54 protein-coding genes and 1 pseudogene (2 of these 55 cut by a window edge) are annotated in these 55,115 nt (G+C 64.6%); 25 read left to right on the top strand and 30 right to left on the bottom strand.

Annotation, left to right across the window (positions count from 1 at the left end; genetic code table 11):
• The 4 genes from DNK34_RS10905 to DNK34_RS10890 all read left to right on the top strand — a co-directional run.
• Positions 1 to 439: the final stretch of a polyprenyl-phosphate transporter gene (locus tag DNK34_RS10905; RefSeq protein WP_131174742.1), read on the top strand. It extends 491 nt beyond the left edge of the window; 439 of the gene's 930 nt are visible here — the last part of the coding sequence; its start codon lies off the left edge, out of view; its stop codon occupies positions 437 to 439.
• A 58-nt stretch (positions 440 to 497) separates the two neighbouring features.
• A complete protein-coding gene (locus DNK34_RS10900; RefSeq protein ID WP_411269303.1) occupies positions 498 to 1,355 on the top strand; it encodes a peptidoglycan DD-metalloendopeptidase family protein in 858 nt (285 codons plus the stop codon).
• Between the two features lie 111 nt (positions 1,356 to 1,466).
• Complete coding sequence (gene rpoS / locus DNK34_RS10895) at positions 1,467 to 2,477, top strand: RNA polymerase sigma factor RpoS (RefSeq protein WP_131174741.1); 1,011 nt, start codon at positions 1,467 to 1,469, stop codon at positions 2,475 to 2,477.
• A 335-nt stretch (positions 2,478 to 2,812) separates the two neighbouring features.
• On the top strand, positions 2,813 to 3,838 hold the full coding sequence (locus DNK34_RS10890; protein WP_131174759.1) for an IS110 family RNA-guided transposase: 1,026 nt from the start codon (positions 2,813 to 2,815) through the stop codon (positions 3,836 to 3,838).
• 933 nt (positions 3,839 to 4,771) lie between these two features.
• Here the strand turns inward: DNK34_RS10890 and fdxA are convergent.
• The gene (fdxA, locus tag DNK34_RS10885) at positions 4,772 to 5,095 is read right to left on the bottom strand and encodes a ferredoxin FdxA (protein ID WP_131174740.1); all 324 of its coding nucleotides are present in this window, start codon (positions 5,093 to 5,095) and stop codon (positions 4,772 to 4,774) included.
• Between the two features lie 143 nt (positions 5,096 to 5,238).
• Positions 5,239 to 7,812 carry a DNA mismatch repair protein MutS gene (gene mutS / locus DNK34_RS10880; protein WP_131174739.1) on the bottom strand — a complete coding sequence of 858 codons (2,574 nt, stop codon included), beginning with the start codon at positions 7,810 to 7,812 and terminating at the stop codon, positions 5,239 to 5,241.
• 78 nt (positions 7,813 to 7,890) lie between these two features.
• On the opposite strand from mutS, the gene DNK34_RS10875 reads away from it, so the two are divergent.
• From DNK34_RS10875 to recX, 3 genes are all read left to right on the top strand, one after another.
• Positions 7,891 to 8,403, top strand: a complete 513-nt coding sequence (locus tag DNK34_RS10875; protein ID WP_131174738.1) for a CinA family protein — start codon at positions 7,891 to 7,893, stop codon at positions 8,401 to 8,403.
• A gap of 83 nt (positions 8,404 to 8,486) precedes the next feature.
• Entirely contained in the window at positions 8,487 to 9,524 is a 1,038-nt protein-coding gene (gene recA / locus DNK34_RS10870; protein ID WP_131174737.1) for a recombinase RecA, read from the top strand.
• 9 nt (positions 9,525 to 9,533) lie between these two features.
• Entirely contained in the window at positions 9,534 to 9,998 is a 465-nt protein-coding gene (gene recX, locus DNK34_RS10865) for a recombination regulator RecX (RefSeq protein WP_131174736.1), read from the top strand.
• Between the two features lie 85 nt (positions 9,999 to 10,083).
• Here the strand turns inward: recX and DNK34_RS10860 are convergent, their stop codons facing one another.
• Together DNK34_RS10860 and DNK34_RS10855 are read right to left on the bottom strand one after the other, a co-directional pair.
• Positions 10,084 to 11,175, bottom strand: coding sequence for an LOG family protein (locus DNK34_RS10860; RefSeq protein WP_131174735.1), 1,092 nt, complete (start codon positions 11,173 to 11,175; stop codon positions 10,084 to 10,086).
• A gap of 90 nt (positions 11,176 to 11,265) precedes the next feature.
• Positions 11,266 to 11,667: a quorum-sensing-regulated virulence factor family protein gene (locus DNK34_RS10855; protein ID WP_131174734.1), complete on the bottom strand. Its 402-nt coding sequence runs from the start codon at positions 11,665 to 11,667 to the stop codon at positions 11,266 to 11,268.
• 581 nt (positions 11,668 to 12,248) lie between these two features.
• On the opposite strand from DNK34_RS10855, the gene DNK34_RS10850 reads away from it, so the two are divergent.
• Positions 12,249 to 12,959, top strand: a complete 711-nt coding sequence (locus tag DNK34_RS10850; protein ID WP_131174733.1) for a tRNA-uridine aminocarboxypropyltransferase — start codon at positions 12,249 to 12,251, stop codon at positions 12,957 to 12,959.
• Here DNK34_RS10850 and DNK34_RS10845 read toward each other — a convergent pair.
• A complete protein-coding gene (locus DNK34_RS10845; RefSeq protein WP_131174732.1) occupies positions 12,943 to 13,845 on the bottom strand; it encodes a DMT family transporter in 903 nt (300 codons plus the stop codon). The two genes, DNK34_RS10850 and DNK34_RS10845, sit on opposite strands and share 17 nt — an antisense overlap.
• Positions 13,846 to 14,019: 174 nt before the next feature.
• On the opposite strand from DNK34_RS10845, the gene erdR reads away from it, so the two are divergent.
• Both erdR and DNK34_RS10835 read left to right on the top strand, forming a co-directional pair.
• On the top strand, positions 14,020 to 14,679 hold the full coding sequence (gene erdR / locus DNK34_RS10840) for a response regulator transcription factor ErdR (RefSeq protein ID WP_131174731.1): 660 nt from the start codon (positions 14,020 to 14,022) through the stop codon (positions 14,677 to 14,679).
• An 80-nt stretch (positions 14,680 to 14,759) separates the two neighbouring features.
• On the top strand, positions 14,760 to 15,125 hold the full coding sequence (locus DNK34_RS10835) for a diacylglycerol kinase (protein WP_131174730.1): 366 nt from the start codon (positions 14,760 to 14,762) through the stop codon (positions 15,123 to 15,125).
• 45 nt (positions 15,126 to 15,170) lie between these two features.
• On the opposite strand, the gene DNK34_RS10830 is transcribed toward DNK34_RS10835, so the two are convergent.
• Positions 15,171 to 16,097, bottom strand: a complete 927-nt coding sequence (locus tag DNK34_RS10830) for a LysR family transcriptional regulator (RefSeq protein ID WP_131174729.1) — start codon at positions 16,095 to 16,097, stop codon at positions 15,171 to 15,173.
• Between the two features lie 120 nt (positions 16,098 to 16,217).
• Here DNK34_RS10830 and fpr point away from each other — a divergent pair, with 120 nt between their 5' ends.
• Positions 16,218 to 16,997: a ferredoxin-NADP reductase gene (gene fpr, locus DNK34_RS10825; RefSeq protein ID WP_131174728.1), complete on the top strand. Its 780-nt coding sequence runs from the start codon at positions 16,218 to 16,220 to the stop codon at positions 16,995 to 16,997.
• Between the two features lie 802 nt (positions 16,998 to 17,799).
• Here the strand turns inward: fpr and bfr are convergent.
• From bfr to pyrC, 5 genes are all read right to left on the bottom strand, one after another.
• Complete coding sequence (bfr, locus tag DNK34_RS10820; RefSeq protein WP_131174727.1) at positions 17,800 to 18,270, bottom strand: bacterioferritin; 471 nt, start codon at positions 18,268 to 18,270, stop codon at positions 17,800 to 17,802.
• 207 nt (positions 18,271 to 18,477) lie between these two features.
• Positions 18,478 to 18,696 (bottom strand): bacterioferritin-associated ferredoxin, encoded by a 219-nt coding sequence (locus tag DNK34_RS10815; protein ID WP_131174726.1) that lies wholly within the window; start codon positions 18,694 to 18,696, stop codon positions 18,478 to 18,480.
• A gap of 407 nt (positions 18,697 to 19,103) precedes the next feature.
• On the bottom strand, positions 19,104 to 20,036 hold the full coding sequence (gene argC / locus DNK34_RS10810; RefSeq protein ID WP_131174725.1) for an N-acetyl-gamma-glutamyl-phosphate reductase: 933 nt from the start codon (positions 20,034 to 20,036) through the stop codon (positions 19,104 to 19,106).
• 5 nt (positions 20,037 to 20,041) lie between these two features.
• Complete coding sequence (gene rnt / locus DNK34_RS10805) at positions 20,042 to 20,716, bottom strand: ribonuclease T (protein WP_131174724.1); 675 nt, start codon at positions 20,714 to 20,716, stop codon at positions 20,042 to 20,044.
• A complete protein-coding gene (gene pyrC / locus DNK34_RS10800; RefSeq protein WP_131174723.1) occupies positions 20,713 to 21,759 on the bottom strand; it encodes a dihydroorotase in 1,047 nt (348 codons plus the stop codon). The genes rnt and pyrC overlap by 4 nt, the downstream gene beginning before the upstream one ends.
• Before the next feature lie 142 nt (positions 21,760 to 21,901).
• Between pyrC and DNK34_RS10795 the strand changes: the two genes are divergently transcribed.
• The 5 genes from DNK34_RS10795 to DNK34_RS10775 all read left to right on the top strand — a co-directional run bounded on the left by DNK34_RS10795 (position 21,902) and on the right by DNK34_RS10775 (position 26,263).
• A complete protein-coding gene (locus DNK34_RS10795) occupies positions 21,902 to 22,834 on the top strand; it encodes a flagellar protein MotY (RefSeq protein WP_131174722.1) in 933 nt (310 codons plus the stop codon).
• 110 nt (positions 22,835 to 22,944) lie between these two features.
• A complete protein-coding gene (locus DNK34_RS10790) occupies positions 22,945 to 24,162 on the top strand; it encodes an argininosuccinate synthase (protein ID WP_131174721.1) in 1,218 nt (405 codons plus the stop codon).
• Between the two features lie 319 nt (positions 24,163 to 24,481).
• Positions 24,482 to 25,153, top strand: coding sequence for a CsgG/HfaB family protein (locus DNK34_RS10785; RefSeq protein WP_242675314.1), 672 nt, complete (start codon positions 24,482 to 24,484; stop codon positions 25,151 to 25,153).
• 77 nt (positions 25,154 to 25,230) lie between these two features.
• On the top strand, positions 25,231 to 25,590 hold the full coding sequence (locus DNK34_RS10780) for a DUF4810 domain-containing protein (protein WP_131174719.1): 360 nt from the start codon (positions 25,231 to 25,233) through the stop codon (positions 25,588 to 25,590).
• 52 nt (positions 25,591 to 25,642) lie between these two features.
• A complete protein-coding gene (locus DNK34_RS10775) occupies positions 25,643 to 26,263 on the top strand; it encodes a DUF799 domain-containing protein (RefSeq protein WP_131174758.1) in 621 nt (206 codons plus the stop codon).
• A gap of 72 nt (positions 26,264 to 26,335) precedes the next feature.
• Here DNK34_RS10775 and DNK34_RS10770 read toward each other — a convergent pair whose 3' ends face one another.
• From DNK34_RS10770 to metG, 5 genes are all read right to left on the bottom strand, one after another.
• A complete protein-coding gene (locus tag DNK34_RS10770) occupies positions 26,336 to 26,515 on the bottom strand; it encodes a PA3496 family putative envelope integrity protein (RefSeq protein WP_131174718.1) in 180 nt (59 codons plus the stop codon).
• 107 nt (positions 26,516 to 26,622) lie between these two features.
• Entirely contained in the window at positions 26,623 to 27,261 is a 639-nt protein-coding gene (gene nth, locus DNK34_RS10765) for an endonuclease III (RefSeq protein WP_131174717.1), read from the bottom strand.
• 147 nt (positions 27,262 to 27,408) lie between these two features.
• Positions 27,409 to 28,548, bottom strand: coding sequence for an RnfABCDGE type electron transport complex subunit B (locus DNK34_RS10760; RefSeq protein WP_131174716.1), 1,140 nt, complete (start codon positions 28,546 to 28,548; stop codon positions 27,409 to 27,411).
• Positions 28,549 to 28,781: 233 nt separating this feature from the next.
• Positions 28,782 to 29,573, bottom strand: coding sequence for a DUF4349 domain-containing protein (locus tag DNK34_RS10755; protein ID WP_131174715.1), 792 nt, complete (start codon positions 29,571 to 29,573; stop codon positions 28,782 to 28,784).
• A 24-nt stretch (positions 29,574 to 29,597) separates the two neighbouring features.
• Positions 29,598 to 31,640: a methionine--tRNA ligase gene (metG, locus tag DNK34_RS10750; protein ID WP_131174714.1), complete on the bottom strand. Its 2,043-nt coding sequence runs from the start codon at positions 31,638 to 31,640 to the stop codon at positions 29,598 to 29,600.
• A gap of 153 nt (positions 31,641 to 31,793) precedes the next feature.
• Between metG and DNK34_RS10745 the strand changes: the two genes are divergently transcribed.
• Together DNK34_RS10745 and apbC are read left to right on the top strand one after the other, a co-directional pair.
• Positions 31,794 to 32,504, top strand: coding sequence for a YiaD family glycine zipper/OmpA-like lipoprotein (locus DNK34_RS10745; RefSeq protein WP_131174713.1), 711 nt, complete (start codon positions 31,794 to 31,796; stop codon positions 32,502 to 32,504).
• 407 nt (positions 32,505 to 32,911) lie between these two features.
• Positions 32,912 to 34,006: an iron-sulfur cluster carrier protein ApbC gene (gene apbC / locus DNK34_RS10740; protein ID WP_131174712.1), complete on the top strand. Its 1,095-nt coding sequence runs from the start codon at positions 32,912 to 32,914 to the stop codon at positions 34,004 to 34,006.
• Between the two features lie 92 nt (positions 34,007 to 34,098).
• Here apbC and DNK34_RS10735 read toward each other — a convergent pair whose 3' ends face one another.
• Complete coding sequence (locus tag DNK34_RS10735) at positions 34,099 to 34,308, bottom strand: cold-shock protein (protein ID WP_003245585.1); 210 nt, start codon at positions 34,306 to 34,308, stop codon at positions 34,099 to 34,101.
• Positions 34,309 to 34,632: 324 nt separating this feature from the next.
• On the opposite strand from DNK34_RS10735, the gene dcd reads away from it, so the two are divergent.
• Together dcd and DNK34_RS10725 are read left to right on the top strand one after the other, a co-directional pair.
• Complete coding sequence (gene dcd, locus DNK34_RS10730; RefSeq protein ID WP_131174711.1) at positions 34,633 to 35,199, top strand: dCTP deaminase; 567 nt, start codon at positions 34,633 to 34,635, stop codon at positions 35,197 to 35,199.
• Between the two features lie 384 nt (positions 35,200 to 35,583).
• A complete protein-coding gene (locus DNK34_RS10725; RefSeq protein ID WP_131174710.1) occupies positions 35,584 to 35,811 on the top strand; it encodes a hypothetical protein in 228 nt (75 codons plus the stop codon).
• A 289-nt stretch (positions 35,812 to 36,100) separates the two neighbouring features.
• On the opposite strand, the gene DNK34_RS10720 is transcribed toward DNK34_RS10725, so the two are convergent.
• The 10 genes and pseudogenes from DNK34_RS10720 to DNK34_RS10675 form a co-directional block, all read right to left on the bottom strand.
• Positions 36,101 to 36,946 carry an ABC transporter ATP-binding protein gene (locus DNK34_RS10720; protein WP_131174709.1) on the bottom strand — a complete coding sequence of 282 codons (846 nt, stop codon included), beginning with the start codon at positions 36,944 to 36,946 and terminating at the stop codon, positions 36,101 to 36,103.
• A 9-nt stretch (positions 36,947 to 36,955) separates the two neighbouring features.
• Positions 36,956 to 37,804, bottom strand: a complete 849-nt coding sequence (gene ntrB, locus DNK34_RS10715; RefSeq protein WP_131174708.1) for a nitrate ABC transporter permease — start codon at positions 37,802 to 37,804, stop codon at positions 36,956 to 36,958.
• A gap of 11 nt (positions 37,805 to 37,815) precedes the next feature.
• Positions 37,816 to 39,153: a CmpA/NrtA family ABC transporter substrate-binding protein gene (locus tag DNK34_RS10710; RefSeq protein ID WP_131174707.1), complete on the bottom strand. Its 1,338-nt coding sequence runs from the start codon at positions 39,151 to 39,153 to the stop codon at positions 37,816 to 37,818.
• 872 nt (positions 39,154 to 40,025) lie between these two features.
• Positions 40,026 to 41,333: a nitrate regulatory protein gene (locus DNK34_RS10705; protein ID WP_131174706.1), complete on the bottom strand. Its 1,308-nt coding sequence runs from the start codon at positions 41,331 to 41,333 to the stop codon at positions 40,026 to 40,028.
• A 153-nt stretch (positions 41,334 to 41,486) separates the two neighbouring features.
• Complete coding sequence (locus DNK34_RS10700) at positions 41,487 to 44,219, bottom strand: nitrate reductase (protein ID WP_131174705.1); 2,733 nt, start codon at positions 44,217 to 44,219, stop codon at positions 41,487 to 41,489.
• A gap of 36 nt (positions 44,220 to 44,255) precedes the next feature.
• A pseudogene (locus tag DNK34_RS10695) lies at positions 44,256 to 45,491 on the bottom strand (NAD(P)/FAD-dependent oxidoreductase); the annotation flags it as partial.
• A gap of 451 nt (positions 45,492 to 45,942) precedes the next feature.
• Positions 45,943 to 48,474, bottom strand: a complete 2,532-nt coding sequence (locus DNK34_RS10690) for a penicillin acylase family protein (protein ID WP_131174703.1) — start codon at positions 48,472 to 48,474, stop codon at positions 45,943 to 45,945.
• 222 nt (positions 48,475 to 48,696) lie between these two features.
• Positions 48,697 to 49,149, bottom strand: coding sequence for a DUF2489 domain-containing protein (locus tag DNK34_RS10685; protein WP_131174702.1), 453 nt, complete (start codon positions 49,147 to 49,149; stop codon positions 48,697 to 48,699).
• Positions 49,139 to 49,336 carry an SEC-C metal-binding domain-containing protein gene (locus DNK34_RS10680; protein ID WP_131174701.1) on the bottom strand — a complete coding sequence of 66 codons (198 nt, stop codon included), beginning with the start codon at positions 49,334 to 49,336 and terminating at the stop codon, positions 49,139 to 49,141. The genes DNK34_RS10685 and DNK34_RS10680 overlap by 11 nt, the downstream gene beginning before the upstream one ends.
• A gap of 6 nt (positions 49,337 to 49,342) precedes the next feature.
• Positions 49,343 to 49,840, bottom strand: a complete 498-nt coding sequence (locus tag DNK34_RS10675) for an LEA/WHy family protein (protein WP_131174700.1) — start codon at positions 49,838 to 49,840, stop codon at positions 49,343 to 49,345.
• Positions 49,841 to 49,971: 131 nt separating this feature from the next.
• Between DNK34_RS10675 and DNK34_RS10670 the strand changes: the two genes are divergently transcribed.
• On the top strand, positions 49,972 to 50,508 hold the full coding sequence (locus DNK34_RS10670) for a hypothetical protein (protein WP_131174699.1): 537 nt from the start codon (positions 49,972 to 49,974) through the stop codon (positions 50,506 to 50,508).
• Between the two features lie 15 nt (positions 50,509 to 50,523).
• On the opposite strand, the gene DNK34_RS10665 is transcribed toward DNK34_RS10670, so the two are convergent.
• Both DNK34_RS10665 and DNK34_RS10660 read right to left on the bottom strand, forming a co-directional pair.
• Positions 50,524 to 51,006, bottom strand: coding sequence for a YchJ family protein (locus DNK34_RS10665; RefSeq protein ID WP_131174698.1), 483 nt, complete (start codon positions 51,004 to 51,006; stop codon positions 50,524 to 50,526).
• A gap of 4 nt (positions 51,007 to 51,010) precedes the next feature.
• Positions 51,011 to 51,508: a DUF6231 family protein gene (locus DNK34_RS10660; protein WP_131174697.1), complete on the bottom strand. Its 498-nt coding sequence runs from the start codon at positions 51,506 to 51,508 to the stop codon at positions 51,011 to 51,013.
• A gap of 163 nt (positions 51,509 to 51,671) precedes the next feature.
• Here DNK34_RS10660 and DNK34_RS25980 point away from each other — a divergent pair, with 163 nt between their 5' ends.
• The 3 genes from DNK34_RS25980 to DNK34_RS10645 all read left to right on the top strand — a co-directional run bounded on the left by DNK34_RS25980 (position 51,672) and on the right by DNK34_RS10645 (position 53,521).
• Complete coding sequence (locus tag DNK34_RS25980) at positions 51,672 to 52,307, top strand: OmpA family protein (protein WP_131174696.1); 636 nt, start codon at positions 51,672 to 51,674, stop codon at positions 52,305 to 52,307.
• Positions 52,308 to 52,482: 175 nt separating this feature from the next.
• Positions 52,483 to 52,764, top strand: a complete 282-nt coding sequence (locus DNK34_RS10650) for a DUF1145 domain-containing protein (RefSeq protein WP_131174695.1) — start codon at positions 52,483 to 52,485, stop codon at positions 52,762 to 52,764.
• On the top strand, positions 52,757 to 53,521 hold the full coding sequence (locus DNK34_RS10645; protein WP_131174694.1) for a collagen-like protein: 765 nt from the start codon (positions 52,757 to 52,759) through the stop codon (positions 53,519 to 53,521). The genes DNK34_RS10650 and DNK34_RS10645 overlap by 8 nt, the downstream gene beginning before the upstream one ends.
• Positions 53,522 to 53,543: 22 nt before the next feature.
• Here DNK34_RS10645 and DNK34_RS10640 read toward each other — a convergent pair whose 3' ends face one another.
• Positions 53,544 to 54,008, bottom strand: coding sequence for a CopD family protein (locus DNK34_RS10640; protein WP_131174693.1), 465 nt, complete (start codon positions 54,006 to 54,008; stop codon positions 53,544 to 53,546).
• Between the two features lie 284 nt (positions 54,009 to 54,292).
• Between DNK34_RS10640 and dinG the strand changes: the two genes are divergently transcribed.
• Positions 54,293 to 55,115: the start of an ATP-dependent DNA helicase DinG gene (gene dinG, locus DNK34_RS10635; RefSeq protein WP_131174692.1), read on the top strand. Its footprint extends 1,322 nt past the window's final position; only the first 823 of its 2,145 coding nucleotides appear in the window; its start codon is at positions 54,293 to 54,295; its stop codon lies off the right edge, out of view.

Here is a 55,115-nt window from a genome sequence, read left to right as displayed (position 1 = left end):
GATCCTGCCCGGTATCTCCGGTAGCTTCATCCTGGTACTGCTCGGCCTCTATCCGGTCATACTCGGGGCAGTGAAGAATCTGGATCTGGGCGTGCTCGCCATCTTCTGCGCCGGCTGCGTGCTGGGCCTGTTGAGCTTTTCCAAGTTGCTCAGCTGGTTGCTGGCGAACATGCGCGATCTGACCATGGCCTTTCTCGCTGGCCTGATGCTCGGCTCGCTGGCCAAGGTATGGCCCTGGAAACAGACGCTTTCCTGGCAGACCAACCGGCACGGCGAGGCATTCCCCCTGGTGCAGGAAAACCTGTTGCCATGGCAGTTCGCCGCTACCAGTGGCGAGGATGCGCAGTTGCTGCTGGCGCTGAGCCTGGCCTGTTGTGCGATCGTGCTGGTGCTCGGCGTCGAATGGCTGGCGCGTCGGCGCCAGCCGGACAACGATTGAGGTACCTGGACGCGTGACTTTAGCGGTCGACTCACGGCCATCGGCAAGGGAGATACGGGTGAGTTCCACAGCCATTCAAGGGCGGGTTTTCGGCAGCGGCGCACATGGCCTGCATTGCCTGTTGGCGGTCGTGATGATCGGCACGCTGCTCAGTGGCTGCGCCAGCTCACCTGCTGGCGGGGTCCAGGTGGTCGATCGCAACAATCGCGGCGTGGCGCAGCGCCAGCCGGTCACCTCCGGCCAGTATCGCGTGCAACGTGGCGATACACTTTATTCGATCGCCTTTCGCTATGGCTGGGACTGGAAAGCCCTGGCCGCGCGCAATGGCATCGCCGCTCCCTACATCATCCGCGTGGGGCAGGTCATTCGTTTCGATGGCCAGCCAGCCAGCAGTGCTCCGGTCATCGCCTCTGCGCCGGTGGTGAGTACGCCCAGCCAGCCATCCGCGCCGGTTCAGGCACCGCCAGCGCGCGCACCCAGTCAACCCGCCACGCCTGTGCCAAGCACACCCGCGACCACCCCGGTACAGCCGGTTCAGCGTTCCGCATCGGGGTGGGCCTGGCCGGCAAACGGTGCGATTATCGGACGTTTCTCCTCAAACGGTAGTTTGAATAAAGGCATTGATATCGCCGGGGAATTGGGACAGCCTGTCCTGGCTGCATCTGATGGCTCAGTTGTCTACGCCGGGAGTGGTTTACGGGGCTACGGCGAGTTGGTGATCATCAAACACAGCGATACCTATGTGAGTGCCTACGGTCACAACCGCAGGCTGTTGGTACAGGAGGGGCAACAGGTCAAAGTCGGGCAGAGGATTGCCGAGATGGGTTCCACAGGAACCGACCGGGTGAAGCTTCACTTCGAGATTCGCCGCCAGGGTAAACCTGTAGATCCATTGCAATACTTGCCGCGCCGTTGATTTGTCGCTCGTCCGTTCTCTCATGTGGGAGGGACGGGCTCGGATGTAGCCATGGAGATGGGCGGCATCAGGGCTTGCTGGTCGAACTCAGCAAGGGATGGGACAACAAAAATGGCACTCAATCCAAAAGAAGCGCCGGAGTTTGACATCGACGATGAAGTGCTCCTGATGGAGCCCGACATCGACCTGAACGATGTGGCAAGCGAGCAGGCGGGTTCGGCGCCAGCGGCGCGCGGCAAGCCCAAGCAATCCACCGGCAGCAGGCAGCACAAGTACATCGACTACACCCGGGCGCTGGACGCCACTCAGCTTTACCTCAACGAAATCGGTTTCTCACCCCTGCTCACTCCGGAAGAGGAAGTGTTCTTCGCGCGCCTGGCGCAGAAGGGCGACCCTGCCGGGCGCAAACGCATGATCGAAAGCAACCTGCGGCTGGTGGTCAAGATCGCGCGGCGTTATGTCAATCGCGGCCTTTCGCTGCTGGATCTGATCGAAGAGGGCAACCTGGGCCTGATTCGCGCCGTGGAAAAATTCGATCCGGAGCGCGGGTTCCGCTTTTCCACCTACGCCACCTGGTGGATACGCCAGACCATCGAGCGGGCGATCATGAATCAGACCCGCACCATTCGCCTGCCCATCCATGTGGTCAAGGAACTCAACGTCTACCTGCGTGCCGCGCGCGAGTTGACCCAGAAGCTCGACCACGAACCGTCCCCCGAAGAAATCGCCAACCTGCTGGAGAAGCCGGTAGGTGAGGTCAAACGCATGCTGGGCCTCAACGAACGGGTCTCTTCCGTCGATGTGTCGCTGGGCCCGGACTCCGACAAGACCCTGCTCGACACCCTCACCGACGACCGTCCGACCGATCCCTGCGAACTGCTGCAGGACGATGATCTGTCGCAGAGTATCGATCAGTGGCTGTCCGAACTGACCGACAAGCAGCGGGAAGTGGTGGTGCGGCGTTTCGGCCTGCGTGGTCATGAAAGCTGCACGCTGGAGGAGGTCGGTCAGGAGATTGGCCTGACCCGGGAACGGGTGCGCCAGATTCAGGTCGAAGCACTCAAGCGGTTGCGTGAGATCCTGGAAAAGAACGGCCTCTCCAGCGATTCACTCTTCCAGTAGCCAGGTGTTTTCAAGCAGAAAACCCGACGCCAGCCTAATGCCGGTCAGTTAAGCATTTGGCTCGCAAAACGGCGGTTTGCCCTGGCTCTGTAGGAGCCGCGACCTCGCGGCGAATCGTGGCCATATCGCGTTTTTTGCAGCATGACCACCATCGCATCGCGCCGAGGTCGGCGCTCCTACACGGGCGGCGGTTTGCCGCTTTTCTGTAGACGCCCTGCTCCTACAAAAACCTTATCTGATCGGCATTGGGCGCCAGCCGGGTTAATGAGATGGTCACCCCCACACCCTGTCAGGGCTAGGCTTTGGCAGGGTGTTTTACTTTGGAGACCATCACCATGAGCACAGTCGCACTGGTCGGTATCGATCTCGGTAAGCACAGTTTCCACCTGCACGGGCAGGACAAGGCGGGTCGAGAGGTTTTTCGCAAGAAGACGACCCGGCAGCAGATGATGCGATTGCTGGGCAAGCTGCCCAGTTGCACGGTGGTGATGGAGGCCTGCGCCGGAGCGCATTTCATTGCGCGCCAACTCAAGGTGTTCGGGCATGAGGTGAAACTGATCTCGCCGCGGTTCGTGCGTCCCTTCGTCAAGGGCAACAAGAGCGACTTCCTTGATGCCGAAGCGATCTGTGAAGCGGCCTCCCGGCCAACGATGCGCTTCGTAACGCCGAAGACCGAAGCCCAGCAAACCTTGTCGGTATTGCACCGGATGCGCGAATCCCTGGTGCGTGACCGGGCGAAGACGGCCAATCAGGCCCACGGCTTCCTGCTGGAGTTCGGTATCAGTCTGCCCAAGGGGCTGTCGCTGGTCAGGCAGCTACCGTGCACGTTGGCCGAGCACGAGTTGCCGCCGCGCCTGGTCAGGCTGCTGAGTCGCCTGCATGAGCACTTCTGCTACCTGGACGAGCAGATCAAGGCCTTGGACAAGGAAATGGCCAGCCAGCTTGCCGAGGACGATCTTGGCAGCCGGTTGCTGACGATCCCCTGCGTTGGCCCGATCACGGCCAGCCTGCTGTGTGCCGAGATGGGCGATGGCAGACAGTATGGTGGCAGTCGTGATTTCGCAGCGTCGGTGGGGTTGGTGCCACGCCAATACAGTACGGGAGGCAGGGCCAATCTGCTGGGTATCAGCAAGCGTGGCGACAAGAACCTGCGACGGCTACTGGTGCAGTGCGCCAGGGTTTACCTGCAACGCCTGGCGTTCCAGCAAGGTGCCTTGGCCGACTGGGTGCGCTCGCTACGCGAGCGGCGCCACTCGAATGTGGTGGTGTGTGCCTTGGCCAACAAGTTCGCCCGCATCGCCTGGGCGATTGCAGCCAAACACTCGGAATTTGAGGCAGGGCCAGGCGCTACCGCCGCCTGACCCCGCCATTACAGCTGTACCATGAAACACCCTTTCAGGTTTTGCGATGCTGAACAATGGATGACGTGAACGGCCCACCGGCCTGGCGAAGAACCTGACACAAAAATCGGCTCTTGGAAGCCGCCGGGTTTTTCAGGATCGCCAGGCGCGACTCTCATCGTGGCGCGGAGCATGCCCCATATGAACGCCGGATAGATTTAGGCAAGCCAACCACCCATCGCTGATCAGTATTGCAGAAACGGGGGTGACCATAGATTTTTGTGGCTTGCCATCCCCGGGCAACCCCCAGCGGCTCGTCGCCAGCGATGTGAAAAATGGTTCCCGGTAATTTTGTTCGTGTTCATGTAAGTGTTCGCTTACAGATGCTGTAAGCCATACGGGGCGTTCTGCCGTGGGAAAGATCCCTTGCCTCCATCTTCTTCAATTAATCTATTGATATATAAGAAATTATTTTTATCCGACAGGAATTGTTGGGTATTTCCGCTTCTTTATCCAAGCGGTTGTGAAGAATCGCGAAGGCATTACTATCGGAACCGTGCTTAAGGACAAGCACAGGTTGTCAAGGAAGATGACCAGGAACATCGCTGGAAGCGATTCATCAGGAAGATGATTGGAAATAAGGGAATAGGGAAAAAAGAGTGGGCGGGTAAAACCGCCCCTTTTTTTGCCTGCTGAAATGCAGGTCCGAGACTTCCTTGGGGCAGGGCAATGCGAAGCCCAGGAAAATTCCGGGAGAAATTCCTAATGCGGTCTTGCGATGGCTCGCAGGATGGCGTGCCATAAAAAATGGCCGGGAGCCATTTTTAACGTCGCTTGCGACGGCCCGAAGGGTGGCCGCCAGGGATGGCAGGCCATAAAAAATGCCGCTCACCCGGCAAGGGGAGCGGCATTCTCGAACCAGGGCGGTTTGCCGGGCCTGGGCCATCCTGGCGCCTAGCGCTCCAGGTGCTGAATCTTGTCTTTCACGCCATCCCATTCTTCGGCATCGGCCAAGGCGTCCTTGCGTTCGGTGATATTCGGCCAGATCTCCGCCAGTTCGGCGTTCAGTTCGACGAATTCTTCCATGCCGGCCGGTATTTCGTCTTCGGAGAAGATGGCCTGGGCCGGGCATTCGGGCTCGCAGAGCGCACAGTCGATGCACTCGTCCGGGTGGATCACCAGGAAATTCGGGCCTTCGTAGAAGCAGTCCACCGGACAGACTTCCACGCAGTCGGTGTACTTGCACTTGATGCAGTTGTCGGTGACGACGAAGGTCATTTCTAATTTTCTCCTCGGGCTACGGCAGGGAACTGCCCCTCATAAGCAGCTCCTCGGCTCGGGAAACTGGAGCTGTCATGCCAGGCTAGGGGCCGCAGCGCTTCCGGAGCGCGCGGGATTCTAACAGTTTGTTCGCTGCGGCGTTAGACTCGCGCTTTCCATGCATATAACAGCTCGAGCGCCTTGCGCGGGCTGAGGTCGTCTGGATTGACCTTCTGCAGCTCGTCCAGCACCGGGTGCGGCAGGCTGGCGAACAGGTCGCTCTGCATGGGCGCGACCGATTGTCCTCCCCCCTGGGCGGGCAGGTCGTGGGGCAAGCTGGTGGTTTCCAGGCGAGCCAGGTGTTCGCGGGCCCGGAGAATGACGCTGTCCGGCACCCCCGCCAGTTGCGCCACGGCCAGGCCATAGCTCTGGCTGGCTGGCCCCGGCAGAACATGGTGGAGGAAGACGATGCGCTCGTTGTGCTCGGTGGCGTTGAGGTGCACGTTGGCGACTATCGGCTGGCTTTCCGGCAATACGGTCAGTTCGAAATAGTGGGTGGCGAACAGGGTACAGGCGCGCAGGCTGGCCAGTTGCTCGGCCGCTGCCCAGGCCAGCGACAGGCCGTCGAAGGTACTGGTGCCGCGGCCTACTTCGTCCATCAGCACCAGGCTGCGTTCGCTGGCATTGTGCAGGATATTGGCGGTCTCGCTCATTTCCACCATGAAGGTCGAGCGACCACCGGCCAGGTCGTCGCTGGAGCCGATGCGGGTGAAGATGCGGTCGACCATCGACAGTTCGCAACTGGCCGCCGGTACGAAACTGCCGATATGGGCGAGCAGCACGATCAGTGCGGTCTGGCGCATGTAGGTGGATTTACCGCCCATGTTCGGGCCGGTGATGATCAGCATGCGTGTGCTGTCATCCAGTTTCAGGTCGTTGGCCACGAAGGGGCTGGTCAGCACTTGCTCCACCACCGGGTGGCGCCCCTGCACGATGCGCATGCAGGGCTCATCGACGAAGCGCGGACGGTTGAGGTCGAGATTGAGCGCACGTTCGGCCAGGTTGCTCAGCACGTCCAGTTCGGCCAGGGCGGCGGCGCTGTCCTGCAGCGGGCCCAGGTGAGCGATGAGCTTTTCCAGCAGTTCGTCGTAGAGCATCTTCTCGCGGGCCAGGGCGCGGCTCTTGGCCGACAGTGCCTTGTCCTCGAACTCTTTCAGCTCGGGGGTGATGAAGCGTTCGGCGCCTTTCAGGGTCTGGCGGCGGATGTAATCGGCAGGGGCCGACTCGGCCTGTTTGCTCGGCAGTTCGATGAAGTAGCCGTGCACGCGGTTGTAGCCGACCTTGAGGTTGGCCAGGCCGGTACGGGCCTTTTCCCGGGTTTCCAGGTCCATCAGGTACTGGCCGGCGTTCTCGCTGAGCGATTGCAGCTCGTCCAGCTCGGCGTCGTAACCGGTCTTGAGCACGCCGCCATCGCGGATCACTGCGGGCGGGTTGTCGATGATGGCCTTGGCCAGCAGCTCGGCCAGCTCCGGATAGGTGCTGACGGTGGTGGCCAGGGTGCCCAGGTGCGGCGACTCCAGCTCGGCCATCGCACGTTGCAGTTCCGGCAGCGCGGCGAGGGCATCGCGCAGGCGGGCCAGGTCCCGTGGGCGCGCGTTGCGCAGGCCGATCCGCGCGAGGATGCGCTCCAGATCGCCGATTTCCTTGAGCTGTGGCTGCAGGGTTTCGAAGCGGTAGCGTTCCAGCAGACAGGCGATCGACTCCTGGCGGCCTTCGAGAATCGCGCGATCGCGTAGCGGACGGTTCAGCCAGCGCCCGAGCAGGCGGCTGCCCATGGCGGTCTGGCAACGGTCGACCACCGATTGCAGGGTGTTGTCGCGGCCGCCGGCCAGGTTCACGTCCAGTTCCAAGTTGCGGCGGCTGGCGCCGTCGAGGATCACCGTGTCGTCGAGGCGTTCGTGGCGCAGGCTGCGCAGGTGCGGCAGGGCGGTGCGCTGGGTTTCCTTGGCGTAGGCCAGCAGGCAGCCGGCAGCGCCGATGGCCAGGGTCAGGTTTTCGCAGCCGAAGCCCTTCAGGTCCTGGGTGGCGAACTGTTGGCACAGGCTCTTGTGCGCGGAGTCGCGTTCGAAATCCCAGGGCGCGCGGCGGCGCGAACCGCGGCGTTTCTCGGCCGGCAGGCCCTGGGGCCAGTCATCGGGGATCAGCAGTTCGACCGGGTTGAGGCGCTCGAGCTCGGCCAGCAGGTTTTCCCAGCCCTGGATCTCCAGCACGCTGAAGCGGCCGCTGGTGATGTCCAGCACCGCCAGGCCGAACAGCCGCTCGTCGCCGAGTACGGCCGCCAGCAGGTTGTCGCGGCGTTCGTCGAGCAGGGCTTCGTCGCTGATCGTGCCGGGGGTGATGATGCGTACCACCTGGCGCTCGACCGGGCCCTTGCTGGTGGCCGGATCGCCGATCTGCTCGCAGATGACCACGGATTCGCCGAGCTTGACCAGTTTGGCCAGGTAGCCCTCCACGGAGTGGTAGGGAATGCCGCACATCGGAATCGCCTGCCCGGCGGACTGTCCGCGGGCGGTGAGGGTGATGTCGAGAAGCTTGGCGGCCTTCTTCGCGTCTTCATAGAAGATCTCGTAGAAGTCGCCCATGCGATAGAACATCAGCTGGTCGGGATGCTGGTTCTTCAGTTTCCAGTACTGTTGCATCATCGGGGTGTGGGAACTGAGGTCGCTTTGGCTCATCGTGTCGAGTGTCCGGCTGAATTGCAAAAACGCCTAGTGTACGGTATCCCACCGCCTGGCTTTAACCCCGGAGTGCAGATGAATATGAATGATCGGTCCCTGACCCGGCTCGCCGCCGAGCTTGGCGAGGGTTTGCTCGCCCACGCGTCGCAGGTGACCACCGCCGAATCCTGCACGGGTGGCGGCATCGCCGAGGCGATCACGCGGATTCCGGGCAGCTCGGCCTGGTTCGAGGCGGGGTTCGTCACCTATTCCAATGCGCAGAAGAGCCGCCAGCTGGCAGTACCCGAAGCCCTGTTCGCCTCGGTTGGCGCGGTCAGTCGTGAGGTGGTGGAGGCCATGGTGCGTGGCGCCCAGGCACAGAGTGGCGCGCGTTACGCGGTCGCGGTCAGCGGGATCGCGGGCCCGGATGGCGGCAGTGCGGAGAAGCCGGTGGGGACCGTGTGGATCGCCTGGGGCGACGGAGAACGGCTGTTCAGCGCCCGCCATCTGTTCCCGGGGGCGCGCGAGCAGGTACGCCGACAAACCGTGGCGAGCGCCTTGCAGGGGCTGCTGAAACTGCTCGCCGAAGAAAATCCATCAACGGGGTAGGCGAGCGACTTGCCCTGTGGAATAATACTGTCTACTTATACAGTAATTGGCCGTCAGGCCCTTCTGATCACGTGAGGACTGCAATGGACGAGAACAAGAAGCGCGCTTTGGCGGCTGCACTGGGCCAGATCGAAAAGCAATTCGGCAAAGGCGCGGTCATGCGCATGGGCGATCACGATCGCCAGGCCATCCCGGCCATTTCCACCGGTTCCCTGGGGCTGGATATCGCCCTCGGCATTGGCGGCCTGCCCAAGGGCCGTATCGTCGAGATCTACGGGCCGGAATCCTCCGGCAAGACCACGCTGACCCTGTCGGTGATCGCCGAAGCGCAGAAGCTGGGCGCCACCTGTGCCTTCGTCGATGCCGAGCACGCCCTGGACCCGGACTACGCCGGCAAGCTGGGGGTGAATGTCGACGACCTGCTGGTTTCCCAGCCGGATACCGGCGAGCAGGCCCTGGAAATCACCGACATGCTGGTGCGTTCCAATGCCATCGACGTGATCATCGTCGACTCGGTGGCGGCGCTGGTGCCGAAAGCTGAAATCGAAGGTGAAATGGGCGACATGCACGTCGGCCTGCAGGCCCGTCTGATGTCCCAGGCGCTGCGCAAGATCACCGGCAATATCAAGAACGCCAACTGCCTGGTGATCTTCATCAACCAGATCCGCATGAAGATCGGCGTGATGTTCGGCAGCCCGGAAACCACCACCGGTGGCAACGCCCTGAAGTTCTATGCCTCGGTACGCCTGGATATCCGTCGTACCGGTGCGGTGAAGGAAGGCGACGAGGTGGTCGGCAGCGAAACCCGCGTCAAGGTGGTCAAGAACAAGGTGGCGCCGCCTTTCCGCCAGGCCGAGTTCCAGATCCTCTATGGCAAGGGTATCTACCGCAACGGCGAGATCATCGACCTGGGCGTGCAGCAGGGCCTGGTCGAGAAGTCCGGTGCCTGGTACAGCTACCAGGGCAACAAGATCGGCCAGGGCAAGGCCAATGCGGCCAAGTACCTGGAGGACAACCCGGAAGTGGGTCGCGCCATCGAGGGTCTGATCCGCGAGAAGCTGCTCGTCGTCAGCCCGACGGTCAAGGCCCATTCGGCTGTCGAAGCAGACGTCGACGCCTGATTCAGCTCCGTGCCCGTGATACTGGACAACCTGCTTGCGGTGCGCCATGCCGCGATGGACCTGTTGGCGCGCCGCGAGCATGGTCGTGTCGAGCTGGCGCGTAAGCTGCGTCAGCGTGGCGCCAGTGATGAGCATATCGACACGGCCCTCGATCGCCTCGGCGAAGAAGGGCTGTTGTCCGAAGCACGTTATCTCGAGAGTTTCGTCAGCTACCGTGCCCGTTCCGGGCATGGGCCGTTGCGTATCCGCGAGGAGCTGGTCCAGCGGGGTCTGGCCCGTGCCGATGTCGACCAGGCCCTGCGCGACAGCGGTATCGATTGGCGCGAAGCGCTGCGGGAAACCTGGCAACGCAAGTTCGCCGGCGAGTTGCCCAGGGATGTCCGCGAGCGTGCCCGGCAGGGGCGCTTTCTCGGTTATCGCGGTTATCCCATGGATCTGGTGGGGCAACTGCTGCGCGGCGCGGGCGATGAGTAGCCAACCGTCGATGAGCGCCTGAGCACCTCCAGCCCTTCAAGCCCCGCCCCATTCCCCGACACCTTTGCCGCTCCAGGCTGTGCCGCTACCCTTTGCGGGTGCTGTCCTGGCGCCAGTACCGTGGCTGGTTGAGGGTGTTGAGCAGTTCACGCAGCCTGCCGGCGCTGCGTCCGCTGAAGGCGAAGGCCAGGCGTGGCAGGTTGCGCAGTTCCGGTTCGTCCTGTTCCGATGCGCAGCAGGGCTGCTGCTGGAAGCCTCCGCTTTTGCACAGGTCGACGAAGTTCTGGTTCAGGTATTCCAGGGCTTCATCGGTCAGCGCGTGGTTGAGGCGGATGACGAACTGATCCTTCAGCCAGCGGCTGGAGTGGAAATTGCTGTAGAAACGGGCGATTTCCTCGGCCGCGTCTTCGACGCTGTAGACCAGCCGCATCAGGTTCATGTCGCTGGCGAGGATGTAGCCGTTGCTGTCGAGGTTCTGCTGGATGTAGTCGATCAGGCTCTGCCAGAAGTTGCCGCCGGGCTCGTCGAGCAGTACCACCGGAACCAGCGGGCTTTTACCGGTCTGGATCAGGGTGATCACTTCGAGGGCTTCGTCCAGGGTGCCGAAGCCGCCGGGGCAGAGTACCAGTGCGTCGGCCTCCTTGACGAAGAACAGCTTGCGCAGAAAGAAGAAGTGGAAGGACAGCAGGTTGTCGCTGCCTTGCATGGTGGCATTGGCGCTCTGTTCGAACGGCAGGGTGATGTTGAAGCCCAGGCTGTTTTCCCGGCCAGCCCCCTCATGGGCCGCCGCCATGATGCCGCCGCCGGCCCCGGTGATGACCATCAGGTCGTAACGCGCCAGGGTGGCGCCCAGGTCCCGGGCCAGCGCATACACCGGATGGCCGGGCGGAGTGCGTGCGGAGCCGAAGACGGTGACCTTGCGGCGTCGCTTGAAGCGTTCCAGCACACTGAAGGCCTGCTCCATTTCGCGCAGGGTCTGCAGCATGATCTTGGCATCCCAGCGATTGCGATCGGCCTGGGCCATGCGCACCACGGTGGTCAGCATTTCCCGGTACAGCGCAAGGTTCGGGCTGTTCGGGGGAACGATCTGGGCGGCCAGTTCGTCGAGTCTATCGGCCAGTTCCGGGCCGGTGGTCTGGACGTGGCGGGACAGGTGGGCGTCCGGTTCGTAAGACATTCTATTTCTCCTTGTGCCGCGGCACTCTGCTTCAGCGCCCGGCAGCGACCCCGGGCTGCGGGGTGTGCCGTGCAAGGCGTTGCACCGGCATTACAGGCTGCAATCACCCCTGCTGAAACGCTCGGTGGTGACCGGGCGGTTACTCTGGATTTCACTGAATTGATAACTGAGCACCGCGCCGCTCACCAGCAGGCGACGGTAGCCGGCGTTGCTGCAGACGCTGTTGGCCAGCTGCGCGCGAACCGTATCGGGGTTGCCGCGCATCTGCGCGGCGTGCCCGGGGCGAACGCTGAGATGGTTGATCAGTTCGTTGCCTTCGACGGTGTAACCCTGGTCGAGGATGTCCTCGTTGATGGCGCGCGGCGTGCCGACGCTGCTTTCCCGCGCCACTTTTTCCAGCATCTGCGTCAGCTCGTGACTTTTGAGCGAAGCGGCGTGCGCCACTGGAAACGACAAGGCGATAAGCAGGGCGGACAGGGCGAAGCGCGGCATTGGGAAACTCCTGAAGGCTGTGGTCGGTATAGACCCGTACCGACCCTTTATGTTCGTTTCGGCGTATAGCCGAGCGGATGCTGATTGTAGCGATGTTATCAATGGGGGCCGTTTCTTGCTGCCGGCATCCTCGATCCACAACCTGGAGTCGGTGCAACTGACCTGCTGTTTCGTCAGACCTCCGCAGGGGCCAACCGCGGCGACAACCGCTCGCTGGCCGCAGTGGCGTAATACCATTCAGTTAAGCATTTGGTCTGCAAAACGGCGGCTTGCCCTGGCTCTGTAGGAGCCGCGACCCCGCGGCGATTGGCGGCCGTGACACGCTTTGTGTGATGGCCACGATCGCATCGCGCCGAGGTCGACGCTCTTACAACGGTCGGCGGTTTGCCGCTCTTCTGCAGGCGCCCTCTGTTCCTACAAAAAACTTATCTGACATAGCTTCTAACCCTGGCCGGCGCGCTGGCTGGTAAACTGCGCGCCCGTTCCCTGCCTGCGCCGACCATGCCTTTACTCGCTCAGCTCCGTCACCACCCGTGTTCGCCCCTGCAATCGTGCGCGCCGGCCTGTCGGGGGGCGCAGCCGTGAGCCACGCCGTTGCCGTCTTGCGCGCCGCGCGCCTGGCCCGCAGCGCCAAGCCGTTCCTGGCGCGTGGCTCCAAGGCCGAGCGTTGCCCGGCCTGCCGTCTGGCGCGCAGCCACTGCCTGTGCGCCTGGCGCCCGCAGGTGTCGGCGGCGTCGGGCGTATGCCTGCTGATGCACGATGTCGAAGCGCTCAAGCCGAGCAATACCGGCTGGCTGATCGCCGATGTGATCGAGGACACCTCGGCATTCGGCTGGTCGCGCACCGAGGTCGACGCCCAGTTGCCGGCTTTGCTCGATGACCCGCAGTGGCAGCCTTACCTGGTCTTTCCGGGAGAATATGCCGGGCCCGAGCGCGTGGTGAGCTCGGTGCAGGTGGAGGAGGGCAGGCGCCCGCTGTTCGTGCTGCTCGATGCGACCTGGACGCAGGCGCGCAAGATGTTTCGCAAGAGTCCGTACCTGGATCGCCTACCGGTACTCGGCCTGCAGCCGGAAACCCTGTCGCGCTATCGCCTGCGCCGTTCCAAGCGCGACGATCACCTGTGCACCGCCGAGGTTGCCGCCTTGTGCCTGGAGCTGGCCGGCGATGTCCGCGCCGCCGATGCCCTGAACGCCTACCTGGATGTGTTCAGCCAGCACTACCTGGCGGCCAAGGCGCCGCGCGCCGTCGACCTGGAGGATGCGCTGCACCAGCGGCTCAAGACCTTTCTGTAACGGCTTGGAGGCTTTTCGGCCACAGCTGCGCCAGCAGCATGCCGGCGAACATCAGCGCGCAACCGATGTAGCCGCGTACGGCAAGCGACTCTCCCAGTAGCAGCGCTCCGGCGAGCGCCGCGAATACCGCCTCCAGGGAAAGAATGATCGCCGCGTGGGAGGCGATGGCGTGCTTCTGCGCCACCACCTGCAGGGTGAAGCCCACCGCCACGCCGAAGACGCCGCCATAGAGAATCGCCGGCGCCGCGGCGATGATCGAGGCGTCGCGCAGATCCTCGAAGATCCAGGCCAGCAGCAGGCTGATGAAGGCGCAGGTGGCGAACTGTACGATGGCCAGCAGCAGCGGGTCGTGGCGTCCGGCGAAAAAGCCCACCAGCAGCACATGCACGCCCCAGACGAAGGCCCCGGCCAGTTGCAGCCAGTCGCCGGCGGCGACCTGAAAGCCGTCCCCGACACTGAGCAGGAACATGCCAACCACCGCCAGTGACGCGCCCAGCCAGATGCCGAGGCCGGTCTTGTGGCCGAGAAACAGGCCGAGCAGCGGCACGACGATGACGTACAGGCCGGTGATGAAGCCGGCATTGGTGACGCTGGTGAACAACAGCCCGACCTGTTGCAGGTTGATGCCCAGGGCCAGTACCGCGCCCATCAGGCAACCGCCCAGCAAGAGGGGCTGGCTCAGCACCCTGGCGGGCTTGCGAGCGGAACGCCGATGCAGCAGCAGGATCAGCGGGAGCAGGATGAGCACGGCCAGGGCGAAGCGCAACCCGCTGTAGAGAAACGGGCCGATGGCGTCCATCCCCAGGCGCTGGGCGACGAAAGCCGAGCCCCAGATCAGCGCGGTCAGCAGCATCAACAGGTCGGCGCGCAGGGCGTGGTTTGGCATGATCGGGCTCTCGGCTGCGGGGGCGCAGACTTTGCCGTAAAGCATCGCGCTTGACCACCCCGGCCGTGCTGGGCATGCTGGACGCCGCTGCGGGCATGTACGCCAGACCGCAGTACCCAGTGCAGGCGACGGAACGTGCCGCACGGTATGCCTATAAAAAGAACAGGATCTGCCATGGTCGCTTATGAAATCCTGATAGCTGACGATCACCCGTTGTTTCGTAGTGCCCTGCAACAGGCCCTGACCCTGGGCCTGGGCGCGGGTGTCAACCTGGTCGAGGCGGCCAGTATCGCCGAGCTGGAAAGCCGCCTTGGGGAGAAGACCGACTGGGATCTGGTCCTGCTCGACCTGAACATGCCGGGCGCCTACGGTTTTTCCGGCCTGGTTCTGCTGCGCGGGCAGTATCCGCAGATCCCGGTGGTGATGATTTCCGCCCAGGAGGAGTCGGCGGTGGTGGCGCGCTCGCGCGAGTTCGGCGCCAGCGGTTTCATTCCCAAGTCCAGTTCCCTGGAAGTCATCCAGCAGGCGGTGCGCCAGGTGCTCGACGGCGATGTCTGGTGGCCGCAGCAGACCGAGGAAGCGGCCAGCGTATCGGCCGAGGCGAAGGCCGCCAGCGCGGGTCTGGCCAGCCTGACGCCGCAGCAGTTCCGCGTGTTGACCATGGTCTGCGAAGGCCTGCTGAACAAGCAGATCGCCTATGAGTTGAGCGTTTCCGAGGCCACGGTCAAGGCGCATGTCACGGCGATCTTCCGCAAGCTCGGCGTGCGTACGCGGACCCAGGCGGCCTTGTTGCTGCAGCAGCTGGAGTCCATTCCCGCGGCGTCCTCCGCCTAGCCCGCTGCGCTCAACACCGCTTGCGCTGAAGCGGGCACTGCCCCTAATCTGCCGGCCCTTTCCGCAGCGGTTGAACGTAGATGTCGCCATTCAAAGGACAAACCGGGATCAGGCGTATCCTCAATGCCGCCGGCTATTCGCTGGATGGTCTGCGGGCGGCATTCCGTGGCGAAGCGGCGTTCCGCCAACTGCTGCTGCTCAATGCGCTGCTGATCCCCCTGGCGCTGTGGCTGGATGTCAGCCGCGGCGAGCGGGCGTTGATGGTGGCGGTGTGCCTGCTGGCGCTGATCGTCGAATTGCTCAACTCGGCGGTGGAAGCGGCCATCGATCGCATCTCCCTGGATCTTCACCCACTGTCCAAGAGTGCCAAGGACATGGGCAGTGCCGCCCAACTGGTATCCCTGACGCTGATCGCCAGCGTGTGGGCCGTCATTCTGCTGGGGTGAGTGCCCCCTCTAGGGCTGTTGACGTTTCTGCGCTGCGTTGAACCGTCAACAGACCCTGGGCAGCACGATCTCGTCGCTGCGCCTGATGCCGGCGGTCAGCGCCCGGCACAGCTCGAGGAACTCGCGCATGGCGGCGGTCTGGTACTTCTGTTTGTGCCAGATGAAATAGAACTGCCGGCGCAGATCCAGATCCGGGGTTTCCACGGCCACCAGGCTGCCGCGGCGGAAGGCATCGCGCAGGGCCAGGCGGGAAATGCAGCTGATGCCCAATCCCGACTCCACGGCGCGCTTGATCGCTTCGGTGTGCTCCAGCTCCAGGCGGATATCCAGGGCATCGGAGTGGTGACGCATGGCCTGGTCGAAGGTCAGGCGGGTTCCCGAACCCTGCTCGCGCAGGATCCAGGCCTCGCCGGTCAGCTCCTTCATGCTGGCGTGGCCGCGCCGCGCCAATGGATGCTGGGGGGCGCAGAACACCACCAGTTCATCTTCGACCCAGCCCTGTACCTCGATGTCCGGATGGCTGCAATCGCCTTCGATTAGACCCAGGTCAATTTCATAGTGGGCGACTTGTTGCACGATATTCGCAGTGTTCTGTACATGCAGTTTCACCTGGCTTTCCGGGTGCACCTTCATGAAGCTGCCGATCAGCAGGGTCGCCAGGTAGTTGCCGATGGTCAGGGTGGCGCCCACCGCCAGAGAGCCGAAGCCCGATTTGCCGTTGAGCAGATCCTCGATCTCCTTGGCCTGGTCGAGCAGGGCCACGGCTTGCGGCAGCAGTTGCCGGCCGAGGGCGTTGAGGCTCAGGCGTTTGCCGGCACGGTCGAACAGCTGGCAGCTGGATTGCCGCTCCAGTTCGGTGATGGAGGTGCTGGCCGCCGATTGCGAGAGCGCGAGCAGACCGGCGGCGCGGGAAACACTCTCCTGCTGAGCGACGGCAACGAATACCTGGAGCTGACGGAGGGTAAATCGCATATCTATATAACCGATAACCTATATCTTGATAATTCATTTAACAGATATTCTTGCCGCTATTAGAATGCCACGCAATTGCGCTTACGCTTCAGCGCCCGTGAAGTTTTCAGGAGTCCATCGATGAGCAACATGAACCACGAACGCGTTCTCAGTGTTCACCACTGGAACGATACGCTGTTCAGCTTCAAGTGCACCCGCGATCCGGGCCTGCGCTTCGAGAATGGCCAGTTCGTGATGATCGGCCTGCAGCAGGAAAACGGTCGTCCGCTCATGCGCGCCTATTCCATCGCCAGCCCGAACTGGGAAGAGCATCTGGAGTTCTTCAGCATCAAGGTGCCGGATGGCCCGCTGACCTCGCAGTTGCAGCACCTCAAGGAAGGCGACGAGATCATCATCAGCAAGAAGCCCACCGGCACTCTGGTGCTCGATGACCTCAACCCGGGCAAGCACCTGTACCTGCTCAGCACCGGCACCGGCCTGGCGCCGTTCATGAGCGTGATCCAGGACCCGGAAACCTACGAACGCTTCGAGAAGGTCATCCTGGTTCACGGCGTTCGCTACGTCAACGAAGTGGCCTACCGTGAATTCATCACCGAGCACCTGCCGCAGAACGAGTTCTTCGGCGAGGCGCTGAAGGAAAAGCTGATCTATTACCCGACCGTGACCCGCGAGCCGTTCGAGAACCAGGGCCGTCTGACCGACCTGATGCGCAGCGGCAAGCTGTTCGCCGACATCGGCCTGCCGCCGATCAATCCCCAGGACGACCGGGCGATGATCTGCGGTAGCCCGAGCATGCTCGACGAAACCAGCGCGGTGCTCGACAGCTTCGGGCTCAAGGTCTCCGCCCGCATGCGCGAGCCGGGTGATTACCTGATCGAGCGGGCCTTCGTCGAGAAGTAAGCGGCGCGGGTCGGTCGGCCCGAGCAACAAGAATCCGGAACGCCTCGCGGCCTTCCGGATTTTTTATGGCCTGCCATCCCTGGCGGCCACCCTGCGGGCCGTCGCCAACGACGTTAAAAAATTCTCCCGGAAATTTTTATGCCTGGCGTTTTCTGCTGGCCTTTGTATCCGGGAAGCAAGCGCCGGGACGATTTGACGTCGTAGCAGCCGCGACCCCGCGGCGAATGGTGGCCACGCCACGGATTCTGTGGGATGACCACGATCGCATCGCGCCGAGGTCGGCGCTCCTACACGAGCGGTGGTTTGCCGCGAACCGGGTGGGAGCCGCGACCCCGCGGCGAATGGCGGCCACGCCACGGATTCTGTGGGATGGCCACGATCGCATCGCGCCGAGGTCGACGGTCCTACCCGAACGGTGGTTTGCCGCGAACCGGGTGGGAGCCGCGACCCCGCGGCGAATGGTGGCCACGCCAAGGATTCTGCGGGATGACCATGATCGCATCGCGCCGAGGTCGGCGCTCCTGCATGGGCGGTGGTTTGCCGTAATCCCGTAGCAGCCGCGACCCCGCGGCGAATGGTGGCCACGCCACGGATTCTGCATGATGGCCACGATCGCATCGCGCCGAGGTCGACGCTCCTGCATGGGCGGTGGTTTGCCGCGATCCAGTAGGAGCCGCGACCCCGCGGCGAATGGTGGCCACGCCACGGATTCTGTGGGATGGCCACGATCGCATCGCATCGCATCGCATCGCGCCGAGGTCGACGGTCCTACCCGAACGGCGTTTGTCTGGCGGGGACCGCTTTATTCGTCCATCTGCGACTGCAGGTAGTTCTGCAGGCCGACGGCACGGATCAGGCCCAACTGGGTTTCCAGCCAGTCGATGTGTTCCTCTTCCGAGCAGAGGATGTCTTCGAGCAGTTCACGGCTGGCGTAGTCGCCGATGCTCTCGCAGTAGGCGATGGCTTCTTTCAGGTCGATGTGCGCCTTGTGCTCGATCTTCAGGTCGCACTCGAGCATTTCCTGGGTGTTCTCGCCGATGAGGATCTTGCCCAGGTCCTGCAGGTTGGGCAGGCCTTCGAGAAACAGGATGCGCTTGATGAGCTTGTCCGCGTGTTTCATCTCGTCGATGGACTCGTGGTACTCATGCTTGCCGAGCTTGGTCAGACCCCAGTCTTCGTACATGCGCGCGTGCAAGAAATACTGGTTGATCGCGACCAGCTCGTTACCGAGGATCTTGTTCAAATGTTGAATGACTTTCTTGTCGCCTTTCATGGTCGCTGGGCCGCCTTCGCCTGAAAATAGTGAACCGATGGCGAATTCTGGGCTTGCGATTGCTGGCTGTCAAACGTAAGTTATTGAAATATAAGTAAAAATAAATATTAATGAGAGTGTTTAAGTTATGCGTCTTGGGGCTAACTCATTGAATTTCAGGCATAAAAAAACCGGATCCAGGATCCGGTTCTTGAAGAAAGGGTTATTTCAGGCGGCAACAAAATTTGCAGGGTAGGCCAGCAGTGCCTGTCCTTGCTGGACTTCGCCGAGGGTTTCGCGAACGACCTGCTTGGCCAGGCAGGCGCATTTGCCACATTGGCTGGCGACGCCGAGGGTCTGGCGAACATCACGGTAGCTGCAGCAACCTTCATAGATCGCTTCACGAATCTGACCGTCGGTGACACCTTCGCAGAGGCAGACGTACATGGCTTGGCCCGTCGCTTTGGAGTGGCTGTTGGCGACGGATACTAATGTTAATGAGAATGCTTGTCAAAGATCAGGCGTCTTTCAACAAGGTGAAAGATGTATCCGCGGATGAACGGTCGGGTCGTGGCTTCAAGCTTCAAGCTTCAGGCGAGGGATGGGGGCGAGTCTTGGCGCATTTTCCATCCACCACTGCGGCGACCGGTGGTGGAACGATGAAGCGTGTTCCACCCTACGGGATTCAGCAATGAGCACGCAGAATGGCCGGATTCGCGTAGGAGCCGCGACCTCGCGGCGAATCGTGGCCATACCGCGATTTTGCAGCATGGCCGCCAGCGCATCTCGCCGGGGGCGACGCTCCTACTGGTCAACCCTGACTGCGAACGGGCGCTTGCAGCCTGAGACCATTGTCAAACGATCTGCGTGCACAGCCCTTCTTCCAGGCCGAGCATGATGTTGAGGTTCTGCACCGCGGCCCCGGATGCGCCCTTGCCGAGGTTGTCCAGCTTGGCGACCAGCAAGGCCTGCTGGCCGCTGGCGGAGCCGTAGACCTGCAGCTCGGCGCGGTTGCTGCCGTTCAGGCCGTGGGGGGTGACGAAGGGGGCGGAGTCGGCCGGAATCTCGTTGTAGGGCAGTACCTGAACGAACTGCTCGCCCTGGTAGTAATCGCTCAGGGCCTGCTGCAGCGCGGCGCCATTGCTGCCTTGCAGCGGGATCATCACCAGCATGCCCTGGTCGTAGCTGCCCACGGCGGGCTGGAAGATCGGCCGCGCCTGCAGGCCGGACCAGTGCTGGATTTCCGGAATGTGCTTGTGATCGAAGCCCAGGCCGTAGGCGGCATACACCGGCGCATTGTCCTGCTGGTAGCGTTCGACCATCTTGGTGCCGCCGCCGGTGTAGCCGGATACGGCATTGATGCTCAGGTCGCGATCGGCGCTCAGCAGGCCGGCGGCTATCAGCGGGCGCAGCAGGAGGATGGCGCCGGTGGCGTAGCAGCCCGGATTGCTCACGGCGCTGGCGCTGGCAATCGCCTCGCGCTGGCCCCTGGCAAGTTCCGCCAGGCCGAATACCCAGCCATCGGCCGTGCGGTGCGCGGAGCTGGCGTCCAGTACGCGGCAGCCGGCTGCGCGCGCCTGGGTCGCGGTTTCCCGGGCGGCGTCGTCCGGCAGGCAGAGCACGGTCACGTCGACCGAGCTCATCAGTTCGCGCTTGGCGTCCTGGTCGCGACGTTTATCGTGATCGATGGTCACCACCTCGATCTGCGGGTGGCTGGCCAGACGCTGGCGGATCTGCAGGCCGGTGGTGCCGGCCTGTCCATCGATGAAGATCTGATATTTTTTCATGGCATTCACTCGTCGAAGTCTTCCCAGCCGCCCATTTCCTTCCAGCGATTGACGATGCCGCAGAACAGTTCCGCGGTCTTCTCGGTGTCGTAGCGGGCGGAATGGGCTTCGCGACCGTCGAACTCGATGCCGGCGGCCTGGCATGCCTTGGCCAGCACGGTCTGGCCATAGGCGAGGCCGGCGAGGGTGGCGGTGTCGAAGCTGGAAAAGGGATGGAAGGGATTGCGCTTGAGCTCGCAGCGGGCGACGGCGGCATTGAGAAAACCCAGGTCGAAGCTGCTGTTGTGACCGACCAGGATGGCGCGTTTGCAGCCATTGGCTTTCAGCGATTTGCGCAAGCCGCGGAAAATCTCGGTCAGCGCATGCTCCTCGCTGACCGCCATGCGCAGCGGGTGATCGAGCTTGATACCGGTGAACTCCAGTGCCGCCTGTTCGATATTGGCGCCGGCGAAGGGCTCGACACGGAAGAAGTGGGTGTGATCCGGGTAGAGAAAGCCGCCTTCGTCCATGCCGATGGTGGTGGCGGCGATTTCCAGCAGGGCATCGGTGGCGCTGTTGAAGCCGCCGGTCTCGACATCCACCACCACCGGCAGGTAGCCGCGAAAACGCGCCGCCATGGGATGGCGGGCAGCGCTGCTGACCGGGGCGTCCTGGTCGTCGTCGAACTGTTCTTCACTCATGGGGTGCTCTCCAGCAGGCGCCAGCGCAGAGATTCTCCGGCGCGCAGCGGAATGACGGTCTGCTCGCCGAACGGCAGGCTTGCCGGGGCGTTCCAGTCTTCGCGGATCAGGGTGATGCTGTCGGTATTGCGGGGCAGGCCGTAGAAGTCCGCGCCGTAGTGGCTGGCGAAGGCTTCCAGCTTGTCCAGGGCGTTGCGTTGCTCGAACGCCTCGGCGTACAGCTCGATGGCGGCATAGGCGGTGTAGCAGCCGGCGCAGCCGCAGGCGGCCTCCTTGGCGTGCCGGGCGTGGGGCGCCGAGTCCGTACCCAGGAAGAACTTGGCGCTGCCGCTGGTGGCGGCGTCGAGCAGGGCTTGCTGGTGCGTGTTGCGCTTGAGGATCGGCAGGCAATAGAAGTGCGGGCGAATGCCGCCGACCAGCATGTGGTTGCGGTTGTACAGCAGGTGCTGGACGGTGATGGTGGCCGCCACGTTGCTCGGCGCCTGCTTGACGAACTCGGCGGCATCGCCGGTGGTGATGTGCTCGAACACCACTTTCAGCGTGGGGAAGCGCTCGACCAGACGGCGCATGTGTTCGTCGATGAAGCGTTTCTCGCGGTCGAACACGTCCACATCGCTGCGCGTGACCTCGCCGTGCACCAGCAGCGGCATGCCGACCTCGGCCAGCGCTTCCAGGGCCGCGGTGATGTTGTCCAGGCTGGTGACGCCGGAATCCGAATTGGTGGTCGCGCCGGCCGGGTACATCTTGGCCGCGTACACGAAGCCGCTGGCCTTGGCGGCGCGGATATCCTCGGCACTGGTGCGGTCGGTGAGGTAGAGCACCATCAAGGGTTCGAAACGGCTGCCGGCCGGGCGCGCGGCGAGGATACGCTGGCGATAGGCACCGGCCTCGGCGGCATTGCGCACCGGCGGCACCAGGTTGGGCATGACGATGGCGCGGGCGAAGGTGCGCGCGACATCGGCGACGGTGTGCGGGAGCACCGCGCCGTCGCGCAGGTGGATATGCCAGTCGTCGGGACGCAGCAGGGTGAGGCGGTCGGTCATGGAAGCTTCCAGGCGGGGCGAAACAGGCTTCGAATGCTACCGGAAAAGCCGTGCGGCGGCACGCCGCAGAGTGCCTGCGCTCAAGTTTTTGCAGCGGCCACCGATACCCACAGGGAACGCTGTCATTCTCGTGGAGCCCGCTGTGCGCCAGCCCTTTTGCCTCATCTTCGGTTTGCTCGCCAGCGCGGGCCTGAGCCTGCCGGCTACCGCGATCAGCTTCCAGACGCGTCTGGAGAAGGTCGAATGGCAGGTGGCCGGTGATCAGTTCGAGTGTCGCCTGGCGCAGCCGATCACCGATTTCGGCGCCGGCGAGTTCGTCCGCCGCGCCGGTGAGCAGGCGACCTTCCGCCTGCAGGCCAGGGAGCGTTGGCTGGGCAGTGGCTCGGCCACCTTGCTGGCGGCCGCCGCGCCCTGGCAGCCGGGGCGCGGTGACATCAATCTCGGCGTGGTCAGCGTCGCTTCCGGCGAGGTGCCGTTCAACAGTTCCCAGGAACAGGCCGGGCGCCTGCTGACCGGCTTGCTCGAAGGGCGCAGCCCGCTGGTGCGCCACCGTACCTCCATGGGCGGGGAAAGCCTGGAGGTGCGCCTGTTGCCGGTGCACTTTCGCAAGGCCTACGACGATTACCTGGCCTGTACGGCCAAGCTGCTGCCCGTCAATTTCGAACAGGTCCGGCAATCCAGCGTCGGCTTCCCGGGCGGCGGGGTGGAGCTGGACCCCATGGCCAAGGCCAGGCTGGAGATCATCCTCGGCTATATGAAGGCCGATCCGACGGTCAATCGCATCGAGCTGGACGGCCACGCCGACAACAGCGGCAACCGCCTGACCAACCGCGACCTGTCGCGCCGTCGTGCCCTGGCGGTCATGGAATACCTCAAGGCCAATGGCGTTCCCGAGGAGCAGATCACCCTGCGGTTCCATGGCGAGCGCTATCCGCTGGTGCCCAATAGCAATGCCGCCAACCGGGCGAAGAACCGCCGGGTCTCGGTGCGCCTGGAGCGGGTCCCTGCGGCCCCTGCCGAGCCGGCCAGCGAGACGCCCGCCACAGCGCCCGCCGCGCCGGCGGCGACCTCCTGAGCACGCATCCGCCTGTCGCCTCAGCGTCATCGCCTGTCGCGCCCCTGTAAATCATGGCGCGCGGGCAGTAGAATCACGGGTTTTCCGAACAACCCCGTGGAGTGGATGGCATGGCCGACGTTAACAAGGTAGTCCTGGCTTATTCCGGTGGCCTGGACACCTCGGTGATCCTCAAGTGGCTGCAAGATACCTATAACTGTGAAGTGGTGACCTTCACCGCTGATCTCGGCCAGGGTGAGGAAGTCGAGCCGGCCCGCGCCAAGGCCCAGGCCATGGGCGTCAAGGAAATCTACATCGACGACCTGCGCGAAGAGTTCGTGCGTGATTTCGTCTATCCGATGTTCCGCGCCAACACCCTCTACGAGGGCGAGTACCTGCTGGGGACTTCCATCGCCCGTCCGCTGATCGCCAAGCGCCTGATCGAGATCGCCAACGAGACCGGCGCCGACGCCATCTCCCATGGCGCCACCGGCAAGGGTAACGACCAGGTGCGCTTCGAACTCGGCGCCTACGCGCTCAAGCCCGGCGTGAAGGTGATCGCGCCGTGGCGCGAATGGGACCTGCTGTCGCGCGAGAAGCTGATGGACTACGCCGAGAAGCACGCCATCCCGATCGAGCGCCATGGCAAGAAGAAGTCGCCGTACTCCATGGACGCCAACCTGCTGCACATCTCCTATGAGGGCGGTGTACTGGAAGACACCTGGACCGAGCACGAAGAGGACATGTGGCGTTGGACCCGGTCCCCGGAAAACGCGCCGGATAGCCCGACCTACATCGAGCTGACCTACCAGGCCGGCGACATCGTCGCCATCGATGGCAAGGCCATGACCCCGGCCACCGTGCTGGCCGAACTGAACCGCATCGGCGGCGAGAACGGCATCGGCCGCCTGGATATCGTCGAGAACCGTTTCGTCGGCATGAAGTCCCGCGGCTGCTACGAAACTCCCGGTGGCACCATCATGCTCAAGGGTCACCGCGCCATCGAGTCGATCACCCTGGATCGTGAAGTCGCGCACCTGAAAGACGAGCTGATGCCGAAGTACGCCAGCCTGATCTACAACGGTTTCTGGTGGAGCCCCGAGCGCCTGATGCTGCAGCAGATGATCGATGCCTCCCAGGTCAACGTGAACGGCGTGGTCCGCATGAAACTGTACAAGGGCAACGTCATCGTCACCGGGCGCAAGTCCGACGATTCGCTGTTCGACGCCAATATCGCCACCTTCGAGGAAGATGGCGGTGCCTACAACCAGCAGGACGCGGCGGGCTTCATCAAGCTCAATGCGCTGCGCATGCGCATTGCCGCCAACAAAGGTCGTCAGTTGCTGTAAGAGCGCCCGCTCTTGCTGCGCCACAGCCCTCTCCCCGAGGGCTGTAGCGTGTGACGTGCCGCACTCTTTGGTAAAAAATCCTCGATCCTCGCGCTTCTCCTGCCGCCGAATTTGCCGTGCATGGCTCGATTCTGTCGAGCAAAAAGTCGCCGAAAAGTAGCGAATATCTGGTTAAAGGTAGGTATCTGATCAGATCGTGGCAGACGTGGCATGCGTTGCCGCATTGTCCGTCACGCTGGGTCTGCTGCTGTTTTTCTATAGTGGCCCTACGGTATCATTGCCCTCTCGAATGAGTTCCCCCCTGTTTTCGGAGTTCCATGTGAAAGGATTTCAAGCCGCACCGGTTGCCGCCTGCGCAGCCTTGCTGACCCTGCTGGCCGGCTGTGCCACCGAGACGTCGCGCGCCCTGGAAGTGGCCCAGGTACAGACCGCCAACATCGCCTATTCCGGTGTCCGTACACCGATCGCCGTAGGCAAGTTCGACAACCGCTCCAGCTACATGCGCGGAATCTTCTCCGATGGCGTCGACCGTCTCGGCGGCCAGGCCAAGACCACGCTGGTCACCCATTTGCAGCAGTCCAACCGCTTCAGCGTTCTGGAGCGCGAGAACCTCGCCGAGCTGAGCCAGGAGGCCGGTTTCAAGAGCCAAGCCCAGACCCTGCGCGGTGCCGATTATGTGGTCACTGGTGACGTCACCGAGTTCGGCCGCAAGGAAGTGGGCGACCACCAGCTGTTCGGCATTCTCGGCCGTGGCAAGCAACAGGTGGCCTACGCCAAGGTCGCGTTGAACATCGTCAATATCTCCACCTCCGAGGTGGTGTACTCCACCCAGGGGGCGGGTGAATACGTGCTGTCCAATCGCGAGATCATCGGCTTCGGCGGTACCGCCAGCTATGACTCGACCCTCAATGGCAAGGTGCTCGACCTGGCCATGCGCGAAGCGGTGCAGCGCATGGTCGCGGCCATCGACCTGGGCGCCTGGAAACCCTGAGCGCCTGTTTGCTGCCTTGCCGGGCCCTGGCTCGCGCAGGCGCTGAACGCGTTAGTCAACACATAAGGAAATCATCGATGACGCATGTATCCGCGAGGCAAGCGCTATTGCCGCTCGCACTGGCCGGCCTTGCCTGGCTGCAGGGCTGCGCGACGACCGATAACTCGCTGTATCAGTGGGAGGGTTATCAGTACCAGGTGTACGAACACTTCAGCGGCGAAGGCAGTACCGAGCAGCAGATCGCCGAACTGGAGAAGGGTCTGCAGAAGATCCGCGCCAGGGGCAAGACACCGCCACCGGGCTACCACGCCCATCTGGGCATGCTCTATGCGCAGCTCGGCAAGGACGATCAGGTCGTTCAGCAGTTCAACACCGAGCAGGCGCTGTTCCCGGAAGCCAAAGCCTACATGGACTTCCTGCTGAAGAAGCAGGACTAGTAAGAGGGATCTTGCCGTGAAAACACTTATCCGTGCATGCGCGCTGCTGGGCATGGCAGCGCTGGTCACCGGCTGCGTCACGCCGCCGCCGGCCTATGATTACACCGCCTATCGCGAGAGCCGTCCGGCATCGATCCTGATCCTGCCGCCGCTCAACGAAACCCCCGAGGTCAAGGCGACCTACGGCATGCTGTCGCAGATGACCGCTCCCCTGGCCGAGGCCGGTTACTACGTGCTGCCGGTGGCGCTGGTCGACGAGACCTTCCGTCAGAATGGCCTGGATAACGCTGCCGATATCCACCAGGTCGCCCCAGCCAAGCTGCGTGAAATCTTCGGTGCCGACTCGGCGCTGTACGTCACCGTGGTGCAGTACGGCTCGACCTATACCCTGTTCGACAGCTCGGTCAGGGTCGAGGCCAAGGCCAATCTGGTCGATCTGCGCAGTGGCCAGTTGTTGTGGAGCGGCTCGGCGCTGGCTACCGACCAGGGCAATAACAACAGCGGTGGCGGCCTGGTGGGGATGTTGATCACCGCCGCGGTGAAGCAGGTGATGAACACGCTGACCGATGCCACCTATCCGGTTGCGGGCATGGCCAGCGGGCAGTTGCTTTCCGCCGGGCGTAGCAACGGCATCCTGCACGGCCCGCGTTCGCCCCGCTACGACATGCAGTGAGCCCCGGGTGCCGCCGGCACGGGGCGTCAGCGCACAACGAAAAGCCCCGCAGCGATGGCGGGGCTTTTTCGTTTACAGGTCGAAGTCGTATTCGGCCAGTTGCTTGTGCAGACGGCGCTCTTCGAGGAAATTGTCGATGATGCGGCGTTTGGTCAGATTGGTCTTCGCCACTTCAACGGGGGCTTCATTGTCGTCAGTCTCTTCGCTGACGAAGTCTTCATCGATCTCGAGGTCTTCTTTGCCGGTGCTCATTCGCTTCACTCCAGGCTACAGGGGCCATTTGCCGACCTTATAACGGCAAAAACGGAGCGGGTAAAAAAGATTTTTTCAATCGTTCGATTGCTTTAATGCATGAATCCTCAATCGTCAGAGGTCTTCAGCTTGTATTCGCACAGGTCTTCGATGCGGCAGCTGCCGCAACGCGGCTTGCGTGCCTGGCAGACGTAGCGGCCGTGCAGGATCAGCCAGTGGTGGGCATCGAGCAGGAACTCCCGGGGCACGAACTTCAGCAGTTTTTTCTCGACTTCGACCACGTTCTTGCCCGGCGCGATGCCGGTGCGGTTGCTGACCCGGAAAATATGCGTGTCCACGGCCATGGTCAGTTGCCGGAAGGCGGTGTTGAGCACCACGTTGGCGGTCTTGCGGCCGACGCCTGGCAGGGCTTCCAGCGCCTCGCGCGTCTGCGGCACCTCACCGCCGTGCTGCTCGACGAGGATGCGGCAGGTCTCGATGACGTTTTTCGCCTTGCTGTTGAACAGGCCGATGGTCTTGATATAGGCGCTCAGCCCTTCGACGCCGAGGGCAAGGATGGCCTCGGGCGTATTGGCCACCGGATAGAGCTTGGCGGTGGCCTTGTTCACGCCGACATCCGTGGCCTGGGCGGACAGGATCACGGCGATCAGCAGCTCGAACGGGCTGCTGTAGGCGAGTTCGGTTTTCGGTTCGGGATTGTCTTCGCGCAGGCGACGGAAGATCTCATGGCGTTTCGCGGCATTCATTTTTTATCGCTGTTCACGGTCAGGAAAGAGCATCCGGCTCGAAGAGCGGGCCGAGTAGGATAAAGCCTGCGTGGGCGCAGGCGAAGCAGGGCGTCGCCTGCCATCACCGCTGGCGTCAGCCAGTGCCGGTCGCCCTGCAGGGCGGGTTCAGGCGCCCGGGTAATCATGCAGGCGCTGCTCGGCGTCCGCCAGGCGCTGGCGGGCCTTGTCCAGGGTACTGGCGTCGGTCGTTTCACGACGCTGCAGTTTGCTCAGTTCGGCGCGGGCATAGGCGAGTTCGGTTTTCAGCGCGCGCAACTGGGTATCCACCGGCGCCTTGTTAACGCGGACTCTGTCGGGCGGCGGTTTGCCACAGTGCTCCTCGGCGTGCTGCAGCGCCTGCTGCGCTTCTCCGTAGGCGGCGCGCAACGGCGCCAGGGCCGCTTCTTCCAGCCCGCGGCGTTCGGCCGCCTGCAGTTCGGCACGGCGGCCGGCCACGGTGATCTTGGCCTGCTTGAGGGCCATTTCTCCGGCGCTGGGCGCTGCGGCCGGCAGGGCGACAGGTTGCAGCGCAGCCAATGCCCGCTGCGCCTCGTCGGCGGCCAGTTGCAGGGCATCGAGTTGTCGCTGTTGCTGGGCGTTGGGCGTGTCGCCGAACGCCTTGAGTGCCTTGTGCAACTGGGCGCGGCTCATGGCGGCGTCGATCTTCAGGCGCTTGACCAGGGCGGCGTTATCGCTGGAGAGCGGCTGCGGGGCAAGGGTTGCTGGCAGCGCGTTCTGAGGTACGCTGCCGCGCGCTGCCCGTACCGCGCGGCGGCGCGCGTCTTCCCGGGCCAGGCGGGCCTGACGGGCCTGGTGCCGCTCGCGGAACTGGTCGGCACGCTGCCGCTGCTCTTCGGCCTGGGCCCCGGCCAGCACGATCAGGTCGATGCAGTCCACCGGGCAGGGGGCGATGCACAGTTCACAACCGCTGCATTCGTCGTTGATCACCGTATGCATCTGCTTCGCCGCGCCGACGATGGCGTCCACCGGGCAGGCCTGGATGCACTTGGTGCAGCCGATGCATTCGGTTTCGCGGATAACGGCGATCTGTGCCGGCACGGCCGGCAGCTCCAGGGGCAATTCCGGCACCTGCAGCAGTCGGGCCAGGGCATGGATGGTGGCGCTGCCGCCCGGCGGGCATTTGTTGATCGCCTCGCCCGCGGCGATGCCTTCGGCGTAGGGCAGGCAGCCCGGATGGCCGCACTTGCCGCATTGGGTCTGTGGCAGCAGGGCATCGATGGCCTGGATGCGCAGGGCGTTGCTCATGCGCCGGCCATCCCCGCCAGGGCCAGCCGGCTTCGCGGCTGCGCCGCGCGCCCACACCCGGCCCCGCCGACAGGACGGAGCGGCAGGTGACGGGCCGGCGTGGCACGGGGCTGGGCGAGAAGCGAGTCGGGCATCGGCGTGGCGGTTCTGCGTGGCGAAACGGTAGCCAGGTATTATCCGGCATGCGTCACGCCCGGTACAGCCGCCCGTTGTCGCGGGCGCCGCCGATCGACTCAGGCCTTGCGCCGCCCGCGCACGCTCTTGCGCCACAGCCAGCGCACCAGCAGCGCCAGCGGGAAGAGGATGATGACGAAGGGAATGCCGTAGCCGAGCAGTTCCAGCGCCTGGGTGGCGCCTTCGGTGGCGTTGTCGAGCATGCCGCTGGCGGCATCGCCGATCCGCGCCAGGCGGCCGATCGGCGCCCTGTCGCTGGTGAAGTTCAGGGTCAGCAGGTTGGTGGCGATACGGCGTTGCTGCTGGGCCGCCTCCTGGGCGCTGGCCGCCAGCTGCACCTCGACCTCCGCCAGCTCGCGGGCCAGGGCGAGCATGTCGCTGACGCTCAGGTCGCGGCGGCTCTGGTACTGCAGCAGGGTCTGCTGCTGGCGTTCCAGGCGCTGGCGCAACTGCTGGTTGTCGCTGACCGCCTGGGCCAGATCCTCGGCCCGCGTCTGCCGGCTCTGCAGGCTGCCGCCTTCACCGGCGAAGGCGACCAGGGGCTCGACCCCGGCCGGCGCGATGCGCACGCTGATGCTGGCGGCCTGGTAGTGGCCCTGGTGCTGTTCGATGGCGAGCAGGTCGCATGGGCCGAAGCGCTCATCCGTGCAGGCATCGCGAACGGCTGCCAGGCGGGCCTCCACCTGTTCGGCAGCGAGACGGATGCCCACCTGGTGTTCGTAGGCGAGAAAGGCGCCGGCCTGGGCGCTTTCGCCGCGCACTGCCGCCCCGCCGGGGGCGTTCTGGCCGTCCGGGGAACAGCCGGCCAGCAGTGACAGCGACAGGGTGCAGACAAGCAGCCAGTGTTTCATTGCAGCATCCTTGCGCAGGGCGCCTTACTTGACGCGTTGACCGGGTTTGGCGCCGCTGTCGGGGCTGAGCAGGTAGATCTCCTCGCCACCGGGGCCGGCGGCCAGCACCATGCCCTCGGACACGCCGAACTTCATCTTGCGCGCCGCCAGGTTGGCCACGTACAGGGTCAGGCGGCCTTCGAGCTTGCCCGGGTCCGGGTAGGCGCTCTTGATCCCGGAGAACACGTTGCGCTTCTCGTCGCCGATGTCCAGGGTCAGGCGCAGCAGCTTGTCGGCGCCCTCGACGAATTCGCATTTCTCGATCAGGGCGATGCGCAGGTCGACCGCGGCAAAGGCGTCGAAGGCGATTTCGGCGGCCAGAGGGTCCTTCCGCAGCTCGCCGTTGCCGCTGGCCGGGGCCGGGGTTTCGCTGGCGGCCAGGTCTTCCTTGGAGGCGGCGACCATGGCCTCGATCTTCGCCGGCTCGATGCGCGTCAGCAGGGGGCTGAAGGCATTGAGTCGATGCTCGGCCAGCAGCGTGCGGTGGTCATCCCAGCGCAGCGGTGCGACGTTGAGGAAGGCCTCGGCGGCGCTGGCCAGGTTCGGCAGCACCGGCTTGAGGAAGATCACCAGCTGGCGGAACAGGTTGATGCCCAGGGCGCAGACCGCCTGCACTTCATCCTGCTTGCCGTCCTGCTTGGCCAGCGACCAGGGCGCCTTGTCGGCGATCCAGGCGTTGGCGCGGTCGGCCAAGGCCATGATTTCGCGCATGGCGCGGGCGAAGTCGCGCACTTCGTAGGCCTCGGCGATGCTCGGCGCCGCCTCGAGGAAGGCCTCGGTGAGTTCGGGCGCGGCATTGCCGCCGACCAGCACGCCGGCGTTGCCCTTGTGGATGAAGCCGGCGCAGCGGCTGGCGATGTTGACCACCTTGCCGACCAGGTCGGAGTTGACCTTCTGCACGAAGTCTTCGAGGTTGAGGTCGAGATCGTCGACGCCGCGGCCGAGCTTGGCGGCGTAGTAGTAGCGCAGGTACTCGGGATTCAGATGATCCAGGTAGGTGCGCGCCTTGATGAAGGTGCCGCGGGACTTGGACATCTTCTGGCCGTTCACCGTCAGGTAGCCGTGCACGTTGATGCCGGTCGGCTTGCGGTAGCCGGCGCCTTCGAGCATGGCGGGCCAGAACAGGGCGTGGAAGTTGATGATGTCCTTGCCGATGAAGTGGTAGACCTCGGCGCTGGAGTCTTCCTTCCAGAACGCATCGAAATCCAGTTCCGGGGTGCGCTCGCAGAGGTTCTTGAAGCTGGCCATGTAGCCGATCGGCGCGTCCAGCCAGACATAGAAATACTTGCCCGGCTCGTCCGGAATCTCGAAACCGAAATACGGCGCGTCACGGCTGATGTCCCACTCGTGCAGGCCGGCGTCGAGCCATTCGGCGAGCTTGTTGGCCACGGACTCCTGCAGCGTGCCGCTGCGCGTCCACTCCTTGAGCATGGCCTCGAACGCGGGCAGCTTGAAGAAGAAGTGCTTGGAGTCCTTGAGCACCGGCACGGCGCCGGAGATCGCCGAGCGCGGGTCTTTCAGCTCGGTGGGCGCGTAGGTGGCGCCGCATTTTTCGCAGTTGTCGCCGTACTGGTCGGGCGTCGCGCATTTCGGACAGGTGCCCTTGATGAAACGGTCGGCCAGGAACATGCCCTTTTCCGGGTCGAAATACTGGGTCACCGAACGCGTGGCGATATGCCCGGCGTCGCGCAGCTTGAGGTAGATGCCTTCCGACAGTTCGCGGTTTTCCGGCGAGTGGGTCGAATGGAAGTTGTCGAAGTCCACCAGGAAGTCGGCGAAGTCGGCGCTGTGCTCGGCCTTGACGTTGTCGATCAGCTGTTCGGGCGTGATGCCTTCCTTTTCCGCGCGCAGCATGATCGCCGAGCCGTGGGCGTCGTCGGCGCAGACGTAGATGGCCTGGTTGCCGCGCAGCTTCTGGAAGCGTACCCACATGTCGGTCTGGATGTACTCGAGCATGTGGCCGAGGTGGATCGAACCGTTGGCGTAGGGCAGGGCGCTGGTAACGAGGATCTGGCGGGCTTCGGACATTGTCAGACAGTCATTCGGGCAGAGAGAAGTCGGTCACTATAAAGGATGCCGACGGTTTCCGGCCAGCCATGCGGATCACGACACGATCGGCTTGAATTTACCGGGCGCCACGGGTTCCAACGAGAACCTTACGCATCCAGCAAGGAGAGACCCATGTCGCCAGTTTTCCGCCCGCTCGCTTTTTCCGCCGCCGTTGTCCTGCTGGCCGGCTGTGCCTCGAGCAATCCCTACGACACCAGTGCCGGCACTGCCGGCGGCGGTGGCGCGCCGCGCACGGCGACCTATGGCGGGCTCGCCGCGCTGGCCGGCGCCGCGGTCGGGGCCGCGATCAATCACGACGACCGCGGCAAGGGCGCCGCCATCGGTGCGGTGCTCGCCGGTGCGGCGGGGGCCGGTTACGGCTACTACGCCGACCGCCAGGAGGCGGAATTGCGCCGCAGCATGGAGGGCACCGGCGTGGAAGTGCAGCGCCAGGGCGACGACATCAAGCTGATCATGCCCGGCAATATCACCTTCGCCACCGACTCGGCGGAAATCGCCCCGAGCTTCTATGCGCCGCTGAACAACCTGGCGACCTCGTTCAAGCAGTTCCAGCAGAACAGCATCGAGATCGTCGGTTACACCGACAGCACCGGCTCGCGCCAGCACAACATGGCGCTGTCGCAACGGCGCGCGCAGAGCGTCACCAGTTACCTGACCGCCCAGGGCATCGACCCTAGCCGCTTGTCCAGCCGTGGTGCCGGCCCCGACCAGCCGATCGCCGACAATGCCTCGGCCGAGGGCCGCGCGCAGAACCGCCGGGTCGAGGTGAACCTCAAGCCGTTGCCCGAGCAGGCCGTGCAGCCCGGCTATCCGGTGCAATAGAGCCAGGCCTGCAAGGGCCGGTCTCGAGATGCTGCCGGCCCGATTTTCCCCGCTAGTGTCGCGACACAGATCAAATGTCGGTCGCATGGTATCTACACGGGATTCAGCAGCTTTGCGTAGGAGCCGCGACCTCGCGGCGAATCGTGGCCATAGCGCGATTTTGCAGCATGGCCGCCATCGCATCGCGCCGGGGTCGACGCTCCTACTGGCGATCCCTGATTCCGAACGGGCTCTTCCAGGCCAGGGATCAAGACGGTATCTACGGGAGTCCGACATTTTATGATTGACACGACACTAGTGCGGCGGCAGGCGCGCGGCCATGTCGATCCTGGCAGTGGTCGTGCACTGCACGTCATGCCGCGCTCGGGTAGGATAGTCGACCTTTTCTGCAATCTTCGGAGTCAAGCATGAGCGCAGTTACCCGTGGCGCGGTCGAAGCCGTACTGCGCCAGTACACCGATCCTCATCTCGAGCAGGATCCGCTCAGCGCCGGATGCGTGCGCGCCATCGACATCCAGGGCGGGCAGGTGTCCGTACGGCTGGAGCTGGGTTACGCCGCCGGGCTGTTCAAGGACGGTTGGGCGCAGATGCTGCAGATGGCCATCGAGAACCTCGAGGGCGTGCAGCGGGCCAGCGTCGAGGTCGCTTGCGTGATCGCCGCGCACAAGGCCCAGGCTCAGGTACCGGCCCTGGCCAACGTCAAGAACGTCATCGCCGTGGCGTCCGGCAAGGGCGGCGTGGGCAAATCCACCACCGCCGCCAATCTGGCCCTGGCGCTGGCGCGCGAAGGGGCGCGGGTGGGCATTCTCGATGCCGATATCTATGGCCCCAGCCAGGGCATCATGTTCGGTATCGCCGAGGGCACGCGGCCGCAGGTGCGCGAGCAGAAGTGGTTCGTGCCGCTCGAGGCCCATGGCGTGCAGGTGATGTCCATGGCCTTTCTCACCGACGACAACACGCCGGTGGTGTGGCGCGGGCCCATGGTCTCCGGGGCGTTGATCCAGTTGGTCACCCAGACCGCCTGGGACGATCTGGACTACCTGGTGATCGACATGCCGCCGGGCACCGGCGACATCCACCTGACCCTGGCGCAGAAGGTGCCGGTGGCGGGGGCGGTGATCGTCACCACGCCACAGGATCTGGCGCTGCTGGATGCCAGAAAAGGCGTGGAAATGTTCCGCAAGGTGAACATCCCGGTGCTGGGTGTGGTGGAAAACATGGCGGTGCACATCTGCTCCAACTGCGGCCATGTCGAGCACCTGTTCGGCGAGGGCGGCGGCGAGAAGCTGGCGGCGCAGTTCGGTGTCGATCTGCTGGCCTCGATGCCGCTGTCGATGGCCATCCGCATGCAGGCCGACGGCGGCAAGCCGACCACCATCGCCGATCCGGACAGCCAGATCGCCATGCTCTACCAGCAGACGGCGCGCATGGTCGGTGCCCGTATCGTCTCCAGCGCGGCCTCGGCCCAGGCCATGCCGAGCATCGTCATCGCCGACGACTGAGCCCGGATGCGGCCGTCCCGCGAGCGGGGCGGCACGAATCGCAGGCATAAAAAAGCCCCGCATCGAGCGGGGCTTTTTTCAGTCAGCGCAGGTTAGATAACCTGAACTTCCTCAGCTTGCATGCCTTTCTGACCACGGGTGGCCACGAAGGAAACTTGCTGGCCTTCTTTCAGGCTCTTGAAGCCATCGCTCTGGATAGCTTTGAAGTGTACGAACAGGTCGTCACCGGACTGCGGGGTGATGAAGCCGTAGCCTTTCTCATCGTTGAACCATTTGACGGTGCCAGTCTGACGATTGGACATGTGATATCTCCTAACAAAAGTAATAGCAGCCCTGGATAGAACCAGGCCGGGACTGAGTGCAACGAGTACTAGGAGTCGGACGATGTTTGGATCGAAATCTAGGCATCAAGTAGCGATTCGCGGTGACACATGCAGCACAGTGGGGTCACCATACGCGCTTTTCACGCTAAGCGCGAATGGTCTGTGCGCCTTTCTGTTATTTCGTTGATTCAGTCGTGACGGGCTTCCACTTGCGCGGCCTGTCGAGAGGCTTTGAACCACGTGGCCGGCCCCGGTAAGATGCGCTCACTTTTTCACCATTAAGCCCATTTCAGGACGACCGCCATGAGCATTAAATCGGATAAGTGGATTCGCCGCATGGCCCAGGAACAGGGGATGATCGAGCCGTTCGTCGAACGCCAGGTGCGCCACGAGGGCGGCCAGCAGCTGATCTCCTACGGCGTGTCGAGCTACGGCTACGATGTGCGTTGTGCCGACGAATTCAAGGTGTTCACCAACATCAACTCGGCCACCGTCGATCCGAAGAATTTCGATGAAAAGAGCTTCGTCGACGTGAAGAGCGACGTGTGCATCATCCCGCCGAACTCCTTCGCCCTGGCGCGCACCGTGGAATTCTTCCGCATCCCGCGCAACGTGCTGACCATCTGCCTGGGCAAGAGCACCTATGCGCGCTGCGGCATCATCGTCAACGTCACGCCGCTGGAACCGGAGTGGGAAGGCCACGTGACCCTGGAGTTCTCCAACACCACCACGCTGCCGGCGAAGATCTACGCCAACGAAGGGGTGGCGCAGATGCTGTTCCTCGAATCCGACGAGGCCTGCGAGGTGTCGTACAAGGATCGCGGCGGCAAGTACCAGGGCCAGTTGGGCGTGACCCTGCCCAAGGCGTGAAGCCCGGTCGAAGCGGTAAGCCATAAGCTGCAAGCTAGAAGCTAAAGCGGGGTACTGCACCGTTTCGTTTCTAGCTGGTTGCGTCGCTTGCGGCGGTCCGCCAGGCGATCGTTCAGGGGGGCGCGGGTCACGAAAAATCGTCGGGAGCGATTCTTGGCGTCGCGGGAGGCGGCCCGCAGGGTGGCCGCCAGGGATGGCGGGCACAAAAAAATAGGCGCCTATCCGGGCGCCCAGGAGAATCAATCGATGCACAAAATCTGAGTCACCTGCCGCTACAAAGTTCAGCACGATTATCAGCCGAACTGTTCGACGGCGATGGGTCTACATGTTCACAGGGCCGACGCCTTCGCGCGTCAGCCGCCAACCCCGGGTGGAGAAGTGATCATGACCAAATGGAACATCGCCTACAGCAGAGACGAAGCAGCCGAAGTGCTCGAGGTGAAGTCGGCCGAGAAGCCGAGCCTGGAGCAAGCCGTGCAATGGTTGTTGGAGTGGGCCGAAAACAACCTGGAGCCCCTCGAGCCCAAGGAACAACCCCATGAGGAGCAGACCCCCGCGGTGCGCCTCGAGGAACGCTTCGGCATCACCGTGACCGGTATCGCCCGCGACTGATCCGCCGCCGCCAGCCCTGGGCCTGGCGGCTGCTTTCCTAGCCCTGGTTACTGGTGTCGCGACACAGATCAAATGTCGGTCGCGCGGTATCTGCGCGCAGCATTGCCCCATTCGCGTAGGAGCCGCGCCCTCGCGGCGATTGGTGGCCATCCCGCGATTTTTGCAGCATGGCCGCCATCGCATCGCGCCGGGGGCGACGCTCCTACTGGCGAATCCTGATTCCGAACGGGCTCTTGCTGGCCAGGGATCAAGACGGTATCCACGGGAGTCCGGCATTTCATGGTTGACCCTAGGCGCGAGCGCGCTGTTGTGCCGGCCTTGTCGGCGTCCGGCGTGCGCCCAGGGTTTCCACCTTGCGCTGCTTTTCGTGGAGGAAACGCAGTACCGCATGTCGGTACTGGTTGTAGCGCGGGTCGTCGGCCAGGGCGATGCGGTCGCGCGGGCGCGGCAGGTCGATGGTCAGGATCTCGCCGATGGTCGCCGCGGGGCCGTTGGTCATCATCACGATGCGGTCGGAGAGCAGCACGGCTTCGTCGACATCGTGGGTGATCATCAGCACGGTGTTGTGCAGCTCGCTCTGGATACGCATCACCTCGTCCTGCAGGTGGGCGCGGGTCAGGGCATCGAGGGCGCCGAAGGGTTCGTCGAGCAGCAGCACCTTGGGTTCCATGGCCAGCGCGCGGGCGATGCCCACCCGCTGCTTCATGCCGCCGGAAATCTCGCTGGGGCGCTTGTGCAGGGCGTGGCCCATGCTCACCAGCTCCAGGTGATGCAGCGTCCAGTCGCGGCGCTCGGCCTTGCTCTTGCCGTGCTTGAACACCTTGTCCACCGCCAGGGCGACGTTCTCCTGCACCGTCAGCCAGGGCAGCAGCGAGTGGTTCTGGAACACCAGGCTGCGATCCGGGCCAGGGCCGCAAACTTCCTTGCCATCGAGGATCACCGCGCCACTGCTCGACTCGGTGAGGCCGGCGACGATATTGAGGACCGTCGACTTGCCGCAGCCGGAATGGCCGATGATGGAGATGTACTCGCCACGCCCGACGTCGAGGTTGATCTGACTGAGGACGTGGGATGCCACGCCGTCACGCTCGAAGTGTTTTTCCACATGCTCGATGCTCAGGTAGTGCTTGCTCATGTCCTTTCCTCAGGCCGATGTGCCACGGGTGATGCGATTGCCGACGAACAGCACCAGCCGGTCGAGCAGGAAGCCGACCACGCCGACGTAGATCAGGGCGAGGATGATGTCGCTGATGCGCGAGGCGTTCCACGCGTCCCAGATGAAGAAGCCGATACCGACGCCGCCGATCAGCATCTCGGCGGCGATGATCGCCAGCCAGGACAGGCCCACGCCGATGCGCAGCCCGGAGAAGATGTAGGGCGCGGCCGCCGGCAGCATGATCTTGTGGAAGTATTCCAGGCCGTTGAGGCGCAGCACCCTGGCGACGTTGCGGTAGTCCTCGGGGATGTTGCGGATGCCTACCGAGGTATTGATGATGATCGGCCAGATCGCGGTGATGAAGATCACGAAGATCGCCGAGGGGTGGCTGTCCTTGAAGCCGGCCAGCGACAGCGGCAGCCAGGCCAGCGGCGGCACCGTACGCAGGATCTGGAACAACGGGTCGAGGCCGCGCATGGCCCAGGTCGACTGGCCGACCAGCACGCCGAGGGCGACGCCCACCACCACCGCCAGGGCGTAGCCGTAGGCGACCCGCTCCAGGCTGGCCAGCAGTTGCCAGGCCATGCCCACGTCATTGCCGCCGTTGTCGTAGAAGGGGTCGACGATCAGTTCCCAGGTCTCGCTGATCACCTGGCTCGGTGGCGGCAGCGAGGCGTTGGCGCCGCTGCACAGCAACTGCCAGATCAGCGTCAGGGCGACGATGATCAGCAGCGGCGGCAGCACGTTGTGCAGCAGGTGCGCCTGCAGGCGCTGCAGCCACTGCGGCGTGCCCGGCACGGCGCTGTTGACCTTGATGGGGTTGCTGGTGGCGTTCATGGCTGTGCTCCTCAGGCCGATGCCTTGATCGACAGGCTGTCGAGATAGGCTTGGGGGTTCTGCGGGTCGAAGGTCTTGCCGTCGAAGAAGGTTTCCGTACCGCGCGAGGCAGAGGTCGGGATCTGTTCGGCGGGCAGTTGCAGGTCGGCCGCGGCCAGGCGCCAGATATCGTCGCGGTTGACCCTGTCGACCAGGGCCTGTCTGTCCAGGTCCCGGGGCAACTGGCCCCAGCGCTGGTTCTCGGTGAGGAACCACAGGTCGTGGCTCTTGAACGGGTAGGAGGCGTGCTCGTTCCAGAAGCGCATCGCGTGCGGGCTGTTTTCCACCACGCGACCGCCGCCGTAGTCGAAGCTGCCCTTGAGGCGCGGCGCGATATCGCCGGCCGGCGCACCGATCCAGCGACGCTTGGCGCAGATCTGCGCGACTTCGTCCTTGTTGCCCGGCTGGTCGCAGAATATCTGCGCCTCGAGCACCGCCTTGAGCAGCGCACGGGTGCTGTTGGGGTTGGCGTCCACGTAGTCGGCGCGCAGGGCCAGGGCCTTCTCCGGGTGATTGCCCCACAGCTCGCCCGTGGTCAGGGCGCTGTAGCCGATCTTCTGGTTGAGCAGTTGGGCGTGCCAGGGCTCGCCGACGCAGAAGGTATCCATGTTGCCGACCTTCATGTTGGCGACCATCTGCGGTGGCGGCACGACGATGGTGGGGAGGTCCTTGTCCGGATCGATGCCAGCCGCCGCCAGCCAGTAGCGCAACCACAGGTCGTGGGTGCCGCCGGGGAAGGTCATGGCGGCGGAAACCTTCTTGCCGCTCGCCTGTTTCGCGGCGATGGCGCCCTTGAAGGCCGAGGCGTCGACGCCGACCTTGAGGTCCAGGTACTCGTTGGACAGGGAGATGCCCTGGCCGTTGACGTTCAGCCGGGCCAGGAGGGCCATCGGCAGCGGTTGGTTATTGGTGGTGATCCTGCCGGTGGACAGGTGATAGGCCATGGGCGTGAGCACGTGCGCACCGTCGATGCCGCCACTGCCGGCGCCGAGCACCAGGTTGTCGCGCGTGGTGCCCCAGGACGATTGCTTGAGCACCTCGACATCCGGCATGCCGTGCTTGGCGAACAGGCCCTGCTCGATGGCGACGAACAACGGAGCGGCGTCGGTCAGGGCGATGAAGCCGAGTTTGGCCCGGGTGGTTTCCGGCGCATCGCTGCCGGCGGCCCAGACCGCCGCACTCATGCCCGCAGGCAGCATGCCCAGCAGCGCGCCGCCGCCGAGCAGGCCCATGGACTGCTTGAGGAAGGTACGCCGCGGCTGATCGGCGCTGTCGTCGACGCTCTGCAAAGTACGTGGCTTGTCGTCCATATGGTTTTCCCCAAAAAACACGCATAAAAAAACGGCGTCACTCTCATGGCAGCGCTCGGGCTGCAACGAGGGTGGACGCCGTTGTCCATGATTCGGATTGTGGAGGGGCAGAGCCGGCCTCCTGCTACGGACATAGCAGGTTGCATGCCAGTAGCAGGAGCGCCTGGCCTGGCAGCCTGGCGACTGGCCCGGGAAATTTCACGTGGGGAGGTTAACTGCTTGAGCGGGAACGCTTTTCGGTCTGTGCTGGGCGACTCCGTCGAGACCCTGCTCGATCGACTCGGGCGCTGGCGCCGCACAGCAGCGGGGCGTCGAGCGCTTGCCGTGCGCGGCGCAGGTGCATGGAACCAGAGGGCTGGCAGCGTTCCCGGGCAGAGTGAACCGTAGCCTGCGGTTGAGCACCGCGATACCCAGGGGCAGTCTCCCGGGCATCGCTGCGCTCAGCGCCGGGCTACCAGAGCAGAGCGGGCCGCAGCCTGTGGTCGAGCGCAGCGATACCCAGGAGCCGCTTCCCGGGCATCGCTGCGCTCAGCGCCGGGCTACCAGGGCAGAGCGGGCCGTAGCCTGTGGTTGAGCATCTCGATACCCAGGGCAGCGTTCCCGGGCATCGCTGCGCTCAGCGCCGGGCTACCAGGGCGGAGCGGGCCGTAGCCTGTGGTTGAGCACCGCGATACCCAGGGGCAGTCTCCCGGGCATCGCTGCGCTCAGCGCCGGGCTACCAGGGCGGAGTGAGTCGTAGCCTGCGGTTGAGCGTAGCGATACCCAGGAGCAGCGTTCCCGGGCATCGCTGCGCTCAGCGCCGGGCTACCAGGGCAGAGCGGGCCGTAGCCTGTGGTTGAGCGCAGCGATACCCAGGGGCAGGTATCGTACGCTCAGGCACGCGGGTTCTTGTCGCTGCGCGGGTTGTCCTGGGCCTTGCGCGCGGCGAAGGCCAGCAGGCTCTGCGCCACGTCGACCAGGCGCAAGCCACGTTCCATGGCGGACTGGCGCAGGCGCGTGTAGGCGTCGTCCTCGCTGAGCTGGTACTGGGTCATCAGCAGTTTCTTCGCCCGCTCGATCAGCTTGCGTTCATTGAGCGTCTCGCGGGTTTCCTTGAGCTCGTCACTGACCCGTTGCAGGCGCTGGTTCTGCTCGTGCAGCAAATCCAGGATCGAGCGCGCCAGGTGATTGCCGATGGCGTCCTGCGGAGCGCTGTCCAGGGTGCTGCTGTGCACGCTGAACAGCAGCGCCTGGTCGCTGCCGGCATCCATCTGCGCCAGGCGGCCGAGCAGGGTGCGGTGGTTGTCGAGGTCGGCGTGGGCCTGGGCGATGCTGCGGCGGCAGTGCTCCAGCAGCCCGGCGGCCAGGTGCGCTTCGACCTGTTTCATGGCGTCGATGCGCCGGGTGTTGAGTTCGAACCACAGCTCGCAGAGGGACGGCTCCACCCGGGCGTCTGCCGATGTGCGCCTGGCCATGGTGCGCAGGCTCAGCAACTGGGCGGCGGTTTCGCCAGCGCAGACCCGGTGCCACAGGGCCTGGGCATCGTCATCGGCGAACTCGGCGAATACCTCGAAGCAGCGCTCCTGACCTTCTTCCAGTTGCTGCATGCGTTGCAGCAGGTCGCTGTCGAAGTAGCCTTGGGAGAACCCTTCGACCCCGGCGGCGCGCTCCTGGCCGGCCAGCTCCTTGCCCTGCATGAAGTTGAACAGGACCACCAGCACCCGGGTGATACCCGGATCGACAGCCGTGTCGGCGGCCTCGAAGACCACCGCCAGCAGGCCGCCGATCAGCCGGGTAAAGGCCTGGGTGGCCTGCCGAGGCGTCAGCTCCAGGGCACGGATACGGCGGCGCAGGCCAGCCAGCTCCTGCATGCCGTGCAATACGTAGGCGATGCGGTTGAACAGGCGGGCACGGTCGGCGGCGCCGGGCTGGCCGGGGTCCATGCGCATGAAGCAATCGTGCACCTGACCTTCGAAGAGCGATGACTCGGCGCTGTGTGCGTCAAGCTGGTGCAGATAATGCGGCGACTGGTTGCCCAGATAGATATTGGAATAGCCGCGCTCCTTCTGCAGTTGATGCACGAGCTGGCTGATCCGGGTGACCAGCTCGCAGGTGACGGACAGGCTTTCCAGGCCCTGCAGCTCGCAGCGGCGCGCGGCGAGCATGAAGCGCAGGGCGGGGGGCATCTTCTTCTCAGGCATAAGGCAGTCTTGTCGAAACACGGTTGAACCAGAACAGTGCAAATAGCAGTCCATCACAGGCCATGGATGCGTACCCTGGATTAGCCTTAGGCTGTCTCGACGTGCCGCTTGCGCTGCTCTGCTCCGGGGCGCGTGGGGATCCAGGGCGCGTATTCAGGCTTCGATGGGCGGCGCCAACAGGCGCTTGATCTCGGGCACGCAGGAACCGCATTGGGTGCCGCAGCCAAGGCTCTGCTTGAGCCCGTCGAGGTCGCAGCCGTGGTCGATGGCGGCGCGAATCGCGGTTTCGCTGACGTTCATGCAGGTGCACAGGGTCTTGCCCGCGCTCTGCAGTTCCTGGCCGGGCGGCCCTTCCACCGGCGCCAGCAGCCAGCGCCGCAGGGCCGCGCCGCCGTCATCGTCCAGCGGTGTGGCCGCCTGCCACAGATCGCGCAGCCAGGTGCGTGCGCGGGTCTCTCCGCTCAGCGAGAAGCCGGTCAGGCGGCCCTGCTCGATACGCACGCGCTTGTGGATGGGCAGGCCGCCATCGCCCTCACGGGGATCGTCGTAACGCATCACCGGCCCTTCGTTCAAACCGAGTTGCGCGTGCAACTGTGCCAGCAGCGCCGGACTCGGCGCCTGTGGATGGGCGGCGCGAATCACCAGCGCAGGCGTGTCGCGGCCGACCAGGCCGAGGCTGGCATGGGCGAAGTGCTCGCACAGTGGGCGCAGGGCTTCGAAGCGCTGTTGCACATGGCCTTCGATCAGGGCGTGAAAGTGCCAGTCCAGCTCGACCGCCTGCACCTCGACAGCGGCATGCTTGAGTTCCGGCTGTTTCGACAGCGGGTCGAACGCGGGCAGGGTGAGGGCATTGACGCCAAGCCCCTTGAGGAAGCGATCGCCCCAGTGCATGGGCAGGAACACCTGGCCGGGGCGCAGGCCGGCGTCGCTCTGCACACGGATCAGCAGCGTGCCGCGACGGCTGTCGATGCGCGCCAGCTGGCCGTCCTGCAAGTGACGCTGGCGCATGTCTTCCGGATTGAGACCGAGCAGCGGTTCTTCGGCATGGGCGAACAGCCGCGCCGCGGTGCCGGTGCGGCTCATGCCATGCCATTGATCGCGCAGGCGGCCGGTATTGAGAATCAGCGGGTAGCGCGCCTCGCGTTGCTCCCTGGGCGGCCGGTAGGCATCGGCGATAAAGCGGGCGCGGCCATTGGCGGTGGGGAAGCGGCCATCGCCGTAGAGCCGCGGCGTGCCCCTTTCGGCGCCGGCCGGGAACGGCCACTGCTGTGGCCCGCGATCCTCCAGCAGGGCATAGCCGAGGCCGCTGAGATCCAGGTCGCGGCCCCGGGTCAGTTGCTTGTATTCCTCGAACAGTTGCTCGGGTTCTGCGAAGGCGAAGCGTCCCGAGGCGGTGCCCTGCAGGCGGGTTTCCAGGCGCCGGGCGAAGTCGCAGGCGATGGCCCAGTCGGCGCGGGCTTCGCCTGGCGCCGCCACGGCGCGGCGTACGCGGCTGACGCGGCGCTCGGAATTGGTCACTGTGCCGGCTTTCTCCCCCCAGCTGGCGGCCGGCAGCAGCAGGTCGGCGTAGCGGCAGGTTTCGCTGGTGAAGAAGGCTTCCTGCACCACCACGAAGGGGCATTCGCTCAGTGCCTGGCGCACCTTGTGCTGGTCGGGCATGGATTGCGCCGGGTTGGTACAGGCGATCCACAGCGCCTTGACCTTGCCGCTGCCGACCGCTTCGAACAGTTCGATGGCGCTGAGTCCCGGCTGTTCGGGCAAGGCTTCGACGCCCCAGTAGGCGGCGACTTCGGCGCGGTGTTCGGCGTTGCCCGCCTCGCGGTGCCCGGGCAGCAGGTTGGACAGGCTGCCGGTCTCGCGGCCCCCCATGGCGTTGGGTTGGCCGGTGAGGGAAAACGGCCCGCTGCCCGCCTTGCCGATCTGCCCGGTGGCCAGGTGCAGGTTGATCAGCGCGGAGTTCTTCGCGGTGCCGGCGCTGGACTGATTGAGGCCCATGCACCACAGCGAGAGCAGGCGCGGCGATGCGCCGATCCACTGGGCGCAGCGCAGCAGGTCCGCGACCTTGATGGCGCACAGCTCGGCAACCCGTTGCGGCGGGTAGTCGGCGCTCAGCGCGCGCAGGGCCTCGAAGCCCTCGGTGTGGGCGTCGATGAAGGCATGGTCGACCTGGCCCTGTTCCAGCAGCAGGTGCAGGATGCCGTGCAGCAGCGCCACATCGGTGCCCGGCTGGATGGCCAGGTGCAGGTCGGCCAGCTCGCAGGTATCGGTGCGCCGCGGGTCGATGACGATGACCTTCATCCGCGGGTTGCGCGCCTTGGCGGCTTCCAGGCGGCGGAACAGGATGGGGTGGGCATAGGCCATGTTGCTGCCGGCGATCAGCAGGGTGTCGGCCAGCTCGATGTCCTCGTAGGAGCAGGGCGGCGCATCGGCGCCCAGGCTGCGTTTGTAGCCGACCACCGCCGAGGACATGCACAGGCGCGAGTTGCTGTCGATGTTGTTGGTGCCGACCAGGGCCCGGGCCAGCTTGTTGAAGGCGTAGTAGTCCTCGCTCAGCAACTGCCCGGAGATATAGAAGGCGACGCTGTCCGGGCCGTGTTCGGCGATGGTGCGGGCGAAGACCTCGGCGGCGTGCTCCAGGGCGTTGTCCCAGTCCGTGCGGGTGCGCCCGAGTTGCTTGCCCAGGCGCAACTGCGGGTACAGGGCGCGGGCCTCGAGGTCGCCGGTCAGGTGCAGGGAGGCGCCCTTGCTGCACAGTTTGCCGAAGTTGGCCGGGTGCTGCGGGTCGCCGCTGACGCCGAGAATGCGCTGCCCGTCGTGTTCGATCAGCACGCCGCAGCCGACGCCGCAGTAGCAGCAGGTCGAGGCGGTGGTCGTTTGCTCGTGCATGGCTCAGGCCGCCCCGCGCAGCGGCAGGGTGACGGCGCTGCGCTGTTCGCGCTCGGCGTCGGTCAGGGCACGTTCACCGAACATCAGCCGATCACGGATGGCGCCGACCTCATCGCCCTGGCGGATCAGGCGCCAGTACCAGGGCGCATCGAGGGTATCGCCGTAGAGGCAGGCGCCGACCAGCACGTCGTCCTTGAGCACCAGCTTCCTGTAGGTGCCGCCGATGGGGTCGTCGAGGGTGATGCTCTGGGTGCCTTGGCCACCGGCGAAGTCGCCGGCGGAAAACAGCTCGATGCCGGTGACCTTGAGCCTGGTCGAGGTCACCGAGCCCGGGTAGCGCGAATAGCCGAGCATGGCCAGGTGGTTGGCGCAGACCCGGGCCTGCTCGAACAGCGGCGCCACCAGGCCGTAGGCGACGCCACGGTGGCAGACGCATTCGCCCACGGCGTAGATGCGCGGGTCGAAGGTCTGCAGGGTGTCGTCGACCAGAATGCCACGGCTGCAGGGCAGGCCGGCGCGTTGCGCCAGGGCGATGTTGGGGCTGATGCCGGCGGCCATCACCACCAGGTCGGTGTCGAGCCGTTCATCGTCATCGAGGCGTACCGCGCCGACCCGGCCCGTGTTCGAGCCGAGCAGTTCGCGGGTCTGTTTGCCCAGGGCGAAATGCAGGCCGCGTCGTTCCAGGTCGTTTTGCAGCAACTGACCGGCCCGGCTGTCGAGCTGGCGCTCCAGCAGGCTGGCGCCGCGATGCACCACGGTCACCTGCATGCCGCGCAGGTTCAGGCCATTGGCCGCTTCCAGGCCGAGCAGACCGCCGCCGATGACCACGGCGCGGCGGTGCTGCGTGGCGCTGAGCAGCATGGCGCGGGTGTCGGCGATGTCGCGGTAGCCGATCACCCCGTCCAGGGTATTGCCCGGGATCGGCAGGATCACCGGGCTGGAACCGGTGGCGATCAGCAGGCGGTCGTACTCGGCGCTGCTGCCGTCCTCGGCGATGACGCGGCGGCGAACCCGGTCGATCTCCACCACCTGGCGCCCCAGCAGCAGGCGGATGCCGCGCTCGGCGTACCAGTTCAGGTCGTTGAGCACGATGTCCTCGAAGTCCTGCTCGCCGGCCAGCACCGGGGAGAGCTGGATGCGGTTGTAGTTGGGGTGCGGTTCGGCGCCGAAGAGGGTGATCTGGTACAGCTCCGGGGCGATCTTGAGCAGCTCTTCCAGGGTGCGTACCCCGGCCATGCCGTTGCCGATCATCACCAGTTTCAATCGTTTCATCCGCTACCTCCATGGCCCTGAATGAATCGCGGCCATAAAAAATGGCCGGGAGCCATTTTTAACGTCGCTTGCGACGGCCCGAAGGTGGCCGCCAGGGATGGCAGGCCATAAAAAAGGCGTCCTGCACCGTGAGTGCAAGGACGCCTTTGTCCGATCCCGATTCGTGTCGGGGAGCGCGACCGTTCGCCGGTTCGCTCTATGTCTGCCAGGTCATGAGCAGGGATTGTGCCAATGCGCACCGGTGTGCCGGGGTTGGCTTGCAGGACAGCGTTTCGCCACGGCGCTGTCGCGCAGCAGGCGGGGCGGCCGCGTGCTGGCCGACGACGGCGATCCGCTCTGCGTGGGAGGCGCTTCAGCGGCGATCGGCAGCTACGAAAGCATCGCGGCTGAAGCCGCTCCCACGCGGGCACAGGGGAAATTTACGCCCTGTGCCAGTGCGTCATGCACCGCGTCAGGGCGTCAGCAGCAGGCGTTTGCTGCCGTAGCTCTTCTCCAGGTTCTGCGGCTGCATCGGGAAGCTCAGGTACTGGGCGCGGCGCCAGGCGTCGATGCCATCGGCGTAATGCGGGCTGGCCGGATTGCCGGACTGACCGGAGCTGTTCAGGCCGATCATCGGTTCTTCGCGGCCGAAGTCGACGATCAGGCGCATGGCCGGGATCAGCCAGGTATCGAAGTTATCGCCCCAGCGGTAGGCCGACACGTTCAGGGTGCTGTGGTCGCCGCCCGCCGGGTAGGGGCCGCGATCCAGGTAACCTTTCAGCGAGGCGATGCCGGCGCGCTGGCTGGCGCTCAGGTAGGGCGCCATCTGGGTACTGCCGCTGACCCATTCATAGGTGTGCAGCTTGCCCCACTGCCAGGCGGTACGCTCGCTGCCCAGGCGGCTTTCGAGCAGCTCGATGGCCGCCGCCAGGCTACGCGCCAGGATGGCGGGCTTGTCTTCCTTCTGCGCGGTGCGGATGTCATCCCAGAAGGGGCTGTCGTCGCGGCCGAGCAGATGATCGGCCTGGGCCGAATAGGAGCTGTTGGCGGTTTCCACCAGGGCTTGCCAGGCCGGCGAGGTGTCCGGGCCGAGTTCGTCGAGGAAGATCTGCCGTGCGCTTTCGTGGAGGAAGGCGCCGTAGACCGCGGCATCGGCCGAGCTCGCCGACAGCTTGCCGTCGAACGCCATCAGCCGGCTCAGGGCTTCGCGGGCCTTGCCGCGTTGTGCTTCCGGCAGGCGCTCGATGGCCTCGCGCAGAGCGGTGGCCATGCCAGGGGCCTCGAACATGCCCTGCAGCTTGGCGACGAAGGGCGAGGTCTGGTCGTACTGCATGGCGATCATGCTCTGGGTGTCGTGACGCCCTGCGCCCGCCAGTTGCGCCAGGCGCTCGTAACGCTCCGGGTAGTACCAGGAGTTGGACAACTGCATGCCGTAGCCGCGCGGTACGCTGCGCTGGTTGGCGCTGCCCAGCCAGCCCTGCTGCGGGTCCTGGTCGTAGGGGTGGAGCATGGGGTCGGCGAAACCGTCCCACTCGTAGCGCCCGTCCCAGCCGGGCGACGGCACCAGCCCCAGCCCCCCACGACGGTTGGGGAAGCGCCCGGTGACCTGCCAGCCGATGTGCCGGGCATCGGCGAACACCAGGTTCAGCGGCATGGCGCGGATTTCCCGGGCGGCCTCGAAGGCCTGCTCCACCGATTGCGCCCGTGACAGGTCGAAGAAGGCATCGAGGCTGGCGTCCGCTTCGAACTGGGTGGTCTGCAGCGCCAGGCCGTAGCCGCTTTCCAGTTGCAGCGGCTGCAGCGGGTGCTTGCGCTCGCCCAGCACCGAGTTGAGCAGCGGCCCGTGACGGGTTTCGAAAATGCTCTCGCGGACCGGTTTCTGGCCCTTGATGAAGAAGGTTTCCTGGCGTTCCCGGGCGGGCTGCCATTTGCCGTCGGCGAGGTAGTGCAGGCGGTTGCCCTCGCGTTTGACCTGCTCCAGGAACAGATCCTGGTTGTCGCCCATGACCATGGTCATGCCCCAGGCCAGCTTGCCGTTGAAACCGGCGACCACCGCCGGCACCCCGGCGACCGTCACCCCGGCCGCCTCGAATTTGGGCGCGCGGATCTGCACGAAGCTCCACACCGAAGGCTGGGCCAGGGGCAGGTGGGTATCGTTGGCCAGCAGGCTCTTGCCGCTGCGGCTGCGCGACGGCGAGATGGCCCAGTTGTTGGAGGCGGCGACGCCGAGCATATGTTGTCCGGCGACCTGCTCGGCGGCGGCACCGAGCGCCTGCAGGCCGGGAATGCGTCCGCCCAGCGCCAGGCCCTTGAGCTTCTCGGCCTCCTCGAAGGGCAGCGGCTCGTCGGGGTAGGTGGGCAGCAGCCAGGCCAGCTTGTCCGCGCCGACCTTCTGGGCCAGGGTCAGGGCGGCGATTTCTTCCTGCAGGTTCACCGACAGGCCGAAGTTGAGCAGGCAGAAGATCAGCACCGAATCTTCGGGCTTCCAGTAGGGCGGCCGGTAGCCGGCTTCGGCCAGATCCATCGGCAGCTTGTCGCGGTAGCGGAACAGGTAGGCGTTGACCCCGCGCGCATAGACCTCGAAGAACGCCTTGAGCCGTGGCGAGGCATTCTTGTAGAGAGTCTCGGCGCTCTGCTTCAGGTTCACCGCACGCATGAAGCGGTCCATTTCCAGCACGCCCGGGCCGGCCATTTCCGCCAGGCGCCCTTCGGCCATCAGGCGCATGCTGACCATCTGGCTGATCCTGTCGCTGGCGTGCACGTAGCCGAGGGTGAACAGGGCGTCGTGAAAGGTATGGGTTTCGATCAGCGGCATGCCCAGCGGGTTGCGTCGCACCGAGGCGGTCTGCGCCAGGCCCAGTACGCGGAAGCTGCCCTGATCCGGGTGCACGCTGTCGCGGTAGCGGCTGTCGACCAGGGACTGGCAGCCGCTCAAGGCGACCAGGCCGGTCAGCATGCCGGCGAGGCTCATGGTGGCGAGAGGGCGGAAAGCGCGCGATAGCATGCAGCGGACTCCTTGCAGGACGCAGGGTAAGGGGCGGCCCGGTGTCGCCGCGATGGCCTGGAGAACCCAGGCGCCAGTGGGGCGTAAAGGTAGAGAGCGCCAGAGCGGCTGGCAAGAGCGGCCAGCGTCATGGCCGCTATAAACCGATCGGCAGTGCCCGGAACCTGCCGGGGCGGGTAAGCCGGTGCGCCGGAAGGCGCCAGGTTCTATCGACCCCGGTCACTATGGCCTGGCGCCAAGCCCCTCGGCGAGCAGCCAGCGCGCCGCGTCGTGTGCCTGCGCCTGGTGGCGCTGGATCAATGCAGCGAAGTGCTGTTCATGCTGGCGGCGTTCGCTACGGCTCAGGGCCTGCCAGTCGGCATGGGTGGGGACGTGGGCCGTGGCGTCGTACAACTGCTGGAATACCTGCAGCGACGGCGCCAGGCTCAAGTCGGTATCGTAGTTGTCGAGCAGCACCTTGATGCGGATCGCGCCTTCGATCAACGGCAGTTGCCCGTCGAGCAGGGAGCCGGCCAGTACCCGCAGGTCGCCGTGCAGGCGCTGGCGTTGCGCGGCACGGGCCTGCGCCTGCAAGCGCTGCCGAGCCCATACCTGACGCCACAGATGCAGGGCGTACAGGGCCAGGGCAATGACCAGCAGTACGGCGAGCGGGATCAGGAGGCGCTCAGGCGCCATGGCATTTCTTGAATTTCTTGCTGCTGCCGCAGGGGCACGGATCGTTGCGGCCGACATCCTTCAGGGTGTTGCGCACCGGCTCCTGGTGGCCGTGGTTGCAATGCGGGCCATGCACGTGTCCGTGGTCGTGGGCATGATCGTGATCGTGGTTGCAGTCAGGGCCATGGACGTGGGGTTGCTGGGTCATGCGCGGTTACTCCGGAAGAAAATCACCGGGAATTATCACGCCATTGCGCGCCATGTGCACGCGACGGCCGAACAATAATCCGGTTTTCACTTCACCCTGCAGGCGATAGCTGATCGGCTGGTCGGGCTGTTCGAGCAACTTGACCACCTGGCGCACGTGGCGCCAGAGGTTGGTACGCACCGGTACGTCGAACTCATGGTGCCCATGCGCCGGCACGGTGAACCAGGTTTCCGATTCGCCTTCGGCCAGCATCACCTCATTGAGGTGCACGACGTAGTTCAGGCCCCGCACCGGCAGGCTGACGCCATTGGGGTTGTCGATGCGAAAGCGCAGTACGAAACGCTGTTCCAGCAACTTGGCCCTGAGCACATCGACCTTGACCAGGCGTACATCCGGGTCTTCGAAACTGCTGGAAAGCCAGGTAGAGCAACCGCTCAAGCCTGAAAACAGGCCAAAAAACAGCATTAGGCTGAGAATTCTTGTCATTTGCGCCTGATAAAACATTTCATACTCCGTTCGACGCCTCAGTGTATCAAGCTACTGCCTGGCTGCCACTTACAAAAAGCTGCGTCATACTGAAGCCGTTTTATTACCGTAGGCAGACGGCGGAAGCGAATCGAGAAAGGAGGGTGGACATGGAGCGATACGAGATCGTATTCGCCGGGGAGCTGGTACCCGGAGCCGAAGCGGATCTGGTCAAGGCCAATCTGGCCAAACTGTTCCAGGCCGATGCTCAACGCATCGCCCTGCTGTTCTCCGGGCGGCGCCTGGTGATCAAGAACAACCTGGATGTGGCAGCCGCGCAAAAGTACCGCAGCACCCTGGAGCGTGCCGGGGCACGGGTCGAGGTGCGCGCCATGCAGCCGGAAATCGAGGAGATCGAACTGGCGCCGCCGCCCGCCGTGGAGCCGGCGGTTGCAGCCCCGGCAGCGCGACGCCTGCAGGTGGTGCCTCGTGATGAGTACATGGCGGCGTTCAGCGATGTCGATGCCCCGGATTTCGGTATGGCGGCGCTGGGCGACGATCTGCAGGACGCGGTAGCGGATGTGCCGGAGCCGGTGCTCGATCTGTCGCGGTTCAGCCTGGCGCCGGTGGGCAGCGACATGGGCCAGTTGAAGGCGCCAGTGGCCGCGCCGGCGCCGGATGTATCGCACCTCAGGCTGCGCGATTGAGCGGCGGCTTCTTTCTTATAGATAGGCCGCACAGCACTTCTTGAATTTCTGCCCGCTGGCGCAGGGGCAGGGATCGTTGCGCTTGGCATCGAGCCCTACGGTCGGATCGATGAAGTACCAGTGGCCGGCGTGTTGCACGAAGGCCGAGCGTTCGCGGTGAGCATGCTCGCCGGCGGTGTCGTGCCAGCGCGCGACGAAAGTGACCCGGGCGTGCTCGGGTTGGCCGCCGAGCACCTCGACATGCTCGACCTCCAGGCCGAGCCAGGTGCTCCGCAGGCTCCAGGCGCGTATGCCGTCGACATCCAGCGCGGCGCGCTGCGCCGGCAGGGTGGTGGCCAGCAGGTAATCGATATTGCCCAGTACGTAGGCGCTATAGCGCGAGCGCATCAGGCTCTCGGCGCAGGGCGCCGGGACGCCGTCGTGATAACGGCCGCAGCAGTCGCTCAGGGCATCGCCACTGCCGCAGGGGCAACTGGGTCGCGGGGTATTGTTCGCCATCCTCTTACCACCAGTACTTGCCGAAGTTGTCCGGGTTGGCCCAGAACTTGGCATTGAGCCAGTCGGGCACCTGCTTGTATTCCAGAAGATCGTAGGTGAACAGGCTGAGCGTCTGCTCGCCGCGTTCGAAACGCTCGCTGGCCTGCAGGGCCAGGGCGAAGAAATCGGTGTCGCGCCAGCCGCTGGCATCCAGGTCTACCAGAACGGCGATACGGCTGGCATTCAAATTGCGTATCCCTCCGAGCAGTTGCAGGCCAGTGCGTTTGGGCAGGTGCTCCAGGCAGTCGACCACCAGGGCGAGGTCGAAGCGTTGCGCCGCCAGCTCGTTGGGCAGGTCCCCCGCCGTGCTATGGGCGACCTGGCTGTGCGGGTGGGCGCGCTGAAACGCGGCGACCGCGGGTAGCTCGCTGGCGCCGATCAGCAGCAGCCGCTTGGGGGTATAACGTTCCAGCAGGGCGGCCAAGGCCTGCTGTGGAGTACGGGTAGATGTGACGTCGATCATCGAAAAACCTCGAGAAGATCACAAAAGACTACCGCGCAGCGACGTAATGACCTAGAACTGTTCGTTCTGCCTGAGTGTCGTAAACATGTCTGGCAGATTCTAAAACTGGCGTCTTTAATCCAAAGTGTCGGTTTTGGGCCGATTCCCCATAGGAGACTTGCATATGAGCATTACAAGGAAAGCGGTACCCCTGATCATTGCTTCCAGCTTTCTGACGGGTTGCGCTGGCATCCAGAAAACCGACTGGCCAACCTGCGCCGCTGTCGGCGGCGTCGGCGGTGCCGCGCTGGGTGCGATCGAGAGTTCGACCTGGGCGGGCGGTGGTGCGGTCGTGGGCGCCGGTATGGCCGCCGCCTATTGCTGGGTGCACGGGGCCGGTGGCGAGGAAGAACTGGTACTGGTCGAAGAAACCATCGTCGAGGAGCCGGTCGCACCCGAGCCCGTCGCCGAAGCGGTGCGCGTCGAGCTTGACGTGAAATTCGATTTCGACAAGGCCGAAGTCAAGCAGGAAAGCTACGGCGACATCAAGAGCCTGGCCGATTTCATGGCGCAGTACCCGCAAACCACCACCGTGGTCGAAGGTCACACCGACTCCGTCGGTACCGACGCCTACAACCAGAGACTGTCCGAGCGCCGCGCCAATGCCGTGCGTGATGCGCTGGTCAACCAATATGGCGTAGGCGCTGATCGTGTCAATGCCGTAGGTTACGGCGAGAGCCGCCCGGTTGCCGATAATGCCACCGAGGCCGGTCGTGCGATCAACCGTCGCGTGGAAGCCGAAGTCGAAGCCCAGCCATAAATCCGAGCTTCACTGCGCGTAGCGGCCCCGGCACGGTCACGAATCGGCCGGGGTCTGCGCTTTTCTCCGTCCCGCAGGCGCCACGCCGTGACGCGGGTTTTCCCTCAGCCCTCTGGTTTCTTTGCCCTCAAACGCAGTAAGGTGCCGCAAAACCAATAAGCGGTCAGGGGCGGGAATGAAGACTTTGTTGGGGCTGGGCAAGTTGCTGGCGGCACTGTTCTGGTGTGTCGTGCTGGCCAATCTGATCGATCCTTTCGCACAACCCTTCGCCGCGTTGCTGGCACTGGCCGGTGTTGCGGTGTTGGTGCTGCATGGCCTCGAGCTGGCGTTGTTCAATGCCCGCTTGCGCGAGCAGACGAAGCCCTGGTCGGCGCGCCTGCTGGTGCTGGCGTTCGGCATCCTGCATGTCTGGACACTGACGCCGCAGCGGCAACAGGGGGAGGTGGCGCATGCGTAGCACGCTGTTGCTGCTGGCTGCCCTGTGCTGCCCGCTGGCGTTCGCCGAAGCGGTGATCGAAGTCCAGTCGCATATGTTCATGCGCCTGCCCGCCAGTGGCAGCGTGCTGCAATTGCAGCGCCTCGAGATAGCCGATCATGGCACCCTGATGATTCCGCCCGGCCTGACCGAACTGCACGTCGACGAATTGCGCCTGGGCCGCGATGCGCAGATCAGCATCGCCCCGTCCGCGCAGGCGTTCCGTCTGCAGGTGCGCTCGGGCGCCATCGCCTCGGGTGCGCAGATCAGCGCAGCCGGCGCCGCGGGCACCACCCTGAGTCCGGCAGTGCCGGGACGTACCCTGACCATTCGCCTGCAAGGCGTGAACACCGAACAACTGCTGCTCGATGCCCGTGGGGGGCGTGGCGCGCCGGGCTATGCCGGCCTCGATGGTGCCGACGGCAAGCCGGGTGGCTGCGCCTGGGGCCAGTCCAGCGCCGGGCATGATGGCCAGGATGGCACCGATGGCCAGCCTGGCGCCCCTGGTGGTCAGGTGCGCCTGGAAGTGCCCGCGGACTTCCCGCTGGAGCGTCTGCAGGTGCGTCTCGAGGGTGGCCACGGTGGCCCGGCCGGGGCGCCGGGCAATGCCGGTGCCGGCGGTGCTGCCAAGGGCTGCTGGATCTACAGCACCCGGGGGGCCGCCGCTGGTGCGCCCGGGCGTGCCGGCCAGCCCGGTGTGGCGGGAACCGCCGGACGTCTGGACGTGGTGCGTTTCTGAACCGATGCCCGTGCTCTGCTCGTCAGAAGCTTGGGCGGGCAGCCGCCACGGCGACCACCAGCAGGCCCAGCAGCAGGTTGATCGCCACCAGACGGCGGATGTGTCCCAGTACCGCGCCGCCTGCCGGCCAGTCCTCGGCTTGAACGGCGCGACGCAAGGCCGGTAGCTGCAAGGCCTGGATGCGCAGGAACAACGCCAGCATGGCCAGGTACAGCCCGATCATGACGTGCACGTAGCGCGGCGCGCCGTCGAAGCCGCTGAAGCCCATGTGCAGCATGCCGACGCCGCTGAGCGGCAGCAGCAGGACGGCGACCCATACCCACTGGAAGAAGCGCCGGAACACCTCCAGCCACAGCGTCAGCCGGGCCGGCGCCGGCAACGCGGCCACGCTGGCCGGGCGCAGTACCATCCAGGCGAAGAACATGCCGCCGACCCAGATCAGGGCGGCGAGCAGGTGCAGGGTATAGATGAAGGAATAGGGTTGCATTCAGGCGCTCCGGTCGAGGCCCCGTTTACGATCTGCTGGGCGTCGGCCCCGCTGCGCGGGATACAGGCCTGGACGTCGCGGGCGGCAGACGTGCGGCAGTGCGATCCCGCAGGGGACGCGCGAAGCGACAGCTCGGAAACAGGGTGCTGAGGGTTTCACTCCGTGCGCGGCGGCCCGTTCTCGGTGTTTTGGCAGGCGAGTCAGCGCTCGGGCGATTAGCGCGCTATGATAGCGGCCGTTTGCGAACACTGAAAATATATCCAGCCTTTTACCTCAGATTTCCCATGCTCAGTACCGAACTCAAGTCCCAGATCCAGGGCGCCTATTCCCGTTTTCTCGAGTCCAAGGGGCTCAAGCCGCGCTATGGGCAGCGCCTGATGATCGCCGAGGTCGCCAAGGTGCTGGGCAGCATCAAGGTCGACGACGAGGGGCGGCGCGAGGGCGATCCGGCCGTGGTGGCGATCGAGGCGGGCACCGGTACCGGCAAGACCGTGGCCTACAGCATGGCCGTGATCCCCACGGCCAAGGCCGCTGGCAAGCGCCTGGTGATCGCCACGGCGACCGTGGCCCTGCAGGAGCAGATCGTGCACAAGGATCTGCCGGATCTGATGCGCAACAGCGGGCTGAGTTTCAGCTTCGCCCTGGCCAAGGGCCGTGGCCGCTATCTGTGTCTGTCCAAGCTTGACGTGCTATTGCAGGAAGGCCAGGCGCAGAGCAGCACCGCCCAGTTGTTCGAGGAAGAGGGCTTTCGCATCGATGTCGACGAGGAGGGGCAGAAGCTCTTCACCGCGATGATCGAGAAGCTGGCCGGCAACAAGTGGGATGGCGACCGTGACAGCTGGCCCCAGGAGCTGGAAGACAGCCGCTGGTCGCAACTGACCACGGATCACAGCCAGTGCACCGGCCGGCACTGCCCCAACTTTCAGCAGTGCGCCTTCTACAAGGCGCGCGAGGGCATGGGCAAGGTCGACGTGATCGTCACCAACCACGACATGGTGTTGGCCGACCTGGCCCTGGGCGGCGGTGCGGTGCTGCCCGACCCGCGGGAAACCCTGTATATCTTCGACGAGGGCCACCACCTGCCGGACAAGGCGATCGGCCATTTCG

This window comes from Phytopseudomonas dryadis, assembly GCF_004327355.1.
Classification (GTDB): Bacteria; Pseudomonadota; Gammaproteobacteria; order Pseudomonadales; family Pseudomonadaceae; genus Aquipseudomonas; species Aquipseudomonas dryadis.
The sequence above is the reverse complement of the archived record's forward strand: the minus strand, read 5'-3'. Positions and strand labels throughout refer to the sequence as shown.

Bases quoted from the DNA above. Each gene is read 5' to 3' on its own strand.
- DNK34_RS10835 (WP_131174730.1), top strand. From the start codon at position 14,760: ATGTCGCCATTCAAAGGACAAACCGGGATCAGGCGTATCCTCAATGCC.
- apbC (WP_131174712.1), top strand. From the start codon at position 32,912: ATGAGCGCAGTTACCCGTGGCGCGGTCGAAGCCGTACTGCGCCAGTAC.
- argC (WP_131174725.1), bottom strand. From the start codon at position 20,036: ATGAAAAAATATCAGATCTTCATCGATGGACAGGCCGGCACCACCGGC.
- dcd (WP_131174711.1), top strand. From the start codon at position 34,633: ATGAGCATTAAATCGGATAAGTGGATTCGCCGCATGGCCCAGGAACAG.
- DNK34_RS10775 (WP_131174758.1), top strand. From the start codon at position 25,643: ATGGCAGCGCTGGTCACCGGCTGCGTCACGCCGCCGCCGGCCTATGAT.
- fpr (WP_131174728.1), top strand. From the start codon at position 16,218: ATGAGCAACATGAACCACGAACGCGTTCTCAGTGTTCACCACTGGAAC.
- DNK34_RS10650 (WP_131174695.1), top strand. From the start codon at position 52,483: ATGAAGACTTTGTTGGGGCTGGGCAAGTTGCTGGCGGCACTGTTCTGG.
- DNK34_RS10815 (WP_131174726.1), bottom strand. From the start codon at position 18,696: ATGTACGTCTGCCTCTGCGAAGGTGTCACCGACGGTCAGATTCGTGAA.
- DNK34_RS10640 (WP_131174693.1), bottom strand. From the start codon at position 54,008: ATGCAACCCTATTCCTTCATCTATACCCTGCACCTGCTCGCCGCCCTG.
- DNK34_RS10705 (WP_131174706.1), bottom strand. From the start codon at position 41,333: ATGCCTGAGAAGAAGATGCCCCCCGCCCTGCGCTTCATGCTCGCCGCG.
- mutS (WP_131174739.1), bottom strand. From the start codon at position 7,812: ATGAGCCAAAGCGACCTCAGTTCCCACACCCCGATGATGCAACAGTAC.
- ntrB (WP_131174708.1), bottom strand. From the start codon at position 37,804: ATGAACGCCACCAGCAACCCCATCAAGGTCAACAGCGCCGTGCCGGGC.
- DNK34_RS10725 (WP_131174710.1), top strand. From the start codon at position 35,584: ATGACCAAATGGAACATCGCCTACAGCAGAGACGAAGCAGCCGAAGTG.
- DNK34_RS10680 (WP_131174701.1), bottom strand. From the start codon at position 49,336: ATGACCCAGCAACCCCACGTCCATGGCCCTGACTGCAACCACGATCAC.
- recA (WP_131174737.1), top strand. From the start codon at position 8,487: ATGGACGAGAACAAGAAGCGCGCTTTGGCGGCTGCACTGGGCCAGATC.
- DNK34_RS25980 (WP_131174696.1), top strand. From the start codon at position 51,672: ATGAGCATTACAAGGAAAGCGGTACCCCTGATCATTGCTTCCAGCTTT.
- DNK34_RS10890 (WP_131174759.1), top strand. From the start codon at position 2,813: ATGAGCACAGTCGCACTGGTCGGTATCGATCTCGGTAAGCACAGTTTC.
- rnt (WP_131174724.1), bottom strand. From the start codon at position 20,716: ATGAGTGAAGAACAGTTCGACGACGACCAGGACGCCCCGGTCAGCAGC.
- DNK34_RS10745 (WP_131174713.1), top strand. From the start codon at position 31,794: ATGTCGCCAGTTTTCCGCCCGCTCGCTTTTTCCGCCGCCGTTGTCCTG.
- rpoS (WP_131174741.1), top strand. From the start codon at position 1,467: ATGGCACTCAATCCAAAAGAAGCGCCGGAGTTTGACATCGACGATGAA.
- DNK34_RS10875 (WP_131174738.1), top strand. From the start codon at position 7,891: ATGAATATGAATGATCGGTCCCTGACCCGGCTCGCCGCCGAGCTTGGC.
- DNK34_RS10675 (WP_131174700.1), bottom strand. From the start codon at position 49,840: ATGTTTTATCAGGCGCAAATGACAAGAATTCTCAGCCTAATGCTGTTT.
- DNK34_RS10830 (WP_131174729.1), bottom strand. From the start codon at position 16,097: ATGCGATTTACCCTCCGTCAGCTCCAGGTATTCGTTGCCGTCGCTCAG.
- DNK34_RS10790 (WP_131174721.1), top strand. From the start codon at position 22,945: ATGGCCGACGTTAACAAGGTAGTCCTGGCTTATTCCGGTGGCCTGGAC.
- DNK34_RS10735 (WP_003245585.1), bottom strand. From the start codon at position 34,308: ATGTCCAATCGTCAGACTGGCACCGTCAAATGGTTCAACGATGAGAAA.
- DNK34_RS10720 (WP_131174709.1), bottom strand. From the start codon at position 36,946: ATGAGCAAGCACTACCTGAGCATCGAGCATGTGGAAAAACACTTCGAG.
- DNK34_RS10645 (WP_131174694.1), top strand. From the start codon at position 52,757: ATGCGTAGCACGCTGTTGCTGCTGGCTGCCCTGTGCTGCCCGCTGGCG.
- metG (WP_131174714.1), bottom strand. From the start codon at position 31,640: ATGTCCGAAGCCCGCCAGATCCTCGTTACCAGCGCCCTGCCCTACGCC.
- DNK34_RS10685 (WP_131174702.1), bottom strand. From the start codon at position 49,149: ATGGCGCCTGAGCGCCTCCTGATCCCGCTCGCCGTACTGCTGGTCATT.
- DNK34_RS10690 (WP_131174703.1), bottom strand. From the start codon at position 48,474: ATGCTATCGCGCGCTTTCCGCCCTCTCGCCACCATGAGCCTCGCCGGC.
- DNK34_RS10660 (WP_131174697.1), bottom strand. From the start codon at position 51,508: ATGATCGACGTCACATCTACCCGTACTCCACAGCAGGCCTTGGCCGCC.
- DNK34_RS10665 (WP_131174698.1), bottom strand. From the start codon at position 51,006: ATGGCGAACAATACCCCGCGACCCAGTTGCCCCTGCGGCAGTGGCGAT.
- DNK34_RS10845 (WP_131174732.1), bottom strand. From the start codon at position 13,845: ATGCCAAACCACGCCCTGCGCGCCGACCTGTTGATGCTGCTGACCGCG.
- DNK34_RS10710 (WP_131174707.1), bottom strand. From the start codon at position 39,153: ATGGACGACAAGCCACGTACTTTGCAGAGCGTCGACGACAGCGCCGAT.
- pyrC (WP_131174723.1), bottom strand. From the start codon at position 21,759: ATGACCGACCGCCTCACCCTGCTGCGTCCCGACGACTGGCATATCCAC.
- DNK34_RS10860 (WP_131174735.1), bottom strand. From the start codon at position 11,175: ATGTCTTACGAACCGGACGCCCACCTGTCCCGCCACGTCCAGACCACC.
- fdxA (WP_131174740.1), bottom strand. From the start codon at position 5,095: ATGACCTTCGTCGTCACCGACAACTGCATCAAGTGCAAGTACACCGAC.
- DNK34_RS10855 (WP_131174734.1), bottom strand. From the start codon at position 11,667: ATGCCGCGCTTCGCCCTGTCCGCCCTGCTTATCGCCTTGTCGTTTCCA.
- nth (WP_131174717.1), bottom strand. From the start codon at position 27,261: ATGAATGCCGCGAAACGCCATGAGATCTTCCGTCGCCTGCGCGAAGAC.
- DNK34_RS10755 (WP_131174715.1), bottom strand. From the start codon at position 29,573: ATGAAACACTGGCTGCTTGTCTGCACCCTGTCGCTGTCACTGCTGGCC.
- DNK34_RS10670 (WP_131174699.1), top strand. From the start codon at position 49,972: ATGGAGCGATACGAGATCGTATTCGCCGGGGAGCTGGTACCCGGAGCC.
- bfr (WP_131174727.1), bottom strand. From the start codon at position 18,270: ATGAAAGGCGACAAGAAAGTCATTCAACATTTGAACAAGATCCTCGGT.
- DNK34_RS10770 (WP_131174718.1), bottom strand. From the start codon at position 26,515: ATGAGCACCGGCAAAGAAGACCTCGAGATCGATGAAGACTTCGTCAGC.
- DNK34_RS10700 (WP_131174705.1), bottom strand. From the start codon at position 44,219: ATGCACGAGCAAACGACCACCGCCTCGACCTGCTGCTACTGCGGCGTC.
- DNK34_RS10760 (WP_131174716.1), bottom strand. From the start codon at position 28,548: ATGAGCAACGCCCTGCGCATCCAGGCCATCGATGCCCTGCTGCCACAG.
- DNK34_RS10780 (WP_131174719.1), top strand. From the start codon at position 25,231: ATGACGCATGTATCCGCGAGGCAAGCGCTATTGCCGCTCGCACTGGCC.
- erdR (WP_131174731.1), top strand. From the start codon at position 14,020: ATGGTCGCTTATGAAATCCTGATAGCTGACGATCACCCGTTGTTTCGT.